This window comes from Pseudomonas sp. OVF7 (assembly GCF_030644265.1).
Taxonomy (GTDB): Bacteria; Pseudomonadota; Gammaproteobacteria; order Pseudomonadales; family Pseudomonadaceae; genus Aquipseudomonas; species Aquipseudomonas gorinensis.
This window is the reverse complement of record NZ_CP128996.1, coordinates 2,459,321-2,516,440: the sequence shown is the minus strand read 5'-3', so window position 1 is coordinate 2,516,440 and position 57,120 is coordinate 2,459,321. Positions and strand designations below refer to the sequence as shown.

The following is a 57,120-nucleotide window of genomic DNA, read 5'->3' as shown; positions in this document are numbered from 1 at the left end:
TGCTGCTGTTCATTACCCGCTTTCGCGAGCAGCGTGCGATGGCCGACCTGGCTGCGCAGAGCGAAGAGCGCGCAATCGACCAACCGATGCTGTTTCTGGATGTGCGCACCGAACGGGCGCATCGCCTGGCCTATCGCATTGGCTTTGCCTGCCTGGGACTGTCGCTGGCCATGTCCTGGCTCAGCACCCACCTGTAAAAACACCACAAAACACCAGTGGGAGGGGGCTTGCCCCCTCCCACCTTTTGGTTTCGGTGTTTACAGGGGGATTCCGGCTTTAACGCGGTACTGGTTGCGAACGGGCGTTGCATATTGCACCACCAGGAACGGCCGGTGCTCGGCCGGGCATTCATTCAAGCGCCGTTCCCACTCGGCTTGTGCCTTGGCCAGTTCGTCCGCCGGGAAGACATCTGCCGCCGTGGGCACCTGCAATTGTGGGTCGGCATCGCTCCACTGGGCGTACGCCAGGTAGTGCACCGGGAACAAGCGATAACCCCCGAGGATCTGCCGGTCCATTTCCGCCGCGAGCAGCTTGGTATCTTCGAAACGCTCGGTGATCGGCGCCGCGAAGTTCACATGCACACGACCCTTGTAGCCGGTGATGCCCAGCGCAATGCTCACATCGTCCTCGCCCGGCGCCTTGCAGTAGGTGCCGGTGGTGGCGCGGATGTACAGTTCGCGGGCCTTGGCAGCATCGCAGGGGTCGTATTCGTAGCTGATCGACACCGGCGTCAGGTTCAACGACTGGATCACCTCGGCAAACGGCTCGTCCTTGCGGCTGACGTGGAACATCTTCAGGATCGCCGATTCGGTGCGGTCATCCCCATCCTTGGCGCGGCCTTCGGCCTGGGCGATCCAGATCGACTGGCAGTCGTTGCGGATCGAATGGTTGATGTACGCCGACAGCAGCTGATAGGCCGCCATTTTTTCTTTTCGCCCAGTGATCGAGCGGTGCACGATAAAGCTCTTGTTCAAGCGCATCAGGTCGCTGACAAATGGCTTTTGCAGCAGGTTGTCGCCGATGGCGATGCGCGGTGTCGGCAGGCCGGCGTGGTACACGGCGTAGTTGACGAAGGCCGGGTCCATCACGATATCGCGGTGGTTGGCCAGGAATACGTAGGCGGTGCCCGACTTGAGTTGCTCGACGCCGGTGTAGGTCACGCCGTCGGTCGCCCGGTCAATGGTGTGGTCGACGTAGTACTCGACTTTGTCCTGCAGCGTGGCCACGGTGGTCACACCGGCGAATTCGCGGCGCAGCTTGCGGGCGATCATCGGCTTGAGCAGCCAGCCCAGGGCGCCGGCAAAGCGCGGGAAGCGGAAGTGGGTCAGGATGTCCAGAAAGGCCTTGTCACTGAACAGCCGGTCCAGTACTGCCGGGACTTCGCTGTCGTTGTAAGGTCGGATGGTATCGAATTCGCCCATCATGCTCTCTTGTTAGAAACGGCTAGGGTAAGTAGAGGAAATACCAGGGTGCGGCCGCAATATTGGCTCTGCCGTGAATAGCCCTGTAAATAGACCGGCGATTATACGCACAAGTCACTTGGGAGACCGCGATGCTGGAAGATGCGACGTACGATTGTCCTTATTGTGGTGAAGAGGTCGAGACAACGGTGGATCTGTCGGGGGGTGATCAGACCTATATCGAAGACTGCCAGGTGTGCTGCCGCCCGGTCACTTTCAATCTGCAGGTCCATGGTGACGAATGGATGCTGGAAACGCGCAGCGAAAACGAATAACGGGGGCGCCCATGCAGCGAATCTACGAACCGGAAAACCTGATGGAAGGCGAGCTGCTGCAACAGATGCTCGCCAGCGAGGGCGTCGAGGCGCACCTGGTGGGGCGGCATTTGCTCGGCGGCACCGGCGAATTGCCGATTTTCGGGCTGTTGGGTTTGGAAGTGGATAATGACCAGGCCGCGTATGCTCGCGAGCTGATCACCGCTTATAACGGCGCGCAACCGCTGCCCGGCGATGAACCCGACAGCTTCCCCGACGTGTTGGTCTGTTAGGCTGTCGGTCGGTTTACCCCAAGAGTCGTGTTGCCCCATGTGTGGACGTTATGCCCTGTTTCGCTGGAACCCCTCCTTTGCTGCCTTGCCGGGTTTTCCGGCAGACCAGCAGGCCCAGTGGAACATCTCCCCGAATGATTCGGTGCTGATCCAGCGCGCCACCGACGGCCAGCGCACCCTGGCCCGCGCCCGCTGGGGCCTGACCCCAGCGTGGCTGACCGACCTTTCCCGCACCCCGGCCCATGCCCGTGCCGAAACCCTGGCCGAGCAACCGATGTTTCGCGAGGCCTTTCGCCAGCGTCGTTGCCTGCTGCCGGCCAACGGTTTCTACGAATGGCGCGGCACCCAGCGCAAGCGCCCGTACTGGCTGACACCGGGCGAGGGTTCGACGCTGTTTTTTGCGGCGATCTGGGAAGCCTATCCGGTGCAGGAACAGGTGTGGCTGAGCACGGCAGTGGTGACCCAGGCGGCGCAGAGCCAGCGCCGGCCGTTGATTCTGGATGCGGCGGGGCAGGAGGCCTGGCTCGATCCTGAAACACCGTTGCATGTGTTGCAGGGCTTGTTGGCCAGTGAGCCGACCGCGTTGCGCGAGCGGGTACTGGCCAATATGGTGAACGATCCGAAGCTCAATGGCCCGGAGTGCCTGACGCCGGGTTGAGCCTGTGAGTGATCTGCGGCCTCATCGCGAGCAATGCCCGCGATAGGCCGCTCAAGATCGCCGAAAAGCTTAAACCTTGAACTGATTGATCAAGCGCCGCTGCTGCTCCGCCAGTTTGGTCAAATCCGCACTGGCCGCACTCGACTCATCCGCACCGCCCGCCACTTCATTGGCCACTTGGCCAATATTGATCACATTGCGATTGATGTCCTCGGCCACCGCGCTCTGCTCTTCGGCAGCGCTGGCGATCTGGGTGTTCATGTCGTTGATCACCGACACCGCCTGGGTAATGGTCTCCAGTGCTTCGGCGGCCTTGGCGGCGTGCTGCACGCTTTCGTCGGTACGGTTCTGGCTGTCTTCCATCACGCGCACCACTTCTCGCGTACCTTGCTGCAACTGCTGGATCATGGCCTGGATTTCTTCGGTGGCCTTCTGGGTCTTTTGCGCCAGGTTACGCACTTCATCTGCCACGACGGCAAACCCACGGCCTTGCTCGCCGGCCCGTGCCGCTTCAATCGCCGCATTGAGCGCCAGCAGGTTGGTCTGTTCGGCAATCCCACGAATGGCTGTGAGGATCGCGTTGATGTTCTCGCTGTCCTTGGCCAGGGTTTGCACCACGCCCACGGCCTTGCCGATTTCCTGGGCGAGTGCGCCGATCGAGCTCGAGGTGTCGCGCACAATGCGCATGCCTTGGCTCGCGGCCTGGTCAGCGTGGTTGGCCGCTTGCGCAGCCTGGGTCGCGTTACGCGCTACGTCCTGGGCGGTGGCGGTCATTTCGTGCACCGCGGTGGCGACCTGGTCGATCTCGACCATCTGTTTATGCACGCCCTGGTTGGTGCGAATCGCGATGTCGGCAGTGTGTTCCGAAGAGTCGCTGACCTTCTGCACCGAACTCACCACCTGGGTGATCATGCCCTGCAGCTTGATCAGGAAAGTATTGAAGCCGGTGGCAATCGCGCCCAGTTCATCGGCGCGATCACTGGTCAGGCGCCGCGTGAGGTCGCCTTCGCCCTGGGCGATGTCGTTGAGCATCGCCACCATTTGCTTGAGTGGGCGAGCGATGCCGTGACCTACCAGCCAGATCACCAGCAAGCCAATGCCAGCAATCAACAGGCCGACCATGGTCATGCCGAAGATATCGGTCTTGCGCTGGGTATTCAGGTCGCTTTGCAGTGTTTGCAGTTCGGCCATGACGGCGCTCAGGGGTAACTGCATCATCAGGGTCCAGCGCGCGTCGGTCTGACCGATGTTGAACGGCAGGAACAGTTCGATATGCCCGTGCTCATGGTCGATGTCGTACCGCACTTCGCCGACTTTCAGTTGATTGAGATTGGCCAGTTCGTTGCCGTCGAGCAGGTCGGAGGCTTTTTCACCGAGCTTGCTGGGGTCCTTGGTAGACGCCACCAGGCGCCCGTTGCTGGAGATCAGTGCCAGCTCACCGGCTCCGTTGTAGAGTTTTTGATCCGCGCTGGTGAGCATGTCCTGGATGAAGTTCACCGACAGGTCGGCACCGACGATGCCCTGGAAGGCGCCGTCAATCATGATCGGTTCGATAAACGAAGCCAGCATCACCATGGCGTTGCCGACCTTGTAAGGTGCGGGGTCGATGGCGCAGGGCTTTTTGCTTTCCTTGGAGCACAGGTAGTACTCGCTGGCGCGCACGCCCGTGGACAGCATCTTCTGATCAGCGACATCGGCGAGCTTGTCCAGGCCGAGGCTGCCATCCGCGTTGCGATACCACCAAGGAATGAAGCGGCCGTCGACACCCATGCCGACGATGGGGCTTTTCACGTAGGCAGCGTCGTTGTGATCGATCGCATTGGGTTCCCAGCCGATATAGGCACCGAGGATTTTCGGGTTGCGCACCACGGTTTCGTGCAGCAGGTTGATCAGTTGTTCGCGGCCAATTTGCAAGGCGGCATCGCCCTTGGCGTCTTTCATGCCGAGCAGGGCGTTGGTGGTGGCCAGGCTTCTTGCTGTCACCAGGGGCGCCTCCAGTTCTCGCTGGATCAATGTGGCCTGGGTTTGCGCCAATGCAGTGAGGCGATGTTCGATGATCTGCTCGAACTGTGCCTGGGTGCGGGCCTGCACCATCTCCTGTGTGCGGGCGCCGGCAAACAAGGCGTAGAGCACCAGCACGGCGACCACACTCAGCACAATGGCCCCGGCCAGTGCGGCGACGGAAAACTGAATCGACTTGAACTTCATGAAGGCTCCAGGCGCAGGGGGGGAAGGGCTGCTTGTTTATATCGGCCATGGCCGCGGGAGGCATGAGGGTTTGCTCCACGAATTAATGCGAGCTGTCGCAAATGGAATGCTTGCTGCCGTTGTCGGGGTGTGGGATGTATCTGAAATTTAGCGGCTACACGTCTGGTGTATCTGGCGTCGATACAATTCACCGCCTACGATACGCGCCATGTTTTCAGGGCTTTTTTTCAGGGAGAGTATGTTGATGAAGAAATCATTGGCCGTAAGTGTGTTGGCAGCAGCGGTACTGCTGGCCGGGTGTCAATCGGTCAACACCACCAGCGGTGGCGCCGTTGGGGTTGAGCGCAAGCAATATATGTTCAGCATGCTGTCGAGCCAGGAAGTCGACCAGATGTATGCGCAGTCCTATCAGCAGACCCTGGGCGAAGCCAGTAGCAAAGGCCAGTTGGACAAGACCAGCGCCAACGCCAAGCGCGTGCAGGCTATCGCCAACCGCCTGATCGCCCAGGCGCCCACCTTCCGCCCGGATGCGGCGCAGTGGAAGTGGGAAGTCAACCTGATCAAGAGCGATGAAATGAACGCCAATTGCGGGCCTGGCGGCAAGATCTTCGTGTACAGCGCCTTGATCGACAACCTCAAGCTCACCGATGACGAGTTGGCCGCAGTGATGGGCCATGAAATCGCCCACGCCTTGCGCGAGCATGGACGTGAAGCCATGTCCAAGGCCTACGGCATCGAAATGGCCAAGCAGGGCGCCGGTGCGTTGTTCGGCCTGGGCCAGGACAGCCTGGCGCTGGCCGACACCGTGGCCAACTACGGCATGACCTTGCCTAACAGCCGCAGCAATGAGAACGAAGCAGACCTGATCGGCCTGGAACTGGCGGCCCGCGCGGGCTACAACCCGAATGCGGCCATCACGCTATGGAACAAGATGGCCAAGGCTTCGGAAGGCGCGCCACCGGAATTCATGAGCACTCACCCGGCCTCCGACAGCCGGATCGCCTCGTTGCAGGCAGCGATTCCGAAGGTGATGCCGCTCTACCAGCAGGCCAAAAAATCTTGATCCTGTGAAGGTCTAAATGTGGGAGGGGGCTTGCCCCCGATAGCGGTGTAAAGCCAGTGGAGATATCGACTGGCGCACCGCAATGGTGGGCAAGCCCTAACGCCTGTCAGTTAAGAGATAGAACGGGCAAACAGCAACCTGTGGCGAGCGGGCTTGCCCCGCGTTGGGCTGCGCAGCAGCCCCAAAACACAACCCCGGAGCTGCCTGGCACCCTACAGCGCTCTTATTGGGGCTGCTTCGCAGCCCAACGCGGGGCAAGCCCGCTCGCCACAGTTACAGTGTTTCTCCTTCACTGGCAGGCATTAGGGCAAGCCCCTTTTCACAGTGGATCGCTTAAATCCAGCCGCTGCTCTGCATGGCCTTGTACACCGCCACAATCGCCAGGACAAAGAACGCCGTAGCCGCCAGTCGACGAATCAACGTCAGCGGCAGTTTCTCCGCTGCGAAATTCCCCGCCAGAACCACCGGGACGTTGGCAATCAACATGCCCAGGGTGGTGCCGATGATCACCAGCCACAACTCCGGATACTGGGCCGCCAGCATCACTGTGGCGATCTGTGTCTTGTCACCGATTTCTGCAAGGAAAAACGCAATCAGCGTGGTCAGGAATGGCCCGAATTTGCGCGTGGTACTGGCTTCGTCATCATCGAGTTTGTCCGGCACCAGGGTCCACAGCGCCGTGGCACAGAAGCTTGCCGCCAGGATCCAGTGCAACACCGCATCCGAGAAGAAACTGCCAAACCAGGCACCCACGGCACCCGCAGCCGCATGGTTGGCCAGGGTCGCGGCGATGATGCCGGCGATGATCGGCCAGGGTTTGCGAAAGCGCGCGGCAAGGATGAGTGCGAGCAGTTGCGTCTTGTCGCCGATTTCGGCCAAGGCAACGATTGCGGTAGGAACGAGTAGTGAATCCAGCATCAGGTAGTTTCCAGGGGGCGGGTCGACACGGCTATGACACGTACAGCCTTCCCGCCCCGGGTAAGGTGTGCGTGTCATAGGTCTTGTCAAACCCCGGTCCGTCTGTGCGGACTCCTGGATCGCATACGCCATGGCCTGTTGACCAAGTATGTTGACGTATGCCGGACGAGCGTGGTGCTCGTGGGAGACTACTCCCCTAGGACGGAGCGGATTCTGCCTAGGCAAAATCCATTCGGCAAGCCTTCTTTTTCAAATGCCCATCAGGGGCGCTTGGCGCGGTAGATGCGAAAACCATTGCCCTCGGCCTTGACCGCACACACGCCCAGGTGCTCTTCGATCAACGGTTGGTACTTCAGGAAGCTATTCGCAACCAGGCGAAGTTCGCCACCTTTTGCCAGGTGTTTTGCCGCTTTTCGCAGCAGGTTTTCAGTGGCGAAATAATCGGTGTGCACCCCGACATGGAACGGCGGGTTGCTCAAGATGGCGTTCAACCCCATCGGTGCGGCGTCGATGCCATCACCGGTCAACACCTCGGCCTCCAACCCATTGGCGGCCAGGGTGAGGCGACTGCTGGCGGCGGCGAAGGCGTCCACATCCTGCATCGTTACGGTGTTGTGTGGGTAGCGACGCTTTACCGCCGCCCCTAACACACCGGCGCCGCAACCGAAGTCCAGCAAATGGCCGCTGGGCAGCTTGTCCAGATGCTCCAGCAGCAGTTCCGTGCCACGATCCAGGCGCCCGTGGCTGAACACCCCCGGCAGGCTCACCACTTTCAGCGGGCCTTCGGCCAGCGGTACATCGAACACCTGTGCCAGGCTCTCCAGCTCGAGCGCCTGGGGCGCATTGGCCACGGTGACTTGCCACAGCTGGCAATGCCGTGCGTTGTCGAGCTTGCGCGGTTTGCCAAAGGGCGCCATCTGCTTGGCGGCGCTTTCGATACCGGCTTTTTTCTCGCCCACCATAAACAGCTCGGCGCCGGGCAGGCGTGCGGCCACGGCATTGAGCAGGTAGTCGGTGAGGTCCTTGGACTTGGGCAGGAAGATCACCGCGGCATCGAACCCGCGCTCGGGCGCATTCACGCCAAACTGGCTGCGCTCCGGGAAGCGTGCGTCGAGCGCCGCCTGGTCGCCGGCATGCCAACACCAGCCGTGGGCGTTGGGCAGGCGACCGAGCAGGTCATCGGCGGGCAAGCCCACCAGCAACAGGTTGCCTTGAAAAAGTTCGGCCTGACGAAGCAGTACTTCACTGCGCGGATCCATGGTCTGCTCCTTGAAAAGGGGCGCAGTTTATCAACTGACGACGCGCAGCGGGGCGCCGCTGAAAAAGCCCCTGGCGTTTTCCGCCAATTGGCCAACGATGCGCTGCCGCGCCTCGCGACTGCCCCAGGCGTTATGCGGCGTGACGATCAAGCGTGGGATATCACTGGCCAGCAGCGGGTTGCCGGCGACCGGTGGCTCGACACTCAGCACGTCGGTCGCCGCGCCACCCAGGTGGCCGCTGCGCAAGGCATCGGCCAGGGCCTGTTCGTTGATCAAGCCACCGCGCGCGGTATTGACCACAAACGCTCCGGGCTTGAGCAGCGCCAGTTCGCGGGTGCCGATAAAGTCGCGGGTATGTTCATTGAGCGGGCAGTGCAAGGTCAGCGCATCGACCTGCGCCAGCAATTCATCCAGCGGCACGCGATCAGCACGGGCAGGGCGCCCGGGAATCGCGCCGAGTAGCACGCGCATGCCAAAGGCTTCGGCCAGGCGCGCCACGGCACTGCCCAGTTCGCCATGGCCCAGCAGGCCAAGGGTTTTGCCTTCCAGTTCGACGATAGGGTGGTCCAGCAGGCAGAACTGCTTGGCGTGCTGCCATTTGCCCGCGCTCACATCCTGCTGATAGTCCTTCAAGCGCGTCGCCAGGTTGAGCAGCAGCATGATCGTGTGCTGCGCCACCGACGGAGTGCCGTAGCCCTGGCAGTTGCTTACGGTGACGCCATGGGCGCGGGCGGCCTCCAGGTCAACGTTGTTGGTGCCGGTGGCCGACACCAGGATCAACTTGAGCTCCGGGCAGGCCGCGAGGGTTTCGCTGTTGAGCGGGATTTTGTTGCTGATGGCGACTTGAGCGCCTTGCAGGCGTTCGATCACATTTTGCGGCGTAGTGCCCGTCAACAGCTGCAAGTCGCTGAAACGACTGCGCAGCTCACTGAGGTCAAGATCTCCCAGGTCCAGGGAGGGGTGATCAAGGAAGACGGCGCGGCGATTGTTCGTCATCAACTGTACCTTTTGCGACAGGGTTCGAAGGCGTAATCTGCCGAGCCTATCAGATGAAATAATCCGTTACTTAATGGAGTGAGTATGTACGCCGCCGAGTTCTTGACCGTAGCCCTGATTCACTTGCTGGCGGTGGCCAGCCCCGGCCCGGATTTTGCGGTGGTGGTACGTGAGAGCGTGACCCACGGCCGTCGCGCCGGGACTTGGACCGCGCTGGGCGTGGGCTCGGCGATTTTCCTGCATGTGGGTTACTCGTTGCTCGGCATCGGCCTGATCGTGTCCCAGTCCATCGTGTTGTTCAACGCACTGAAATGGGCCGCGGCCGCGTACCTGCTGTACATCGGCTTCAAGGCCCTGCGCGCGCAGCCGGCCAAGCCTGCCGCCGAGGGCGAGTTGCACCGCGAAGCGGGCGAGCGCACGCCGCGTGGCGCATTTACCGCAGGCTTCGTCACCAACGGCTTGAACCCCAAGGCCACGCTGTTCTTCCTGTCGCTGTTCACCGTAGTGATCAACCCGCACACGCCGCTGGCGATCCAGGCCGGTTACGGCGTGTACCTGGCGGTGGCGACGGCGTTGTGGTTCTGCCTGGTGGCGATGTTGTTCAGCCAGCAGCGTGTGCGCGCCGGGTTTGCGCGGATGGGGCATTGGTTTGATCGGACGATGGGGGCGGTGTTGATTGCGATTGGGGTAAAACTGGCGTTCACCAGCGCGAAATAAACGCTGTACTCGAGTAAACACCATCCAGTGTGGGAGCAATCCCCCTCCCACATTGGACCTCCATCGCTCCTGAATAATGGCTCAAAGCTAGCATTCCCCTGCCTCTACAAATCATTCCTTTGGCTGATTTGGCTGAAACATAACCTCTCTACAGTGCAGGTCTTCAAGCCAAGACCGTGCAGTCATAAAAAGGGATTCGTATGTTGCAGACCCGTGTTATCCCGCCCGCCGAAGGCGCCTACCAATACCCGCTGTTGATCAAGCGCCTGTTGATGTCCGGTACCCGCTACGAGAAGACCCGGGAAATCATCTACCGCGACAAACTGCGCTACACCTACCCCACGCTGATCGAACGCGTCGCGCGCTTGGCCAATGTGCTCACGGAAGCCGGGGTCAAGGCCGGTGACACCGTGGCGGTGATGGATTGGGACAGTCACCGTTACCTGGAGTGCATGTTCGCCATCCCGATGATCGGCGCGGTGATCCACACCATCAACGTGCGCCTGTCGCCGGAGCAGATTCTCTACACCATGAACCACGCCGAGGACCGCTTCGTGCTGGTCAACAGCGAGTTCGTGGGGCTCTACCAGGCCATTGCCGGGCAGCTCACCACGGTCGACAAGACGTTGCTGCTGACTGACGCGGCCGAAAAAACCGCCGAGCTGCCCAACCTGGTGGGCGAGTACGAAACCCTGTTGGCCGCTGCCAGCCCGAAGTACGACTTCCAGGATTTCGACGAACATTCCGTCGCCACCACCTTCTACACCACCGGTACCACCGGCAATCCCAAGGGTGTGTACTTCACCCATCGCCAACTGGTGCTGCACACCATCGGCGTGGCGACCATCATGGGCTGTGTCGACAGCGTGCGTCTGCTGGGCACCAACGATGTGTATATGCCGATCACGCCGATGTTCCATGTGCATGCCTGGGGCCTGCCGTATGTGGCGACCATGCTCGGCCTGAAGCAGGTCTACCCCGGCCGCTATGACCCGGAATACCTGGTGGAGCTGTGGCGCAAGGAGAAGGTCACCTTTTCCCACTGTGTGCCGACCATCCTGCAAATGGTGCTCAACGCCAAGGCGGCCCAGGGCGTTGATTTTGGCGGCTGGAAAATCGTCATCGGCGGCAGTGCCCTCAACCGCACGCTGTATGAAGCGGCCAAGGCCCGTGGGATTCAACTGACCGCTGCGTACGGCATGTCCGAGACCGGGCCGTTGGTGTCCTGTGCCCACCTCAATGACGAGCTGATGGCCGGCACCGAGGACGAGCGCACTACCTACCGCATCAAGGCCGGCGTGCCCGGGCCATTGGTGGAAGCGGCGATCATGGACGCTGAGGGTCATTTCCTGCCCGCCGACGGCGAGTCCCAGGGCGAACTGGTGCTGCGCGCGCCGTGGCTGACCGAGGGTTATTACAACGAACCGCAAAAGGGCGCCGAGCTGTGGGGCGGTGGCTGGATGCACACCGGCGACGTAGCCACCCTCGACGCGTTTGGCGTGATCGACATCCGCGACCGCATCAAGGATGTGATCAAGACGGGCGGCGAGTGGATCTCCTCCCTGGCGCTCGAAGACCTGGTCAGCCGCCACCCGGCGGTACGCGAAGTAGCGGTGGTGGGCATCGCCGACCCGCAGTGGGGCGAGCGCCCGTTTGCCCTGTTGGTGGTGCGTGATGGCCATGTGATAGGGGCCCGCGAGCTCAAGGAACACCTCAAGCCTTTTGTCGAATTGGGCCATTTGAGCAAGTGGGCGATTCCAAGCCAGATCGCCGTTGTTACGGAAATTCCCAAGACCAGTGTCGGCAAGCTCGACAAAAAACGTATCCGCATTGACATCATCGAATGGCAAGCCAACAACAGTACGTTCCTGTCCACCCTTTGAGGTGATTTGCCGTGCCCTCGGGGCACGGCAGCGCTCTATCTCAACGCTTCACTTGTGATTTGCCCATTTTCAGCCATCCTTTCCGCGCCGGCCTTCGTCGGCGTGGCGAAAGGGCTGTGGTAGACGGGTTGGTGGTGCAAATCACACTTTAGAGGGATCAAGCGGTACCCCCTGCTGGCTATAGTCCCCTTCAGAGTTTTTCAAGGATGTTGCGCTTCGGGCCATGGGGGCCCGGTTGCCGGGCGGCATTGGAATCGTTGTATTCCGGCCGTTACATGCATCACAGAAAGAACTCACTGCCATAACAATAATGCACATGGAGTAGCGTCGATGACCTCAGTAAACCAGTTCTGGCGCCGGGCGCGACTGCCCCTGGCCGTCAGTCTCGCCTCTACGCTCGCCGGGCCCGCATTCGGCGTCAGTTTCAATATCGGTGAAATCGAAGGGAGCTTTGACTCGTCGCTGTCGGTGGGGGCGAGTTGGTCGACAGCCAAGCCCAACCGCGATCTGATCGGCGTCAACAACGGCGGCAAGGGCTTGTCCCAGACCTCCGATGACGGCCACTTGAACTTCAAGCGCGGCGAGACGTTCTCGAAAATCTTCAAGGGCATTCATGACCTGGAACTGAAGTACGGCGATACCGGTGTGTTTGTGCGTGGCAAGTACTGGTATGACTTTGAACTCAAGGATGAAAGCCGGGAGTTCAAGGACATCAGCGACAACAACCGCAAAGAGGGGGCCAAGTCTTCTGGCGGCCAGATTCTCGATGCGTTCGTTTATCACAACTATTCGATTGCAGATCAGCCAGGGGCGGTGCGCTTCGGTAAGCAGGTGGTGAGCTGGGGGGAAAGCACCTTCATCGGCGGTGGCATCAACTCCATCAACCCGATCGATGTGTCTGCATTCCGTCGTCCGGGCGCCGAAATCAAGGAAGGCTTGATTCCGGTCAACATGTTCTATGTGTCGCAAACCTTGACCGATAACCTGTCGGCGGAAGCGTTCTATCAGTTGGAGTGGGACCAGACTGTCACGGACAACTGCGGTACGTTCTTTTCGCAGCCGGACGTCGTTTCCGATGGCTGCAGTGACAACCTGCGGGTACTCAACAGTCGACGCTTCTTGCCGGGGGCTGTCCTTCCAGGTCTTGCCGCCAATGGTGTGGATGTCAATAACGAGGGCGTCCTCGTTCGTCGTGGTGCCGATCGTGACGCGCGCGATAGCGGCCAATTCGGTGTTGCCTTCCATTACAACTTCGAGCCGCTGGACACGGAGTTCGGTGCGTACTTCATGAACTACCACAGCCGTGCGCCGATTTTCAGTGCGCAGGGCGCGCCACAGTCTGCTTACACGGGGCCTATCGGGCTTCCAGGCACGTTGCGTCCGCTGGTTGTCGCGGGTAATTCCAACTATTTCATCGAGTACCCTGAAGACATTCGCCTTTATGGTTTGAGCTTCTCCACCACCTTGCCGACAGGCACAGCATGGAGCGGTGAGTTGAGCTATCGCCCTAATGCCCCTGTGCAATTGAGCACCACCGACATTCTCTACGCCGGTGTCACGCCGCTGCCAGGCTACGGGAATGCTTCTGTGTTGAAAGGCAGTCCAGGCCAGGATCTGCATGGCTACAACCGTAAGGAGGTCACCCAGTTCCAGACCACGTTCACGCACTTCTTCGACCAAGTGATGGGCGCCAGCCGCTTGACCACCGTCGCTGAAATCGGTGTGACACACGTGGGGGGATTGGAAAGCAAATCCGAGGCTCGTTACGGGCGTGATCCGGTCTTCGGCCCTGGTACGTTGCCTGGCGGTTTCTGTACTACGCTGAACAACTCGACTGCTCAGGGTGGGGGGCTGGCTAACGCCTCCAGCCTCAATACCAACTGCAATAACGATGGCTTCACCACTGCCACGTCCTGGGGCTACCGCGCACGTGCCATCTGGGAATACCCGGACGTCTTCGCAGGCGTGAACCTCAAGCCAAACGTGGCGTGGTCCCATGACGTCAAGGGTTACTCCCCTGGTCCGGGCGCCAACTTCGAAGAGGGCCGCAAAGCCGTCAGCTTGGGCCTGGATGCCGAATACCAGAACACCTACACCGCCAGCCTGAACTACACCAACTTCTTCGGCGGTGATTTCTCAACGGTGAATGATCGCGACTTCGTTGCTCTGAGCCTCGGCGTGAACTTCTAAGCACACTGCATTTCAGGAAGACCAGAACATGAAAATAACTAAAAGTCTGTTGCACGTCGGTGTGCTCGGGCTGTCGATCCTGGCGAGCAACGTCATGGCGGCAGTCTCGGCGGATGAAGCTGCCAAGCTGGGCACGACCCTGACTCCGATGGGCGCCGAAATGGCCGGTAACGCGGCAGGCACCATTCCTAAGTGGTCGCCGCTGCCGACCAATGCCGGCGCGGTCGATGCCCGTGGTTTCCTGGCCAACCCTTACGCCAGTGAACAACCGCAATTCACCATCACCGCGCAGAACGTCGAGCAGTACAAAGACAAGCTGGCCCCTGGGCAGTATGCGATGTTCAAGCGCTACCCGGACACCTTCAAGATGCCGGTCTACCCGACCCATCGCGGCGCCACCGTGCCGGCCGATGTGTTTGCCGCCATCAAGAAGAACGCCACCAACACCAACCTGGTGTCTGGCGGTAACGGCCTGGAAAACTTTGAAACCGCCGTGCCGTTCCCGATTCCGAAAAGCGGCGTCGAGGTGATCTGGAACCACATCACCCGTTATCGCGGCGGCAGCGTGACCCGCCTGGTGACCCAGGCCACGCCGCAAACCAACGGCTCGTTCAGCCTGGTGTATTTCAAAGACCAGTTCGTGTTCCGCGACAAAATGAAGGACTTCGACCCGAAAAACCCAGGCAACGTGCTGTTCTACTTCAAGCAGCAAGTGACCGCGCCGGCCCGACTGGCCGGGGGTGTGCTGTTGGTGCATGAAACCCTGGACCAGGTGAAGGAGCCACGCTCGGCGTGGGTCTACAACGCCGGCCAGCGTCGTGTGCGCCGCGCGCCGCAGGTGTCGTATGACGGGCCGGGTACCGCTGCCGATGGCCTGCGTACCTCCGACAACCTCGATATGTACAACGGTGCACCGGACCGCTACGACTGGAAGCTGGAAGGCAAGAAAGAAATCTACATCGCCTCCAACAGCTACAAAATCGACGATCCTAAGCTCAAGTACGTCGACATCATCAAGGCCGGCCACATCAACCAGGACCTCGCACGCTATGAGCTGCGCCGCGTCTGGCACGTGGTCGCGACCCTGAAGGAAGGCCAGCGCCACATCTATGCCAAGCGTGACTTCTTCATCGACGAAGACACCTGGCAAGCGGCCGTGATCGATCACTATGACGGTCGCGGCCAACTGTGGCGTGTCGCCGAAGCCCATGCCGAGAACTACTACGACAAGCAAGTGCCGTGGTACGCCCTGGAAACGCTCTACGACCTGCAGTCCGGCCGCTACCTGGCCCTGGGCATGAAGAACGAAGAGAAGCAGGCCTATGATTTCGGCTTCACCGCCACCACCAGCGATTTCACCCCCGCGGCCCTGCGCCAGGACGGTGTTCGCTAAATTGCACTAGTGCCTCAATGTGGGAGGGGGCTTGCTCCCGATAGTGATGTGGCAGTCAGCGCATGCATTGACTGGTCCGCCGCTATCGGGAGCAAGCCCCCTCTCACTTTTGGGTTGTGCCGATATTTCTTGTCGCAGTTATTTTCAGTCAATTGTTGCAAAGATCTACAAACCCTCCGCTTTTACCGCTAGTCTGCGGACATCTGCAATGCCGATAACAGCCTTCTACAAGAGCCCGGCGATGACTGATCTGCCTCGAATCCAGGGGCCTTCCAGCGCGGTCGTCCCGTCCCTGGAAGGTCGCTTCTACAGGCCGCCGCTGCCTGACGGCTACGTGCTGCGCCCCCGTCTGTGCGAACGGCTGAGTGCAGGGCTGGACGGGCGACTGTTGCTGGTCAGTGCACCCGCGGGGTTCGGCAAGAGCTCATTGGCGGTGGAGTTCTGCCAGGGCTTGCCGGCCCATTGGCAAAGCCTGTGGCTGGGCCTGAGCCCCCGGGACAACGACCCTGGCCGTTTCCTCGAGCGCCTGCTCGACGGGCTGCAACAATACTTCCCGCAAATCGGCGCCCAGTCCCTGGGGCTGCTGAAAATGCGCCAGCGTCATCAACCCTTTGCCTTTGAAGAATGGCTCGATGGCCTGCTCGATGAGCTGACCGTGCATTTGTCCACGCGCACGCCGCTGTTGCTGGTACTGGATGACTACCATCTGGCCCAGGGCCCGGTACTGGATCGCTGCCTGCAATTTTTCCTCAATCATTTACCCGATGGCCTGGTGGTGCTGGTCACCAGCCGCCAGCGCCCGGACTGGCACCTGGCGCGCCTGCGCTTGTCACGCCATCTACTGGAGCTGCATGAGCAGGATCTGCGCCTGACTCACGACGAATCCCTGGCCGTGCTGGATCGCCACAGCAGTTCATTGCGTGGCGAGGCGCTGGATAACCTGATCCGCCGTAGCGAGGGTTGGGTCGCCGGGCTGCGTTTCTGGCTGCTCGCCGCCTCCGAGGCCGGTAACGAAGGCTCTTTGCCGCAAAGCCTGCACGGCGGCGAAGGGCTGATCCGTGATTACCTGCTCGAAGAGGTGATCGATTGCCTGCCGCCCGACGTGCAGGCCTTTCTGTTCGATACTGCCCCTCAGGAACGCTTTTGCAGCGAACTGTGCGACGCCGTGCGCGAAGCCCATGACAGCGCGGAAATCCTGCGCTACCTGCAAGCCCACCAGGTTTTTCTGGTACCTCTGGACGAGCAGGGCCACTGGTACCGTTACCACCATCTGTTTTCGGACCTGCTGCGCACGCGCCGCGCCACCAGCACCGCGCTGTTACCGGCGGCCAGCCTGCACCTGCGGGCCTGCCGCTGGTTCAATGCGCAAGGCTTGATCGATGAGGCGGTGGAACAGGCATTGCGTGCCGGCCATCTGGATGTGGCCGCCAACCTGGTACAGAACCTGTCCGAAGAGCAACTGCTGGCCGAACAGAACGTCGGCATGCTGTTGCGCTGGAAAATGGACTTGCCCGATAGCCTGCTGATCAGTACACCCCGGTTGATCGTGCTCTATAGCTGGGCCCTGGGGCTGGCGTGCCAGTTGGATGCCGCGGAAGAGTTGTCCAGTTACCTCAGTCGCTTCCTGCCGGCACCGTCGGCCACGGCGCAGAAGTCGATGCTGGCCCAGTGGCTGGCGCTCAGCGGGATTATCGCCCGTGGCCGCGGTGACCGCGAATTGACCCAGCGTTATTGCAGCGAAGCCTTGGAAAGTTTGCCGCAGCGTCGCTATGGCCAGCGTCTGATGTGCCTGTCGACCTTGTCCAACCTGGCCATTGTCGACGCCGACCTGTGGCGCGCCCGCGGCCTGAACCGCGAGTCCCTGGAATTGGCGCAGCGGGTCGGAAACCCGCTGTTCGAAGCGCTGGCCCATTACGACCGTGCGCGAGTGTTGCAGGCGCGCGGCGAAATCCTGCGTTCCCTCGATGAGGTTCGCCAGGGCCTGCAACGCCTGCAGGGCCTGGCGCCGCAGCGGTTGTACGCCGTGCGTGCGCGATTGTCGCTCTATGAAGGTTATTTGCTGTTGGCGCGCTACCAGCCTGAGGCCGGCCTTGCTCGTCTGCGGGCCGGGCTGGTTGAAGCGCGCGCCTGTCGCGACATCAGCGTACTAATCGGCCATTGTGTGATCGCCAACTTCGAAGGGCGCCGCAACGACTTCCCCAAAGCCTTCGCCGAACTGGCCGAGGCCGAGCGCTTGATGCACATCTGGGACGTGCCGCCGATCTACTACCTGGCGATGATCACCCTGATCAAATGCGAATTGTGGCTGGCCCAGGGCCGCACCGACCTGGCTGATGCCTGGCTGACGCGGCTGGGGCAAACCTACAATGGTCAACACGCGGCTGCCGCGCCGGAGTTTCATCCGCACCTGCCGCAACATATCGGGCTGCAACAGGCCGCCCTCGATGCGATTCGCCATCAAGCGGATGCGGCGTTGGAGCGTCTCGAAGACCTGGCGCAACAGGCGCACAACAGTGGGCGACAAATGATTGCGCTGATGGCGCTGACCCAGCAGGCGCAACTGCTGCTGGAAAACGGCCAGGAAGCCAAGGCGCGGCCGGTGTTGGCGCGGGCGCTGGAGGCCGGCTCGGGAGGGGCATTGCAGCCGTTCCAGCGTTTGCTCGAAGGTTACCCGCAGTGGATGCGCGAACAGCTTGGCAAGGACCCTCACGGCTTGCTGAACCAGAGCCTCTTGGCGCTGCTGCCGGCCGTTGCGGTCGCGGAGCCGTCGCCTGGTCATGAAGTCCTGAGCGCCCGTGAATTGGCGGTGCTGCAATTGATCGCCCAGGGGTGCTCGAACCAGGAAATCAGCAACCGCCTGTTCATCTCCCTGCATACGGTCAAGACCCACGCCAGCCATATCAACAGCAAGTTGGGGGTGGAGCGACGAACCCAGGCGGTGGCGCGGGCGCAAGAGTTGAGGTTGATTGGCTGAAACGTAAACCTTACGGCGGGCGAGCTTGCCCGCGTTGGGCTGCGAAGCGCACCCAGTCTGGTTTAATAGTGCAATTATTTTGGCGATGCTCGCCGGAAAACGATAATTCATTTGCACTGGAGGACCGCCCATGACCACCGCCAAGCCGACTCTCATCCGTGAAACCTTCCCCGTCGGCCCGTTGCAGTGCAACTGCACCATCATCGGTGACCCCATCACTAAAAAAGCCATCGTGGTCGACCCCGGTGGCAACCACGAATTGATCCTGGCGCGCCTCGATGCACTGGGCTTGAAGGTGGTGAGCATCATCCACACCCATGCCCATCTCGATCACTTCCTCGCCTCCGGCCAGTTGAAGGAGAAAACCGGTGCCACCCTGCACCTGCACAAGGATGATCAGTTTCTCTGGGACAACCTGGAAATGCAGTGCCAGATGTTCGGTGTGCCCTACACTCCGGTGCCTTCGCCAGACCAATGGCTGGTCGATGATGAAGCGTTGGCCTGCGGCTGTGGCGTGGCGCTGCACACGCCGGGGCACACACCCGGTTCGATGAGTTTCTGGTTTGCCGATGCCAAGCTCCTGATTGCTGGCGACACCTTGTTTCGACGCGGCGTAGGGCGAACGGATTTGTGGGGCGGCGACCAGGCGGCGATCGTGCGTTCGATCAAGCAGCGGCTCTATACGTTGGATGAGGGCGCGACGGTGGTAACCGGTCACGGCCCGGATACGCGGTTGGGGGATGAGATGCGTGAGAATCCCTTTGTGCGCGCGTAAAGGGGCAGGGGACGTCGGTAGTCCAGCTTTCGGCGCTGTGGTGTCTGGAGAATTGCTGTAGCAAAAACACAGGTCGCGTTCAGCCTGCTTCTGCTACGGTTTCTGTAGCGGTAATCCTGGCCAGTTTTTTGTTACAGCTCTGGATGCGGTTGCGGAATTTTTACCGTTTGTCGCGTTCCAAACTCGGCACAGGTCCATTGCCTATGTCCTCTGCACCACAGAATGCAAAAGTAGGAGCTTCCTTCATGTTCACTCCGCGTCGTCTGCTTGTTGTCGCTACCGCCGTAGCCCTGTTGTCTGGCTGCGCTTCACCTAATCCATATGACGGCAGCCAGGGACAGGCAAATAATGGAACGCAAGGCGGCATGAGTAAAACCGCCAAGTACGGCGGCCTTGGTGCCCTGGCCGGCGCACTGGCCGGTGCGGCCATCGACCATAACAACCGTGGCAAGGGCGCGCTGATCGGCGCGGTGGTTGCCGGTGCAGGTGCGGCTGGCTATGGCTACTATGCCGACCAGCAGGAAAAGAAACTGCGCGAAAGCATGGCCAATACCGGGGTTGAAGTTCAGCGCCAGGGCGACCAGATCAAGCTGATCATGCCGGGCAATATCACATTTGCCACCAACTCGGACGCGATCTCCAGCAGCTTCTACCAGCCGCTGAACAACCTGGCCAACTCCCTCAAGCAATTCAATCAGAACACCATCCAGATTGTCGGTTACACCGACAGTACCGGCAGCCGTCAGCTGAATATGGACCTGTCCCAGCGTCGCGCGCAGAGCGTGGCCAACTACCTGACCTCGCAAGGCGTCAACGGTGCCAACCTGAGCGCGCGCGGTGCCGGTCCGGATAATCCGATTGCCAGCAACGCCGACGTTAACGGCCGTGCGCAGAACCGTCGTGTCGAAGTGAACCTCGGTCCGATCCCTGGCCAGCAGTACGGCCAGCCTGCAGGCCAGCAACAAGCGCCCCAGCAGAACAATCAATTCCAGGGCAATCCGTACCAGCAGTACCAATAAACGCTGGCCGCTAAAAAGGGCGCTGTGCAGTCAATGCACAGCGCCCTTTCTATTGCGTTCAGATCAGTCGATGTATTCAAACACCTTCACAATTTTCTGCACGCCGGACACACCCTGTACCAGGTTGGCCGCGCGGGTCGCTTCCGCCTGGGTCAGCAAGCCCATCAGGTAAACGATACCGTTGTCGGTGACGACTTTGATGCGCGAGCCAGGAATCGCGTTATCGGTCAGCATCTGCGCCTTGATCTTGGTGGTCAGCAAGGCATCGTTGCTGATAGCCAGCAGGGTGATCGGGTCCATCACCTGCAATTCGTTGTGGACCTTCTTGACCCGTTGAACGGCCGAGGCCGCTTGTTCGGCCTGGGCTTTCAGGTCGGCGCGCGGTGTTTGCCCGGCAAGCAGTACCACGCCGTTGAAGCTGGTCACGACGATACGCGACGCGCCGTTGCCCAGGTCTGGCGCGGCCTTGGCGATGTTGACTTCGACCTTTGTTTCGATCAACGAGTCGTCGATCTTGCTGCCAAAGGTACGGGTGCCCTTGTCGTCCTGGATGGGGGTGTCACGTGTCGCAGTGATTGCCGTGCTGCACCCGCTGATGCTGAGGCATAGCGTGATGGCCAATAGGCTGAGGCGTTTAACGGTCATTCTTCACTCCCGAACAGTTGGCTGTCGATCAGATCGCACAGGCAGTGGATCGCCAGCAGATGGACTTCCTGAATACGTGCGGTGACAGTGGCCGGGACGCGAATCTCCACATCCTCGGGCAACAGCAGCGACGCCATGCCGCCGCCATCGCGTCCGGTCAATGCTACGACAATCATTTCACGATCATGTGCGGCCTGGATCGCCTGAATAATATTCGCCGAGTTGCCGCTGGTGGAAATCGCCAGCAACACATCACCCGGTTGGCCCAGGGCACGGATTTGCTTGGAGAAGATTTCGTTGTAGCTGTAGTCGTTGGCGATCGAGGTGATCGTCGACGAATCTGTGGTCAAGGCAATGGCCGGCAGGCTCGGCCGCTCGCGCTCGAAGCGGTTGAGCAGTTCGGACGAGAAGTGCTGGGCATCGCCGGCCGAACCGCCGTTGCCGCACGAAAGCATTTTGCCCTCGTTGAGCAAGGCGTTGACCATGACCTGACTGGCTTGCTCGATGTGCGGTGCAAGTACGTCCATCGCCTGTTGCTTGGTGTCGATGCTGGCCTGGAAAAGCTGGCGAATTCGGGATTGCATGTCCATCTGTGTGACCTTAAGTAGCGCGGCTGTTTGGCACAGGTATGTGCAGCCCGCAAAGCAAAGAGCAAAAGTGTGTGGTGAAAATGTCCGGCGAATCAGCTGTCGAAGGCGTCTTTGAGCCAGGTCAGATCAGCAAGGCCTGCCGGTGTGCTTTCCATGGCAACCACATCGAAACGGCAGGGGGAGTCAGACCAGCGGTGCTCCTTGAGTAGGAAGTACTGCGCGGCGAGTATCAGCTTCTGACGCTTGCGCCCGTCAATACTGGCGAGCGCGCCACCCCATTGTGCGTGTTTTCTGTAGCGGACTTCGACGAATACTACTGTATCGCCGTCAAGCATGACCAGATCAAGCTCGCCGCGTTTACACAACCAGTTCTGCGCCAGAAGGCGCAGACCCTGTTGTTGCAGGTATTTCAGAGCTTGAAGTTCGGCATCCTTGCCGCTTTTTGCGCTGGACCGCTCAGGCATCAGCGTGGAGTATCAGGCAGGCGCTGGACCTCGCCGCCAACGAATTTCGCCCATGGCATCTGGCGGTCGACGCGCTGGTTGGGGCTGATACCCAGGCTGCCCGAAAGGCCATCAACCCGTGTATCCGGCAGGGCCTTGAGCTGACCCAGGCGTGGCGCCAGGCGGTAGGCATCGACACCCATTGCATACAGGCGGCCGAGGCTGCCATTGGCTTGTGGCCATTGCGCGGCGACCTGGTTGCGCAGCGGGTCGGTGGTGTTGAGCAGCCAAGGGGTTTCGCAGAACATCACGTTGGTCATGTCCAGGTACTGGTTCTTGTCGCCGCTGGCACTGAATACGTGGGACGTGGCGTACACCGGTACATCACCGGCGTATTGGAAGTTAAGGGTCGGCTTGATCTGCTGGGCCAGTTGCGGGGTCACGGCCAGGAAGATGAACTCGATGTCCTGGCGACGCGAAGGTTGCGCGGCCACGTCGGTGCCGACGGTGCTTTGCAGGCTCTTGGCGCGGCCTTCGCTTTTGCGCAGTTGGAACAAGTCGGCGATCTGCTGTGCAAGGGCGACCGGCTGGTCGACGTACTCGACGCCTACGACGGTGCCGCCATTGGCTTCCCAATCCTGGCGGAAGGCTTTGTAGACGCGCTCGCCCCATTCGCCACGCGGCACCATGGCAGCGGCGCGGTGCAGGCCATCGGCACGGGCGCGACGTGAGACTTCGCGGGCTTCGTCTTCAGCGGCCAGGCCGAACTGGAACAGCTGGGCCGGGCTTTGATCGGTCTCGCTGTAGTTCAGTGCCAGGGTGGTGATCGGTAATTGCGGACGTGCGCTGAGCTGTTTGACCAGTGGTTTTTCCAGCGGACCGACGACCAGTTGCACGCCGGCAGCCTGGGCCTTGGCGTAGAAGTCGTCGAGGGAGGTCAGGCGCGAGCTGTCGTAGAACTCGATCACCGGCGGTCGCTGGCCGGCTTGCTCGGCCTGGTAATGCGCAGCCATGAAACCTTCACGCAGCGCCTTGCCGACGGACGCCAGCGGGCCTTCCTGTGGCAGCAGCAGGGCGATCTTGTTCAGGGGCTGGCTGGCGAGTTCCTTGAGCTTGGTCAGCGGGGTTGGCAGTTGCACGGCCGCCGGGTGCCCTGGGTTCTGCGCGCGCCAGGTGTCGATCGCCGCCTGTTGTTGCTCCAGGGTGCCAGCGCCCTTGACGGCCTGGGCCAGGGTGATCCAGCCGTCCATTGTCGGGTTGCCGCTGGCTTGCAGTTGCTCGGCCGGGAGTGCGGCAATCAACGTCCAGATGGCTTCGTGGTTGCTCTTGGCGGCATCACCGCTGAGCAATGGCGCCATGGCCACACGCTCGCGAGCCGCGGCCAGGGTCTGGCCATCGGCTTCATAGGCGCGAGCGTGCACGGTGCCGGTGCGGATCTGCTGCTCGGGCGGCAGGTCCTTCAGGCTTTGCAGGCTAGGGTGGTTCAGGGCGGTCAACGCAGCCTTGGGCTGGTTGCGCGTCATCGCCAGTTCGGCGGCCAGGGTGCTGGCAAAGATTTGTGCGGCGGGTTTGAGAACATCCAGCGGCACCTGCGCAAGGATCTGCGACGAGCGGCCGGGGTTGTTCTGGCGGTAGGCCATGTCAGCCGCACTCAGGCGCAGCAAGGCCGCCTTTTCTGGCGTCTTGGCGGTGGTCGCCTGTTCGAGCAGTTGCTCGATACTGGCATCCGGGGTCCGTGGAAGGTCGCCAAGGCTGGACGAGGGCGAGCTGGCGCAAGCGGCCAACAAGGCAGCGAGGCAAAGGGCGGAGAGCAGCCGCAGGCAAGCGATCATGTAAGTGTCCTGATACCGATCAAATTAGCGTGGAATTGTACCCAAGCACTGGCCCAGGCGCGATGTTACTGGCGTGAAACTGTCGATTTAGGTCGTGTAAATGTTGCGATTGGCTGTGCACGGCTGAAAAGGCATCGGCTTCGATGGCATATTTTCAAGGCGTCTACGCGCTACAATGTGGCTTTTGCCAACCATCGAGGTGTGCGTTTTGACTGCTCCAGGTCCTTTGAATTCCACTGCAGGCTCGCTTTTTGTCGTGGCGACGCCCATTGGCAACCTGGACGATATCAGTGCGCGGGCGCTGAAAGTGTTGCGCGACGTTAAATTGATCGCAGCGGAAGACACCCGGCACTCCCAGCGTCTGATGCAGCATTTTGGTATCAGCACGCCATTGGCTGCGTGCCATGAGCATAACGAGCGCGAAGAAGGCAGTCGTTTTATCACGCGCCTGCTGGCAGGTGATGACGTGGCGCTGATCTCCGATGCCGGTACCCCGCTGATCTCTGATCCGGGTTATCACCTGGTTCGCCAGGCGCGTGCTGCGGGTATCAATGTAGTGCCTGTTCCGGGCGCATGCGCGCTGATCGCCGCTTTATCGGCAGCGGGATTGCCCTCCGATCGTTTTATTTTCGAGGGCTTCCTGCCGGCCAAGGCGGTCGGGCGTCGTGCTCGGCTCCAAGCGTTAAAGGAAGAGCCGCGTACATTGATCTTCTATGAGGCTCCCCACCGTATTCTGGAATGCCTGCAGGATATGGAGCTGGTGTTCGGTGGTGAACGCCTTGCACTGTTGGCGCGGGAGATTACCAAGACCTTCGAGACCCTCAAGGGTCTGCCGCTGGAAGCGTTGCGCGCGTTTGTCGAGGGTGACAGCAATCAGCAACGAGGCGAATGCGTGGTGCTGGTGGCGGGCTGGAGTGCGCCAGAGTCCGAAGACGCGGTGGGCAGCGAAGCCATGCGCATCCTTGATCTGTTACTCAAGGAAATGCCCCTTAAGCGCGCGGCAGCCCTGGCGGCGGAAATTACCGGGGTGCGCAAGAATGTGTTGTATCAAGTTGCGCTGGATAAACAGAAAACCGAATAGTTCCGGGGGTAAGCCGGTATTTCGTCTGAAGGTGATGGCACTGCTATGCTTTTAGTACTTGTCCTAAGTCCCTCGTGCCGTTAACCTGCGCGGCGGAGAGTCGATTGGACAGTCGCTGCCTTCTATGAAAATTAGGAGGGGGAGGAAAGTCCGGGCTCCATAGGGCGAAGTGCCAGGTAATGCCTGGGAGGCGTGAGCCTACGGAAAGTGCCACAGAAAATAACCGCCTAAGCACTTCGGTGCCGGTAAGGGTGAAAAGGTGCGGTAAGAGCGCACCGCACGACTGGCAACAGTTCGTGGCTAGGTAAACCCCACTTGGAGCAAGACCAAATAGGGTCCCAAGGCGTGGCCCGCGCTGGGACCGGGTAGGTTGCTAAAGATGTCCAGTGATGGCCATCGTAGACGAATGACTGTTCAAGACAGAACCCGGCTTATAGATCGACTCTCCACCTTTTTCCTTCTGTCCGAATCTCGGGCAGAAAACCGGTAGTAACGCAAGAATCCCTCCCTGCTGAATCATTGGCAGATGCATCTTCGTAATACCAAAAAAATCTTACTCTTAATAAATTACATTAACTATGAGCCATAGCTCTTTGAGCTATTTGTGCTTGTTGGGCCCAAAACATCGCCGAACTCTGGTTTCTCCTCCCTTTACGCTCCTAAATCTCCGTTCTGTAAGGCTTTTCCTTGAATCCGCGCCTTGACGGTGTGGTGGCCGCATTCCTATAGTGTGCGCAAGTGGCGGAAAGTGGCACAAAGTGGGTTTTTTGAACGTAAAACGCTAAAATTTGGAGAAACGCATCTGTGTTTCGCGGAGCTAACGCTATCAGTCTCGATGCAAAAGGCCGTCTCGCCATGCCGAGCCGGTATCGTGACGAGCTCATTTCGCGAAGTTCCGGGCAGTTGATTATCACCATCGATGCTGTTGACCCTTGTTTGTGTGTTTACCCGCTCGATGAGTGGGAGTTGATTGAAACCAAGTTGCGCGCTTTGCCTTCATTGCGTGAAGAGAACCGCCGCCTGCAGCGTTTGCTGATTGGTAATGCCGTCGACCTCGAGCTCGATGGCAGCGGTCGTTTCCTGGTGCCTCCGCGTCTGCGCGAGTACGCCAAGCTGGATAAGCGCGCAATGCTGGTGGGCCAACTGAACAAGTTCCAATTGTGGGACGAAGATGCCTGGGACGCTGTTTCTGCAGCGGACCTGGCTGCTATTCAACAACCGGGCGCCATGCCTGATGAACTGCGTGATTTGATCCTGTGACTATTGATAGCGGCTTTAACCACATCACCGTACTGCTTGACGAAGCCGTTGAGGCTCTCGCCGTACGCGCGGATGGCTGCTATTTGGATGGCACCTTCGGCAGAGGCGGGCACAGCCGGTTGATACTCAGCCAGCTCGGGCCCGACGGCAAGCTCCTCGGATTCGATAAAGACCCCCAAGCGATTGCCACCGGGCAAGCGCTAGCGGCCGAAGACGGCCGCTTTGTCGTTGTGCAGCGCAGCTTTGCCGAGCTGGGCGCGGAAGTTGCCGAGCGCGGCATGGCGGGCAAGGTGGCCGGGGTTTTGCTCGACCTGGGCGTGTCTTCGCCGCAGCTCGATGATCCGGAGCGCGGCTTCAGCTTCATGAACGACGGCCCGCTCGACATGCGCATGGACCCGACCCGTGGTGTCAGTGCTGCCCAGTTCATCGCCACCGCGCCAGTGGAAGAAATCGCCCGCGTGTTCAAGAAATACGGTGAAGAGCGCTTCGCCGGGCGCATGGCCCGTGCCGTGGTCGAGCGTCGGGAAATCCAGCCGTTCGAGCGCACCGCCGACCTGGCCGAAGTGCTGAAAGTCGCCAATCCTGCCTGGGAAAAGGGCAAGAACCCGGCTACCCGCGCATTCCAGGGCCTGCGTATTCACGTCAACAACGAATTGGGCGATCTGGAAGCCGGCCTCGAAGCCGCGCTGGAAGCCTTGGAAGTGGGTGGTCGCCTGGTGGTGATCAGCTTCCACTCCCTGGAAGACCGTATCGTCAAACTGTTCATGCGCCGCCTGGTCAAGGGCGAGTCCGACAACCTGCCGCGCAACCTGCCGGTGCGTTTCGAAGCCTTCGTGCCAAAAATCAAAATCCATGGCAAAGCGCAGTTCGCTTCCGAAGCCGAACTCAAGGCCAACCCACGTTCCCGTAGCGCTGTCATGCGTGTCGCGGAGAAGTTGCGGTGAGCAAGCTTTTCGCCAAGCCCCTTCCGGGCGGCAGCTTTTTTATGCTGCTGCTGTTTATCGGCGTGCTGGTGTCCGCGATTGCGGTGTCCTACAGCGCCCACTGGAATCGTCAACTGCTCAACACCCTGTACGGGGAATTGAGTGTGCGTGATAAGGCGCAGGCGGAGTGGGGACGGCTGATTCTGGAGCAGAGCACCTGGACGGCCCACAGCCGTATTGAAGTGCTGGCGACCGAACAGCTGAAAATGCACATCCCAGGCGCGGCCGAAGTTCGCATGGTGGCGCCATGATGAAGCTCGAAGGTGCACTTTACCCGTGGCGCTTCCGTCTGGTGCTGGGCTTGTTGGCTCTGATGGTCGGCGCGATCGCCTGGCGCATCATCGACCTGCAAGTGGTTGACCGCGACTTCCTGATTGGCCAGGGCGATGCCCGCAGCCTGCGGCATATTCCGATTCCTGCGCACCGTGGCCTGATCACTGACCGTAACGGCGAACCACTGGCTGTCAGTACCCCGGTGACTACCCTGTGGGCCAACGCCAAGGAACTGCAGGTGGCCAAGGACAAATGGCCGCAACTCGCCGCCGCCCTGGGCCAGGACCCGAAGGCCTTGGCCGAGCGCCTGGAAGCCCAGGCCAATAAAGAGTTCATCTACCTGGTGCGCGGCCTGACCCCCGAGCAGGGCCAGCAGGTGCTCGACCTTAAAGTCCCCGGTGTCTACGGCATCGAGGAATTCCGTCGTTTCTATCCGGCCGGTGAAACCACCGCCCATATGGTGGGTTTTACCGACATCGATGACCATGGCCGCGAAGGTGTGGAACTGGCCTACGATGAATGGCTGGCCGGGGTCCCCGGCAAACGACAGGTCATCAAGGATCGGCGCGGCAGACTGATCAAGGATGTCCAGGTCACCAAAAACGCCAAGGCCGGTAAGCCCTTGGCGTTGTCGATTGACCTGCGCCTGCAATACCTGGCCAACCGCGAGTTGCGCAACGCGATCATCGAGAACGGCGCCAAGGCCGGCAGCCTGGTGATCATGGACGTGAAGACCGGCGAGATCCTCGCCATGGTCAACCAGCCGACCTACAACCCGAACAACCGTCGCAACCTGCAACCGGCGATGATGCGCAATCGTGCAATGATCGACGTGTTCGAGCCAGGTTCGACCATGAAAGCCATCTCCATGAGTGCTGCCCTGGAAACCGGCCGCTGGAAGCCCAGCGACAAGGTCGAGGTGTATCCAGGCACCCTGCAGTTGGGCAAATACACCATTCGTGACGTGTCCCGTACCGAAGGGCCGGTGCTGGATTTGACAGGTATCCTGATCAACTCCAGTAACGTGGGCATGAGTAAGGTGGCCTTCGATATTGGTGGCGAAACCATCTACCACCTGGCGCAAAAAATCGGCCTGGGCCAACCCACCGGCCTCGACTTCCCGGGTGAGCGCGTCGGCAACCTGCCGAACTATCGTGACTGGAAAAAAGCCGAGACGGCTACGCTTTCCTACGGCTACGGCCTGTCCGTCACCGCCATCCAACTGGCCCACGCCTTCTCGGTGCTGGCCAACAATGGCCGCATGGTGCCGCTGAGCCTGATCCACGTTGACGAAGCGCCGAAAGCCACCCAGGTGATCCCGGAAAACGTCGCCAAGACCATGCAAGGCATGCTGCAACAAGTGATCGAAGCGCCGCGCGGTGTCTTCCGCGCCCAGGTGCCGGCGTATCACGTGGCAGGCAAGTCCGGTACGGCACGTAAGACGTCGGTGGGTACCAAGGGTTACGCCGAGAACTCCTACCGCTCGTTGTTCGCCGGCTTCGGCCCGATGAGCGACCCGCGCTACGCCATCGTGGTTGTGATCGATGAACCAAGCAAAGCCGGTTACTTCGGTGGCCTGGTATCGGCGCCGGTGTTCAGCAAAGTGATGTCGGGCACCCTGCGCCTGATGAACATCACGCCGGATAACCTGCCGCCGACCCAACAAGCGAACGCCGGACCACCGGCCGCTGCTGCCAAAGCCAATGGAGGGCGCGGCTGATGTCCTTGAGCCTGAACAAGATTTTTGCCCACGCCGGTCGCGATCTGCTGATTCGCGAGTTGAGCCTGGACAGCCGCAACGTACGCGCCGGGGACCTGTTCCTCGCGGTGCCGGGCGGCAAGTACGATGGCCGTGCGCATATCGCCGATGCCTTGCAACGCGGTGCGGCGGCCGTGGCCTATGAAGTGGAAGGCGCGACCGTGCTGCCGATCACTGACGTGCCGTTGATTCCGGTCAAGGGCCTGGCCGCGCAGCTGTCGGACATCGCCGGGCGCTTCTATGGTGACCCGAGCCGCCACTTGAACCTGATTGGCGTGACCGGTACCAACGGCAAGACCAGCGTGACCCAATTGGTCGCCCAGGCCCTCGACCTGTTGGGCCAGCATTGCGGCATCGTCGGCACCCTCGGCACGGGCTTCTATGGCGCGCTGCAAAGCGGCCTGCACACCACGCCAAACCCGATTGCCGTGCAAGCGACGCTGGCTGACCTGAAAAAGGCCGGGGCCAAGGCGGTCGCCATGGAAGTCTCGTCCCACGGCCTGCATCAGGGGCGTGTGACGGCCCTGGCCTTTGATGTGGCAGTGATGACCAACCTGTCCCGCGATCACCTGGACTACCACGGCACCATGGAGGCCTACGCCGCCGAGAAGGCCAGGCTGTTTGCTTGGAATGACCTCAAGTGCCGGGTGGTCAACCTGGACGATGCCTTTGGCCGCCGACTGGCTGCCGAGGACCACGAAGCTCGCCTGATCAGCTACAGCCTGGAAGACGCCAGCGCGTATCTGTATTGCCGCGAAGCCCAGTTCAATGACGAAGGCGTGCGTGCCACGCTGGTGACGCCACAAGGCGAACACCATTTGCGCAGCACCTTGCTCGGGCGCTTCAACCTGAGCAATCTCCTCGCCGCTGTCGGCGCATTGCTTGGCCTGGATTACGCCCTGGATGAAATCCTGCGCGTGCTGCCGAAGCTGGAAGGCCCCGCTGGGCGCATGCAGCGTCTGGGTGGGGGCACGCAACCGCTGGTGGTGGTCGATTACGCTCACACCCCGGATGCGCTGGAAAAGGTCCTGCTGGCCCTGCGCCCCCACGCCAAGGGCAAGTTGCTCTGCCTGTTTGGCTGTGGCGGTGACCGTGACCGTGGCAAACGCCCGTTGATGGCTGAAATCGTCGAGCGTCTGGCCGATGGTGTGCTCGTCACCGACGACAATCCGCGCAGTGAAGACCCGAGCCAGATTTTCGCTGACATCCGCGCAGGCTTCCAGGACGTGTCCAAGGTTGCCTTCGTCGCCGGTCGTGGCGCGGCCATTGCCCAATTGATCGCCAGCGCCAGCGCTGACGACGTGGTGGTCCTGGCCGGTAAAGGCCACGAGGATTACCAGGAAATCAACGGCCAACGCCATGCCTTCTCCGATCTGGTCGAGGCTGATCACGCCTTGACTGCCTGGGAGGTCGCCCATGCTTAAAGCCATGAAGTTCAGCGAACTGACCCAGCCCCTGTCGGGCCGTGTGCTGTCCGGTGATTGCAGTTTCAATGGTGTCAGCATCGACAGCCGCGCAATCAAGCCGGGCCAATTGTTCGTCGCCCTGGCCGGGCCGCGTTTCGACGGTCACGACTACCTGAATGAAGTCGCCGCCAAAGGCGCCGTCGGTGCTTTGGTGCAGCGCGAAGTGGCGGATTCGACCTTGCCGCAATTGCTGGTGGCCGATACACGCCTGGCCCTGGGCCAGCTCGGGGCGCTGAACCGTGCTGCCTTCGATAAACCCGTGGCCGCCATCACCGGTTCCAGCGGCAAGACCACGGTCAAGGAGCTGCTCGCCGGTGTCCTGCGTACGCGCGGGCCGGTGCTCGCTACACGTGGCAACCTGAACAATGATTTCGGCGCACCGTTGACCCTGCTCGAACTGGCCCCGGAACACACGGCGGCGGTGATCGAACTGGGCGCTTCGCGCATCGGCGAAATCGCCTACACCGTGGCGCTGACCAAACCCCACGTCGCGATCATCAACAACGCCGGGACTGCCCATGTGGGCGAGTTCGGCGGCCCGGAGAAAATCGTCGAGGCCAAGGGGGAAATCCTCGAAGGCCTGGATGCCTCGGGCACCGCTGTATTGAATCTGGACGACAAGGCCTTCGAGACCTGGCGTGTACGTGCCGCCGGTCGCAAGGTCCTGACGTTTGCCGTGCTGAACGCCACGGCCGATTTCCATGCATCCGACATCACCGTCGATGCCCGTGGCTGCCCGTCCTTTACCTTGCACACTCCGCAAGGGCGTGAGCATGTGCAGTTGAATCTGCTGGGCAACCACAACGTCGCCAACGCCTTGGCTGCCGCCGCTGCTGCTTACGCCCTGGGCGTTTCGCTGTTCGGTATCGCCACCGGCCTGGGCGCGGTACAGCCGGTCAAGGGCCGCACGGTGGCGCAACTGGTGACCAACGGCATGCGCGTGATCGATGACACCTATAACGCCAACCAGTCCTCGGTCTGCGCCGCCATTGACCTGCTCAAGGGCTTCGACGGGCGCAAGGTGCTGGTGCTGGGCGACATCGCCGAACTGGGCGATTGGGCCGAACAGTCCCATCGCGAAGTCGGTGTCTACGCCAGCGATAAAGTCGACGCCCTCTACGCCGTTGGCCCGCACATGGCTCACGCCGTCGCGGCCTTCGGCCCTGGCGCGCGGCATTTCGCGACCCAGGCCGAGTTGATCCAGGCGCTGGGCGTGGCTGAACACGACAAACACACAACCATTTTGATCAAGGGATCGCGCAGCGCGGTGATGGAAAACGTCGTCGCGGCCTTGTGTGGCTCAAGTACGGAGAAACATTAATGCTGCTGCTGCTGGCTGAGTATCTGCAACAGTTCCACAAAGGCTTCGCGGTCTTTCAGTACCTGACCCTGCGCGGGATCCTGGGTGTGCTGACTGCGCTGTCTTTGTCGCTGTTCCTGGGGCCGTGGATGATCCGCACCCTGCAGAACCTGCAAATTGGTCAATCGGTTCGTAATGACGGCCCGCAGTCGCACCTGTCCAAATCTGGCACCCCGACCATGGGCGGTGCATTGATCCTGTCGTCCATCGGCATCAGCACCTTGCTCTGGGCTGACCTGCACAACCGCTACGTGTGGGTGGTGTTGCTGGTGACCCTGTTGTTCGGCGCTATCGGCTGGGTCGATGACTACCGCAAAGTCATCGAGAAAAACTCCAAAGGGCTGCCAAGCCGCTGGAAGTATTTCTGGCAGTCGGTGTTCGGCCTTGCCGCTGCGATCTTCCTCTACACCACCGCGCCAAGCGCCGTGGAAACCACCTTGATCATCCCGATGCTCAAGGACGCCAGCATTCCACTGGGCATTGGCTTTGTCGTACTGACGTACTTCGTCATCGTCGGCTCCAGCAACGCGGTGAACCTGACCGACGGCCTCGATGGCCTGGCGATCATGCCGACGGTGATGGTCGGCGGTGCGCTCGGCATCTTCTGCTACCTGTCGGGTAACGTGAAATTCGCCGAATACCTGCTGATCCCCTATGTGCCGGGTGCCGGTGAACTGATTGTGTTCTGCGGCGCATTGATTGGTGCGGGCCTGGGCTTCCTGTGGTTCAACACCTATCCCGCACAAGTCTTCATGGGTGACGTTGGCGCATTGGCGCTGGGCGCGGCCCTGGGCACCATCGCGGTGATCGTTCGCCAGGAAATCGTGCTGTTCATCATGGGCGGTGTGTTCGTAATGGAAACCCTGTCGGTGGTCATCCAGGTGGCCTCCTTCAAATTGACCGGGCGCCGCGTGTTCCGCATGGCGCCGATTCACCACCACTTTGAACTCAAGGGCTGGCCTGAGCCGCGCGTGATTGTCCGTTTCTGGATCATCACCGTGATTCTGGTCCTGGTCGGCCTTGCCACCCTGAAACTGAGGTAGAAACGAGTGTCCCTGATCGCTTCAGACCACTTCCGCATCGTTGTCGGCCTCGGCAAGAGCGGCATGTCCCTGGTTCGCTTCCTGGCGAACCGGGGCAAGCCGTTTGCCGTGGCCGATACGCGGGAAAATCCACCGGAGCTGGTCACGCTGCGCCGTGACTACCCGCACGTGGAAGTGCGTTGTGGCGAGTTGGATGTGGAGTTTCTGTGCCGTGCCGATGAGCTCTACGTAAGCCCCGGCCTGGCCTTGGCGACACCGGCCCTGCAAGCTGCAGCCGCGCGTGGCGTGAAGCTGTCCGGTGACATCGACCTGTTCGCGCGTCACGCCAAGGCGCCGATCGTGGCCATCAGCGGCTCCAACGCGAAAAGCACCGTGACTACCCTGGTCGGCGAAATGGCGGCTGCGGCCGGCAAGCACGTGGCGGTGGGCGGCAACCTCGGGACACCGGCGCTGGACCTGCTCAGCGACGACGTCGAGCTGTACGTCATGGAGCTGTCGAGCTTCCAGCTGGAGACCACCCACGACCTGGGTGCCGAAGTCGCCACCGTATTGAATGTCAGCGAAGACCACATGGACCGCTACAGCGGCCTGCCGGCCTATCACCTGGCCAAGCACCGGATTTTCCGCGGTGCCAGGCAAGTGGTGGTCAACCGCCAGGATGCCCTGAGCCGTCCGCTGATGGGCGAGGGCTTGCCGTGCTGGACCTTCGGCCTGGGCAAACCCGACTTCAAGGCCTTTGGCATCCGCGAAGAGAACGGCGAGAAATACCTGGCCTTCGAATTCCAGAACCTGATGCCCGTGCGCGAACTGAAAATCCGTGGTGCGCATAACCAGTCCAATGCCCTCGCGGCCTTGGCGCTCGGGCATGCCGTTGGCCTGCCGTTCGACGCCATGCTGTCGAGCCTGCGTTCCTTTGCCGGCCTTGAGCATCGCTGCCAATGGGTGCGTGACCTCGATGGCGTCAGCTATTACAACGATTCCAAGGCCACCAACGTCGGCGCTGCACTGGCCGCCATCGAAGGCCTGGGGGCCGATATCAAGGGCAAGCTGGTGCTGATTGCCGGTGGTGACGGCAAGGGCGCCGACTTCAAGGACCTTAAAGGTCCGGTGGCCGCCCATTGCCGTGCCGTGGTGCTGATGGGCCGCGATGCCGACCTGATCGCCGCCGCCTTGGGGGACGCCGTGCCGCAAGTGCGCGCCGCCTCCCTGGACGACGCTATCGCCCAGTGCAAGGCCTTGGCTCAGCCGGGCGATGCGGTGTTGCTGTCGCCGGCCTGTGCGAGTCTCGACATGTTCAAGAACTACGAAGAGCGCGGCCAGTTGTTCGCTCGCGCCGTGGAGGCCTTGGCATGAATATCAACTTGCGCAACATCATCAAGCCGTACCCTTCGCCGATTATTACCGGGCGCGGTATCGACCTGGATTTCCCGATGCTCGCCGGTTGCCTGGCGCTGCTCGGACTGGGCCTGGTGATGATCACCTCGGCGTCTTCCGAAGTGGCCGCCGTGCAGTCGGGCAACACCCTGTACATGATGATCCGTCACCTGGTGTACCTGGTGATCGGCCTCGGCGCGTGCATCGTCACCATGATGATCCCCATCGCCACCTGGCAGCGCCTGGGTTGGCTGATGCTGATCGGTGCCTTCGGCTTGCTGGTCATGGTGATCCTGCCCGGCATTGGCCGTGAGGTGAACGGTTCGATGCGCTGGATCGGCTTCGGTGCATTCAACGTGCAGCCGTCCGAGATCGCCAAGGTGTTCGTGGTGATCTACCTCGCCGGTTACCTGGTGCGTCGCCAGAAAGAAGTGCGCGAAAGCTGGATGGGCTTCTTCAAGCCATTCATCGTGCTGCTGCCCATGGCCGGCCTGTTGCTGATGGAACCTGACTTCGGTGCCACCGTCGTGATGATGGGGGCCGCGGCGGCCATGCTGTTCCTCGGCGGCGTGGGCCTGTTCCGCTTCACCTTGATGGTGGTGCTGGCGGTCGCTGCGGTGACCGTGCTGGTACAAGCGCAACCTTACCGGATGGCGCGCCTGATCACCTTCACCGACCCATGGTCCGACCAGTTCGGTTCCGGCTACCAGTTGACCCAGGCGCTGATCGCCTTCGGGCGCGGCGAGTGGCTGGGCGTGGGCCTGGGCAACAGCGTGCAGAAGCAGTTCTACCTGCCGGAAGCGCACACCGACTTCGTGTTTTCGGTGCTCGCCGAAGAGCTGGGCGTGGTCGGTTCGCTGTGTACCGTCGCGCTGTTCGTGTTCGTGTGTGTGCGCGGCATGTACATCGGCCTGTGGGCCGAGAAGGCCAAACAGTATTTTGCCGCTTATGTGGCATATGGCTTGTCGTTCCTGTGGATCGGCCAGTTCCTGATCAATATCGGTGTGAACGTCGGCCTGCTGCCGACCAAGGGCCTGACCTTGCCGTTCCTCAGTTATGGCGGCAGTTCGTTGGTAATTTGCTGCGCCTGCCTGGGGTTATTGCTGCGCATCGAGTGGGAGAGTCGAACCCACCTGGGCAGCGAAGAGATGGAGTTCAGCGAAAGCGACTTCGCCGAGGAGCCGACCCATGGGCGCTAACGTGCTGATCATGGCAGGCGGCACCGGGGGCCACGTGTTCCCGGCCCTGGCTTGTGCCCGCGAATTCCAGAACCGTGGCTACACCGTGCACTGGCTGGGGACGCCGCGTGGCATCGAAAACGAACTGGTGCCGAATGCCGGGCTGCCGCTGCACTTGATCAACGTCAGCGGCCTGCGTGGCAAGGGCAAGTTGTCTTTGCTCAAGGCGCCGTTTGTGTTGCTCAAGGCGGTGTGGCAGGCGCGCAAGGTCATTCGTGAATTGAAGCCGGTGTGTGTGCTTGGCTTTGGCGGCTATGTGACAGGCCCTGGCGGTGTTGCCGCGAAGCTCGCGGGAGTGCCGGTGATCGTGCATGAGCAGAACGCCGTGGCCGGCACGGCCAACCGTTTGCTCGTGCCTTTGGCGGCGCGGGTGTGTGAAGCGTTCCCCAACACCTTCAGTGCCTCGGACAAACGTCGCACCACCGGTAACCCGGTGCGCACCGAGCTGTTCATGGCCATCGCCCGTGAAGCATTGGCCGGGCGCAAGGCGCACCTACTGGTCCTGGGCGGAAGCCTGGGTGCCGAGCCGCTGAACAAATTGCTGCCGGAAGCGGTGGCGCAATTGCCTGTGCAATTGCGCCCGGAAATCTTCCACCAGGCGGGCAAGCATCACGATGAAGTGACCGCCGCGCGTTATCGCGAGGCAGGTGTGGAGGCCAATGTGCAGCCCTTCATCAAGGACATGGCCCATGCCTATGGCTGGGCCGACCTGGTGGTCTGTCGCGCTGGTGCGCTGACCGTCAGTGAACTGGCCGCTGCCGGGCTGCCGTCGTTACTGGTGCCTTTGCCCCATGCGATCGACGATCACCAGACCCGCAACGCCGAATATTTGGCCGGGGAGGGCGCTGCCTTCCTGCTGCCGCAAAGAACGACTGGCGCCGCCGATTTGGCCGCACGCCTGACCGAGGTTTTGATGCAACCGGAACGACTCAACAGCATGGCGAGCACCGCAAGCCGCCTGGCCAAGCCTGACGCAACCCGCACCGTGGTCGATATCTGCCTGGAGGTGGCCCATGGTTGAGAATCAGAAAGCCATGCCGCAACCAGAGATGCGCCGCATCCGCCGCATCCACTTCGTCGGTATCGGCGGCGTGGGCATGTGCGGTATTGCCGAGGTGTTGCTGAACCTCGGCTACCAGGTGTCGGGCTCCGACTTGAAAGAGTCGCCGGTCACCGATCGCCTGAAGTCCTTTGGCGCACAGATTTTTATCGGCCACCGCGCCGAGAACGCCACCGAGGCTGACGTGCTGGTAGTGTCCAGCGCTGTGAACACGTCCAACCCGGAAGTGGCCACCGCCCTTGAGCGCCGCATTCCCGTGGTGCCACGCGCCGAGATGCTGGCCGAGCTGATGCGCTATCGCCACGGCATCGCCGTTGCCGGCACCCACGGCAAGACCACCACCACCAGCCTCATTGCCTCGGTGTTCGCGGCCGGTGGCCTGGATCCGACCTTCGTCATCGGTGGCCGCCTGAATGCAGCCGGCACCAATGCCCAGCTCGGCACCAGCCGCTACCTGATCGCCGAAGCCGACGAGAGCGATGCCAGCTTCCTGCACCTGCAACCGCTGGTGGCCGTGGTCACCAATATCGACGCCGACCACATGGCGACCTACGACGGTGACTTCAACAAGTTGAAGAAAACCTTCGTCGAGTTCCTGCACAACCTGCCGTTCTATGGGCTGGCGGTGGTGTGCCTGGATGATCCGGTGGTGCGTGAAATCCTGCCTCTGGTCAAGCGCCCGACCGTGACCTACGGCTTCAGCGAAGACGCCGACGTGCGCGCGATCAATGTGCGCCAGGAAGGCATGCAAACCTTCTTTACCGTGCTGCGTCCCGACCGCGAGCCACTGGACGTGTCGGTGAACATGCCGGGCAACCACAACGTGCTCAATTCCCTGGCGACCATCTGCATCGCTTCTGACGAGGGCGTCAGCGATGAGGCCATTGTCGAGGGCCTGTCGTGCTTTGCCGGCGTGGGCCGTCGCTTCCAGGTCTACGGCCAGTTGCCGGTGGAAGGTGGCGACGTGATGCTGGTGGACGACTACGGCCACCACCCGACCGAAGTCGCCGCGGTGATCAAGGCCGTGCGTGGTGGCTGGCCGGAGCGTCGCCTGGTGATGGTCTACCAGCCGCACCGCTACAGCCGTACCCGCGACCTGTACGACGATTTCGTCAATGTATTGGCCGATGCCAACGTGCTGCTCTTGATGGAAGTCTACCCAGCCGGTGAAGAGCCGATCCCGGGTGCCGACAGCCGCAAGCTGTGCAACAGCATCCGTCAGCGTGGCCAGTTGGACCCGATCTACATCGAGCGTGGCGTGGACCTGGCGCCGATCGTCAAGCCGTTGCTGCGTGCCGGCGATATCCTGCTGTGCCAGGGTGCCGGTGATATTGGCGGCCTTGCGCCGAAATTGCTCGCCAGCCCGCTGTTTGCAGCCGCGCAGGGGAAGTCGAAATGACCGTGAATTACGACGCCCTGTTCTCTACCATCGCGCCTGCCGACTTCGGCCGCGTGGCGGTATTGTTCGGCGGCAAGAGCGCCGAGCGCGAAGTGTCGCTCAAGTCCGGCAATGCCGTGCTTGAAGCCCTGCAAAGCGCCGGCGTGAATGCGTTCGGGATCGACGTGGGCGATGACTTCCTCGCCCGCCTGCAGGCCGAGAAGATCGACCGCGCCTTTATCATCCTGCACGGTCGTGGCGGTGAAGATGGCAGCATGCAGGGCCTGCTGGAGTGCGCAGGCATTCCTTACACCGGCAGCGGTATCCTGGCTTCCGCGCTGGCGATGGATAAGTTGCGCACCAAGCAGGTGTGGCACAGCCTGGGTATTCCAACCCCGCGCCACAGTGTCCTGTGCAGCGAAGACGATTGTATTTCCGCAGCCAAGGAACTGGGCCTGCCTTTGATCGTCAAACCAGCCCATGAAGGCTCCAGTATCGGCATGGCCAAAGTGAACTCGGCCGCCGAATTGATCGACGCATGGAAAGCGGCAAGTACCTACGATTCGCAAGTGTTGGTGGAACAGTGGATCCAGGGTCCCGAGTTCACCATCGCCACCCTGCGTGGCCAGGTATTGCCGCCCATCGCATTGGGCACGCCCCACACCTTTTACGACTACGACGCCAAGTACCTGGCTTCCGATACCCAGTACCGGATCCCGTGCGGCCTTGACGCAACCAAAGAACAGGAATTGATGGACCTCACGGCGAAAGCCTGTGAGGCGCTGGGTATCGCCGGTTGGGCGCGGGCAGACGTGATGCAGGATGACCAAGGGAATTTCTGGTTCCTGGAAGTCAACACCGCACCGGGTATGACCGACCACAGCCTGGTCCCTATGGCCGCTCGCGCCGCCGGTCTGGATTTCCAGCAGTTGGTGCTGGCCATTCTCGCAGCAAGCATTGAGGCTCGAGGCTAAGACATGAAAGGCGCATCGCTTCGTCATCAGCCCCCCGCACCCGGCCGCAAGCCGGTGCCACGGGGTGCCAGTCGAATGGTGGCTAAAGAGCCGATGTCGGCGCGCCTGCCGAAAGCCAACTTTGGTTTTATCAAGGCGCTGTTCTGGCCGGTGCTGCTGGTGGTGCTGGGCTTCGGCACTTACGAAGGCGCACAGCGTCTATTGCCGTATGCCGACCGGCCGATCACCAAGATCAGCGTGCAGGGCGACTTGAGCTACATCAGCCAGCAAGCGGTGCAGCAGCGCATCGGGCCGTTCCTCGCCGCGAGCTTCTTCACCATCGACCTGGCCGGCATGCGCCGGGAGCTGGAACAGATGCCGTGGATCGCCCATGCCGAAGTCCGTCGCGTCTGGCCGGACCAGGTGACGATCCGCCTGGAAGAACAACTGCCCGTGGCCCGTTGGGGTGACGAAGCGCTGTTGAACAACCAGGGCCAGGCGTTCACGCCGCGTGAGCTGGCCAACTACGAACACCTGCCGCAGTTGTTCGGGCCGCAGCGGGCGCAACAGCAAGTGATGCAGCAGTACCAGGCCTTGAGCCAGATGCTGCGGCCACTGGGCTTCTCCATTGCACGCCTGGAACTGCGTGAGCGGGGCAGCTGGTTTTTGACGACCGGGGCAGGCAGTTCCGGCCCGGGCATCGAGTTGTTGCTGGGACGCGACCACCTGGTGGAAAAGATGCGCCGCTTCATCGCCATCTATGACAAGACCTTGAAAGAACAGATTACGAACATTGCGAGCGTCGACCTGCGTTACGCCAACGGCCTTGCCGTCGGCTGGCGTGAACCGGCTGCGCCCACGGCAGCGCAACCCGCTGTCGCGAAGAATTAAGAAGAGGCAGGACCCATGGCAAACGTGCAAAGCGGCAAAATGATCGTCGGTCTCGATATCGGCACCTCCAAGGTGGTGGCGCTGGTGGGCGAGGTCGGGGAAGACGGCACGATCGAAATCGTCGGTATTGGCACGCATCCGTCCCGGGGCCTGAAGAAGGGCGTGGTGGTGAACATCGAGTCCACCGTGCAATCGATCCAGCGCGCCATTGAAGAAGCGCAGCTGATGGCCGGTTGCCGGATTCACTCGGCGTTCGTCGGCGTGGCCGGCAACCATATCCGCAGCCTGAACTCCCACGGCATCGTGGCGATCCGCGACCGTGAAGTCAGCTCGGCCGACCTCGAGCGCGTGCTCGACGCCGCCCAGGCCGTGGCGATCCCGGCTGACCAGCGCGTGTTGCACACCCTGCCGCAGGACTACGTGATCGACAACCAGGAAGGCGTGCGCGAGCCCCTGGGCATGTCGGGCGTACGCCTGGAGGCCAAGGTCCACGTGGTGACCTGCGCCGTCAACGCCGCGCAGAACATTGAGAAGTGCGTGCGCCGCTGCGGCCTGGAAATCGACGACATCATCCTTGAGCAACTGGCTTCGGCCTACTCGGTACTGACCGACGACGAAAAAGAACTGGGCGTATGCCTGGTGGATATCGGCGGCGGCACCACCGACATCGCGATCTTCACCGAGGGTGCGATCCGTCACACCGCTGTGATCCCGATTGCTGGCGACCAGGTCACCAACGACATCGCCATGGCGCTGCGTACACCGACCCAGTACGCCGAAGAAATCAAGATTCGCTACGCCTGCGCCCTGGCCAAGCTGGCGGGTGCCGGTGAGACCATCAAGGTGCCAAGCGTGGGCGACCGTCCACCGCGCGAACTGTCGCGGCAGGCCTTGGCCGAAGTGGTCGAACCACGCTACGACGAGCTCTTCACCCTGATCCAGGCTGAACTGCGCCGCAGCGGCTACGAAGATTTGATCCCGGCCGGCATCGTGCTGACCGGTGGTACCTCGAAGATGGAAGGCGCGGTCGAACTGGCCGAGGAAATCTTCCATATGCCGGTGCGCCTGGGCGTGCCCCATGGCGTCAAGGGCCTGGGCGATGTCGTGCGCAACCCGATTTATTCCACCGGTGTGGGCTTGCTGTTGTACGGGCTGCAAAAGCAGACCGATGGCATTTCCCTGTCGGGCCCGAGCAACCGAGACAGCTACCGCAGCGACGACGAAGCCAAAGCGCCGTTGTTCGAGCGGTTGCAGGCTTGGATCAAAGGCAATTTCTAACGAATTACCGCAACACCGCAACACGGCAAAAAAGCAGTAGGCGAAAAAACTAGAGAAAACGAAAGGAGAGGGAACATGTTCGAACTCGTAGACAACATCCCCGCCAGCCCGGTCATCAAAGTGATCGGTGTCGGCGGTGGCGGCGGCAACGCTGTCAACCATATGGTCAAGAGCAACATTGAAGGCGTTGAATTCATCTGCGCCAACACTGATGCCCAGGCGCTGAAAAGCATCGGCGCGCGGACCATCCTGCAATTGGGCACAGCCGTGACCAAGGGCCTCGGCGCTGGCGCCAATCCGGAAGTCGGCCGTCAAGCCGCCCTGGAAGACCGCGAGCGTATTGCTGAAGTGCTGCAAGGCACCAACATGGTGTTCATCACCACTGGCATGGGCGGCGGTACCGGTACCGGTGCGGCGCCAATCATTGCCGAAGTGGCCAAGGAAATGGGGATCCTGACGGTTGCCGTCGTGACCCGTCCGTTCCCGTTCGAAGGCCGCAAGCGCATGCAGATCGCCGACGAAGGTATCCGTCTGCTGTCTGAAAGCGTTGACTCGTTGATCACCATCCCCAACGAGAAATTGCTGACCATCCTGGGCAAGGACGCGAGCCTGCTGTCCGCGTTTGCCAAGGCTGACGATGTACTGGCCGGTGCCGTTCGCGGTATTTCCGACATCATCAAGCGCCCGGGCATGATCAACGTCGACTTTGCCGACGTACGTACTGTCATGAGCGAAATGGGCATGGCGATGATGGGCACTGGCTGCGCCAGCGGTCCGAACCGTGCACGCGAAGCCACTGAAGCGGCCATCCGCAACCCACTGCTGGAAGACGTGAACCTGCAAGGCGCACGCGGCATCCTGGTGAACATCACCGCCGGTCCTGACCTGTCCCTGGGTGAGTACTCCGACGTGGGTAGCATCATCGAAGCCTTCGCTTCCGAGCACGCAATGGTCAAGGTCGGTACCGTTATCGATCCGGACATGCGCGATGAACTGCACGTGACCGTGGTTGCAACTGGCCTGGGCGCGAAAATCGAGAAGCCTGTGAAGGTCATCGACAATACCGTTCATACCAGCCACGCCAGCCAGTCGGCTGCCGCTCCAGCGCCTTCGCGCCAGGAACTGCCGTCGGTGAACTACCGTGACCTGGATCGTCCGACCGTGATGCGCAACCAGGCTCAGGCCGGTGCTGCGGCGTCCCGTAGCCCGAATCCGCAAGATGACCTGGACTACCTGGACATCCCGGCTTTCCTGCGTCGTCAGGCCGATTAATGGAATGTATCAGGGCTATGAAGGTGATTGGTGTTCAGCAAAGGTCTGGTCTGCTATTATCGCCAGCCTTTGTTGATACCAGTTCGCAATTTGCGCTGAAGCGGTCCAAGCCATGATTAAACAACGCACCCTGAAGAATATTATTCGTGCCACAGGTGTAGGTCTGCACTCCGGGGAGAAGGTATACCTGACCCTCAAGCCTGCACCTGTCGACACCGGCATCGTGTTTGTGCGTGCCGACCTGGACCCTGTGGTGCAGATTCCTGCTCGCGCGGAAAATGTTGGCGAAACCACGATGTCGACCACGTTGGTCAACGGTGACGTCAAAGTGGACACGGTGGAGCACTTGCTCTCGGCCATGGCCGGTTTGGGCATCGATAACGCCTACGTCGAGCTCTCCGCGTCCGAAGTCCCGATCATGGATGGCAGCGCTGGACCCTTCGTATTCTTGATTCAATCTGCCGGCCTGGAAGAACAGGACGCAGCCAAGAAGTTCATACGCATTCTGCGGGAAGTGACAGTAGAAGACGGCGACAAGCGCGCCACCTTCGTCCCGTTCGAAGGCTTTAAAGTGAGCTTTGAGATCGATTTCGACCACCCGGTATTCCGTGACCGCACCCAAAGTGCAAGCGTGGATTTTTCCAGCACTTCGTTCGTAAAAGAAGTCAGCCGCGCCCGTACCTTTGGTTTCATGAGTGACATCGAGTACCTGCGCAAGCACAACCTCGCACTCGGCGGCAGCGTTGAAAACGCCATTGTGGTCGACGCGGATGGTGTACTGAACGAAGACGGCCTTCGCTATGAAGACGAATTCGTGAAGCACAAGATCCTCGATGCAATCGGTGACCTCTACCTGCTGGGCAATAGCCTGATAGGCGAGTTCAAAGGCTTCAAGTCGGGCCACGCCCTTAACAACCAGCTGCTGCGCAAGTTGATTGAGCAGACAGACGCTTGGGAAGTCGTGACCTTCGAAGATGCCAGCACCGCACCGATCTCTTACATGCGTCCCGTTGCGGCGGTGTAAGTAACAACTCTCTTTCTTTAGTTTTGAAAGGCTGCCTTCGGGTGGCCTTTTTTTATGTCGGTTGCAACAGCGCCGCCCCCTGTAGGAGCGAGCTTGCTCGCGAAAAACCTGAGTGCGCCGCAATAAACCTGGTGCCCGCGTTATCGTTGACGTTCTTCGCGAGCAAGCTCGCTCCTACAGGGGCTAGGTTGCGGCATCGACAATGCAGTTTCGGCCACTGTGCTTGGCTTCATACAGCGCCTGGTCCGCACTCAGCATCAACGCCTCCAATGACATGCGGCTGCGTTTGTCCCAGGTGCTCATGCCGATGCTGACGGTAATCGGCCGTTCATCTTCCGCCACCCGTGGCAAGTGCTCGACGCTGCTGCGGATATGCTCGGCGATCAGCCAGGCGCCCTTGGCGTCGGTGTCGGGCAGCACCACCGCGAATTCCTCCCCGCCATAGCGCGCCGCCAGGTCAGCCGGGCGACGGATATTGTTGCCGATCACCTGGGCCACGGTGCGCAACGCTTCGTCGCCGCCACTGTGGCCATGGCGGTCGTTGAACGCCTTGAAGTGGTCCACGTCGATCATCAGCAGTGTCAGCGGTTCTGTGGAGCGTTGGGCGCGATCCCATTCCAGACGCAGGCGCTCGTCAAGGACGCGGCGGTTGGGCAGGCCCGTCAGGGCATCGGTGGCTGCTTGTTCTGACAGCACTCTCTCCGCACGATAGCGCCGGCGCAGTTCCCGGCGCAGCATCCAGGTGAGCCACAACAGGCCGATACACAGGATGCCCGTGGCGCCGCTGGTGAGCAGCGCGACACGTTTCCAGGGGGCAAATACGTCTTCACTGGGGAGCGCCACCACCACGATCAGCGGCAGTTCGCCGACATTGGTGAATGTGTACAGGCGCTCCTTGCCGCTGATGGCGGAGATGGCCTGGAAGCTGCCGCTTCCATCGCGCAGCATGCGTTTGAAGTTCGGTCGCTCGCTCAGGTCTTTGTCGATCATGTCGCGTTCAAGCAAAGGTTGCTGGGCCAGCAGGATGCCTTTGTTGTTCAGCAGGTTGACGCTGCTGCCGTTGCCGATCGTCAGGGTGCTGAACAACTGGTCGAAATACGCCAGGCGCATGGTGGCGACCGCGACGCCGGCGAACTCACCATTGGGCCCCGACACGCGCCGGCTGAATGCGATGCGCCAGACCTGGTCGCAGTCGCAATGGATCTTGAACGGTCGGCTGATAAACAAGCCCGCCTGGGCGTCCTTGGCATGCACCTGGAAATAATCACGATTGGCAAAATTGCGCGGAGTGGGCTGCAGGGTCGAGGAGTCGGCGATCACCGCTCCGGTGGCATCCAACAACAGCACCTCACCCTTGAAAGGTGCCGCCATGGACAAGTCAAACTGCACCAGGTGGCGGATATTCGCGGCAACCTGTGACAGGTCCTCACGTTGCGTGGCGGTAATCAGTCCCTTGAGGGCCAGGTCGTACAACTCGACGTTTCGCAGTACATCGGCATTGATCAGTTGGGCAATGTTGGTGGTTGAACGCTTGGCCGCCTGCAAGGTGCTGGCGTGTTCGCGGATCAACAGTGCGGCGACGATGATCACAATCAGGACGACGGTGAGGCCGCTGCCCAGCATCAGCAATAGTTCGGGGTGTGCAGGTGAGGTGCGAGTAGGGCGTGGGCTCATCGGGCAGACTTCAGCGGTGACGATGCTGGCAGTTTAGTTCTACCCGATGAAAATTAAATACTTGGTTAAAAAGAAACTGTGCGCGTCAAAACACGTTGATCGGATAGTCGACGATCACCCGGTACTCATCCACATCCCGATCTACCGCCGAGTAACCCCGGCCGCCACGGTTGGTCGCCCATTGCAGGCGCACCGCCAGGTCCTTGGCCTTGCCGCCTTGCACCACATACTTCAGGTCGACATCCCGTTCCCAGTGCCTGGCGTCTTTGCCGTCTGCGCTGTACCAGGCGCTGTAGCCACGACTTTGCGGGTCGACCTTGGTCAGGTCGGTCTTGCCGCTGATGTAGGACACCGCCGAGGTCAGGCCCGGCATGCCGAGGCCGACGAAGTCATAGGCGTACTTGAGCTTCCACGAGCGTTCGTTGGGGCCGTTGAAGTCCGAGTACTGCTGGGAGTTGTCCAGGTACACGCTGTCGCCCTGGGTGATGTAGTCGAACGGCGTGTTGCCGTTGACCCGCTGGTAGGCGGCGGTGACGCTGTGGTTGCCCACGCCCACGGTGAAATGCAGGCTGTAGGTGTTGTTGTCGATGGCACCGAGCAGCGACTGGCCGGTGTCCTGGGTGTGGTAATAGTGCAGACCCGGGTTGAGGCTGACCTGCTCGTTCAGCGCGTAGGTGTAGTCCAGGTCGTAGTAGTACTGGTGCCACACGTCCTTGAGTTCAGAGGCGTAGAGATTGCTGGTCAGACCCGGGATGGCGCTGAACGACACACCGGCCCAATCCAGGTGCTGGTTGTCGGCATGGTCCGGCAGTGCGCCGTAGCTGGTGCCGATGCGCTGATGGCCGCTCTGGTTGTAGAGCTTGGTGAAACTGGCCTGGCCGCCTTCGAGCATCCAGCCGTCGAAGCTGTGGTTGACCAGGCTCACGCCACGGAAGGTCTGCGGCAGCATGCGGGTCATGCCGCCGGCAATCACCGGGTTGTTGAGGAACAGGTCGCCCGCTTTCACCTCGGTGTCGAACGCCCGTATCTTCAAGGTACCGCCCGCCGTGGAGAACGAGCCGGGTGCCTTGCCGTTGCCGCTGCCATACGGAAGGATGCTGGAACCGTCGGTGCCGCCACCCCCGTCGAGCTTGAGGCCGAGCATGGCGTGGGCGTCCAGGCCGAAACCAACGGTGCCCTGGGTGTAGCCGGATTCGAAGGTGCCGAGAAAGCCCTGGCCCCACTCCTTGCTGTCATCGGTATGAATATCGCGACGGTCGCGGTTCATGTAGTAGTTGCGGGTGTTGATATTGAGGTGGGCGCCTTCGACAAAACCGTCGGCGGGAGGCGCGTCTGCTGCATGGGCAAGAGGGACGATCGTTGCGGTAATCGCGAGAAATAACGGGGTGAACGTCAGCGAGTTCTTCACCGGTGGAGCTCCTTGGGTCAATCGGAAACGGCCAATGTCGTGGGGGTGTGCCTGGCCTTTTTTTACGGCAAAAAAAAGCCGCTGAAGTCAGCGGCTTTAAGACAGATTCCCAGTGTAGAGCCCTGGAAATATGTCGAGGGAAATTCGGGTAAGCGGGTCAGCTGTCTTTGCCGTCGCGCTCATCGATGCGTCAAATTAACGCAGGCGAGCGGTACGATACAGAGTGTAACAAGATAATGACTGTTGCCGAAATCGCAACAGTAGTAGTGAGGGCCAAGCCCTAATACTTGTCAGTTAAAAGATAGAACGAGCAAACAGTCACCTGTGGCGAGCGGGCTTGCCCTAATGCCACAGTTACAGTGTTCCTCCTTGACTGACTGGCATTAGGGCAAGCCCCCTCCCACATGTGACCGAGGTGTTTTCAAGATTTAGATTGGCAGGGTGATGCCAAAGGTATTGCCACCGGGCTCGCTGCGTACGAACACATCGCCGCCATGCATCAGCGCAATCGCCTTGACGATGGCCAGGCCCAACCCGTGATTCGCCCCGCTGTTGCTGCGCGACGCGTCCACCCGATAGAAGCGTTCGAACAGCCGTGGCAGGTGTTCGCTGGCAATCACTTCGCCGGGGTTGGTCACGCCGATCGTCACCTGATGTTCCAGCACTTCGATGTTCACGTCGATCACCTGCCCAGGCGCGGTGTGCTGCACTGCATTGCTCAGCAGGTTGATCAGCGCTCGGCGCAGGTGGGCTTTTTCGATCTGCACCTGGGCGTCGCCGTGGACCTGCACCTGGACCTGAGCGTCTTCGAGGATGAAGTCCAGGTAGTCGAGGGTGGTGGCAACCTCGTCGGCCAATGAGCTTTCAATCAGCTTGGTGGCCTTGCTGCCCTGGTCGGCGCTGGCGAGGAACAGCATGTCGTTGATGATCGAACGCAGGCGTTCCAATTCTTCGAGGTTGGATTGCAGTACCTCGAAATAATGTTCGGCCGAACGTCCGCGTGTCAGGGCAACCTGGGTCTGGCCGATCAGGTTGGTCAACGGCGAACGCAGCTCGTGGGCAACGTCGGCGTTGAACGACTCCAAGCGTGAGTACGCTTGCTCTACGCGGTCGAGGGTGGCGTTGAACGAGTTGACGAACTGACTCAGTTCCGGCGGCAGCGGCGACAGTTGCAGGCGCCCGGAGAGCTTCGGCGGTGCCAGCTTCTGTGCTTCATCCGAGAGTTTGCTCAGCGGCTTGAGGCCAATGCGCGACACCCAGAACCCCAGCAGCGACGCCAGTACCACGCCGACCAGTGCCAGGCTCACCAACGCCACCAGCAGATGGTGCTGGGTGGCACGGAAGTTATCGGTGTCGATGGCGATCATGAAACGCAGCGGCGGGCGTTGGTCCTTGGCCGGGAACTGGCTCACCAGTACCTTGAACGGGTATTCGCGCCCCGGCAGGCGCAGATCGCGCTTACCCGTCGGGCCTTCGGCGAAGGCGCGGATCAGCGCATCGGGGTTGCCATACTCGTAGTTCGGATCGCTGCTGACGACCCAAAAACGGATACGTTTGTCTTCCTCACCCAATAATTTGAGCTTGGCTTGAATCTTCGCCCAATGGTCCGGTGTACCGAAGCGGTTCACAGAGGATTCCAACACGCTGTAGCGCGCGTCCAGCTCCGCCCCGGGTAGCAGGCCCAGGCTGCGGTCCACCTGCTGATACAGCGCGCCGCCGATCAACAGGAAGATCAGCGCCGCCACGAGGGTGAACAGGCTGCTCAGACGCAGGGCAATGGAGTTAGCCGACACTGCGATTCTCCAGCACATAGCCCATGCCGCGAATGGTGTGCAGCAGCTTGTGTTCGAACGGCCCGTCGAGTTTGGCGCGCAGGCGCTTGATCGCCACTTCCACCACGTTGGCGTCGCTGTCGAAATTGATGTCCCAGACCATTTCTGCAATCGATGTCTTGGAGAGGATCTCGCCCTGGCGCCGCGCTAACACACTGAGCAGCGAGAACTCCTTGGCGGTCAGGTCCAGGCGCACGCCGTTGCGGCTGGCCTTGCGGCTGATCAGGTCGATCCACAGGTCGGCGACCGTCACTTGCACCGGCTCGTGGCCGCCGCTGCGGCGGGTCAGGGCTTGCAGGCGCGCCACCAGTTCGAGGAATGAAAACGGTTTGCCGAGGTAATCGTCGGCACCTTCGCGTAGCCCGCGGATACGGTCTTCCACGCGTTCACGGGCGGTCAGCATGATCACCGGTGTCTGCTTGCGCGCGCGCAACGCCCGCAACACGCCAAAGCCGTCGAGGCCAGGCAGCATCACGTCGAGCACGATCACCGCGTAATCGTTTTCCAGCGCCAGGTGCAAACCCTCGACGCCTTCGCGTGCCACGTCGACGGTGTAGCCTTGCTCCGTCAGGCCGCGGTGCAGGTAGTCGGCGGTTTTTTCTTCATCTTCAACAATCAATACGCGCATGAGCCTTTTGCTCCAGGGCGGTGCCTTGGCCTCAGTGTGTGGTCGCCAGCTCGGCAGCTGGTTTGGGCCGGTGGAAAAACTTTTCGAGGTACAAGTATATGACCGGTGTGGTGAACAACGTCAGCGCCTGGCTCACCAGCAACCCGCCGACCACCGCGATGCCCAGCGGTTGGCGCATTTCCGCGCCAGGGCCGGCACCGAGCATCAACGGCACGGCGCCGAGCAGGGCGGCGAGGGTGGTCATGATGATGGGCCGGAACCGTGTGACGCAGGCTTCATAGATCGCCTCCTCTGGCGATAGCCCGCGTACGCGCTGGGCTTCCAGGGCGAAGTCGATCATCAGGATGCCGTTCTTCTTCACGATCCCGATCAGCAGTACCAGGCCGATCAGGGCCATGATCGAAAAGTCCTGGCCCATCAGCGACAGCATGATCAGTGCGCCCAACCCCGCCGACGGCAAGGTCGAGATAATCGTCAGCGGATGCACGAAGCTCTCGTACAGCACGCCGAGAATGATGTAGACCGCCACCAGTGCCGCCAGGATCAGCCACGGTTGGCTGGCCAGCGAACTCTGGAACGCCTGGGCCGCGCCCTGGAAGTTACCAATGATGGTGGCCGGCATGCCGATTTCATTCTTGGCCTGGTTGAGCATGATCACCGCATCCCCCAGCGCCACGCCGGGGGCGAGGTTGAACGACAGGTTGGCGGCCGGGAACATGCCGTCGTGGCTGATGGACAAGGGCCCTACGGTCGGCGGGTCGACCTTGGCCACCGCCGCCAACGGCACCATCTCATTGGTCAGCGGCGAGCGCAGGTAGAAGTAGTTCAGGCTTTCGGCCTTAGCGCGTTGCTGGGTGTCCAACTCCAGCACCACCTGGTACTGGTTGATCTCGGTCTGGAACTCTTTGATCTGACGTTGGCCGAAGGCGTCGTACAGCGCCTGGTCGACATCGGTGGCGGTCAGTCCGAACCGTGCGGCGGCCTGACGGTCGATGCTGATGTGGGTAATGCTGCCACCCAGTTGCAGGTCGTTGGACAGGTCGCGAAACGCCGGGTTGGCGCGCAGTTTTTCGGTGAGGCGTTGGGTCCAGGTATTCAGCGTCGGGCCGTCGTTGCTCTTGAGCACGTACTGGTATTGGGCGCGGCTCGGGCCGGAGCTGAGGTTGATGTCCTGGCCGGCGCGCAGGTACAGCACGATGCCGGGCACCTTGGCCAGTTTCGGGCGGATGCGGTCGATGAACTGGCTGGCGGACACATCGCGATCACCGCGGTCTTTCAAGGCGATCCAGAACCGCCCGTTGGCAATGGTCTGGTTGCTGCCGGTCACCCCCACCGAGTGGGAAAACGCCTCGACCGCCGGGTCATCCTTGACGATCTCGGCCAGGGCCTTGTGCTTGGCGACCATGTCCGGGTACGACACGTCGGCTGCCGCTTCGCTGGTGCCGAGCACGAAGCCGGTGTCTTGCACCGGAAAGAAGCCCTTGGGAATAAACACATAGCCGACCACGGCCAGGGCCAGGGTCACCACGAAAATGACGCCCATCGTGCGTTGATGGGCCAGGGCGCGGCGCAGGGTGCGTGCATAGCCGGCCAGCAGGCGTTCACTGAAGCTGGGTTTGTCGTGGGCAGGATGGGTTGGGGCGCGCATGAACAGCGCCGCCAGGGTAGGCGCCAGCGTCAACGAGACCACCACCGAAATCAGGATGGTCGAGGTCGCCGTCAGCGCGAACTCCTTGAACAACCGTCCGACCACGCCGCCCATGAACAGCAGCGGGATAAACGCCGCCACCAGCGAGAAGCTGATGGACACCACGGTAAAGCCAATCTCGCCGGCACCCTTGATCGCTGCTTCGCGCTTGTCCAGCCCGGCTTCGAGGTGGCGGTGAATGTTTTCCACCACCACGATGGCATCGTCCACCACAAAGCCCACGGCGATCACGATCGCCACCAGGGTCAGGTTGTTCAGGCTGAAGCCCATCAGGTACATCAAGGCAAAACTGGCGACCAGCGACACGCCGAGCACGCTGGACACAATCATTGTGGCGGACAACTGGCGCAGGAACAGCGCCATCACCGCCACCACCAGCAAGATGGCGATCAGCAGGGTGACTTCCACCTCATGCAAGGACGCACGGATGGTCTTGGTGCGGTCGCTCAATACACTGACCTGCACGGATGCCGGCAACATGGCTTGCAGGCGCGGCAGTTCCGATTGGATGCGGTCGACGGTCTCGACGATATTCGCGCCAGGCTGGCGCGAGATCACCAGGTTGACCCCCGGCGTGTCGCCGGACCAGGCCTGCACGTAGGCGTTTTCCGAACCGTTGATGACTTTGGCGATATCGCGCAGTTGTACCGGCGCGCCGTCCTTGTAGGACACGATCAGTTGGGCGTAGTCCTCGGGGTGGAACAACTGGTCGTTGGCCGACAGGGTCGACACGCTGTTTTTCCCGTAGATCGCGCCTTTGGCCAGGTTCAGGCTCGATTGCTGGATGGCCACGCGGATGTCGGCCAGGGTCAGGCCAATCGCGGCCAGTTTATCCGGTGAGGCCTGCACGCGAATTGCCGGACGTTGTTGGCCGGTGATGTTGATCTGGCCGACGCCGTCGATCTGGCTGATCTGGCGCGCCAGCAGGGTTTCCACGTAGTCGCTCAGCTCGGTGCTGGGCATGCTGTCGGAGCTGACGCTGAGGATCAGCACCGGGCTGTCGGCCGGGTTGACCTTTTTCCAGGTCGGCAGGCTCGGCATATCGCTGGGCAGTTTGCCGGACGCGGTATTGATCGCCGCCTGCACTTCCTGGGCGGCGGTGTCGATGCTCTTGTTGAGGGTGAATTGCAGGGTCAGGAGGCTGGAGCCCAGGGCACTGCTGGAGGTCATCTGGGTCATGCCGGGGATGGCGCTGAATTGCACCTCCAAGGGCGTGGCCACGGACGAGGCCATGGTGTCCGGGCTGGCGCCGGGCAGTTGCGCGGTGACTTGGATCGTCGGAAATTCCGCTTCCGGCAACGGCGCGATGGCCAGGCGCGGGAAGGCAATGATCCCAAGCAGCACCAGGGCAAACGTCAGCAGCAGGGTGGCGACGGGGTGGTCGACGCACCAGGCCGAAGGTGAACGGCTGCCGTTCATGGCTGCACCTTGGCGTCGACGGTCTGGATCGTTTGTGGCGGGTCTTTGAGCACCTCCACCTGGGCGCCGGCCTTGAGGCGCGACTGGCCATCACTGACCAGCACATCACCGGCCTGCACGCCCGTGATGAGGTTGACGTCGCTGTTCTGGTAGGTCACTTGCACCGGCACGATCTCGACCTTGTCGCCGTTGACCCGGTACACGAAGTGCGAGTCCAGGCCGCGTTGCACCACGGTGGGTGGCACCACCAGCGCGTTCTTGTCGAGGGCGGTCTGGATCTTGATGGTCACCAGTTGCCCGGGCCACAAGCGTTGCGAGGGGTTGTTGAACTCGGCCTTGGCCCGCAGGGTGCCGGTGGTGGAGCTGATCTGGTTGTCGATCAGGCTCAAGTGGCCTTCGCCGAGCAGGTCGCCGGTCTGGCCGTCGGTGTCGGCGCCCAGGTAGGCGTCGACGCTGGCCTGGGTCGGCGCGGCGATCAGGCCTTGCAGGGTGGGCAGCATCTGTTGCGGCAGGGAAAACTCGACGGCGATCGGGTCGATCTGAGTGACCGAGAACAAGCCCTGGGCATCGCTTGTGCGCAGGAAGTTACCTTCATCTACCGTGCGGATACCCACGCGACCGCTGACTGGCGAGCGGATCTGGGTGTAGGAAAGCTGAACTTTCGCCGCGTCAATTGCAGCCTGGTTTCCCTGCGCGGTGGCCTTGAGCTGGTTGACCAGGGCTTGTTGCTGGTCGTAGGTCTGCTTGGACACGCCGTCGTCGATGCTCAGTTCCTTGTAGCGCTTGAGGTTGATCAGCGCCACTTGCAGTTGCGCCTGGTTTTCCCCCAACTGCGCCTTGGCCTGGTCGAGGCTGGCACGGATCGAGCGGTCATCAATGGTGGCGAGCAGATCACCGGCCTTCACCCGTTGGCCTTCCTTGACCAGTAATTGGGTGAGGATGCCGTCGACCTGGGGACGGATCACCACACTGTGCAATGACAATACCGTGCCGATCCCACTGACAAAGCGCGGGACGTCCTGTTGCACCACCTTCACCACCCGCACCGGGATCGCCGTTGGCGCAGCCAGCCTGGTCTTGGCCGGCCGGCCCAGGGCCCAGGCGGCAATGGCCAGCACCACCAGGACACCGACGATCAGGGCAGTTTTACGTTGAATTTGCATGGAGTGGCGCGCCAGGGCAAAGAGTGGGAAGAGTGTAGGGGCTTTATAGCGCGCCAACCCGGTCAGCAAGGTGACTGCTAACTGACAGCGCTGTCAGTAAACTCCGACCATTCGTACAGGTGGTGGTTAAAGATCCGAAGGGCGCAGGTATACTGCGCGCCAGTGTGGCCCGCAAGTCGGCCCCGCATCATTTTTTGCACGCTCCGGAGCTTCCATGAATTCCCCGACACAACCCCCTGTTGAAGCGGCCGACATCGTCGATCCGGCCAGCGCCGAAAGCGTTGAGAAGACCGAGATCCCGGCGTTCAAGTTTCCGTTCAAGCCGGGTGAACTGGCCGGGGCGAAAAATGCGGCCCAGCCTTGGTACAAGAACGGCGCCAAGAACGGCCACACCAAGTCGCCGGGCATGGCGCCACCGGGGACGCGTCGTTCAATGGGTAAACGCTGAGACTAACAAGTCGCACGCTGTGTCGACTATTGCCTACAGCGCGTGCTGATATTTCTGCTTGTAGGTCCGCGTCTATTTCTTGAAAGCTTGCACGACATTTGCTCCACCCCGGTCGGCTTTTACCGGGGGGCGGGGCGTGGTGAGGCTGGTTTTCCGGAAAAGGACGTCCCCGTGACCCTGATACACCGCTGTGTGGCGCATACCTTATGGCTGTTGAGTGTGGTGTTCTGCACGGCAGCGGCGGGTGACCCACCCCGTCATGAAATTCGCTTCGCCGTCGCCGCACAATTTCCCCCGTTCCAAAGCCGCAATCAGCAAGGCCAACTGGTCGGGCTGAATATCGAACTGGGCAACGCTTTATGCCTGCAACTGAATGTGCGCTGTACCTGGGTCGACCAGGTGCTTGTGGAGAACTTTCCGGCCCTGGATGCCCACCAATTCGATGCGATCATGGGCATAGCCCAGACGTCGAAGCGGCGGCAATGGGCGAACTTCACCGAAGACCTCTATCCGTTCACCACACGCCTGGTGGCCCGAAAATCATCGGGCCTGCTGCCCAGCGTGCGGTCCTTGAAAGGCAAGTGTGTCGGCGTATTGGTGGGGAGCAACCGCGAAGCCTTTGCCCTGGCGCAGTGGGCGCCGAAAGGCGTTATCGTCAAGGGCTTCTGGCGCAATGATGAGCTGGTACGCAGCCTGGTGGCAGGCGATATCGATGCCACGCTGCAAGGCACCGTGGAAATTCGCGAAGCCTTGCTCGACAGCGCCGAGGGCCAGGATTTCGATTTCCTCGGGCCCGCGGTTTCCGGGGAATTGCTGGGCAGCGGTGTGGCGATCGCCGTGCGCAAGCCTGACACCGCGTTGCGCAATGAGCTTAACGGCGCGTTGGAGCAACTGATGCACAACGGCGAATACCAGCGGATCATCCAGCCTTACCGCCTGGACGCCCCATTCCCCTCGCCGTGATGGCTAATAATTGCGCGGAACATGCGCTGGGAATGTCGCCCGCTATCGTGAGCGGGCCTGAAAGGCTAAGCCGCTCGTAACGGGATGAACGCATAATTGGCCGGCACCTCGGTGGCAATCTGCGCCCCGGCGTCGAGCAGCTGTTCGGCGATGTCCATCCCCGACACATGAAACACCCACTCATTGGCCACGCTCGGCTGGTCCGCCGCCCGCTCGATCGCCTGGGCAAACGCGCCCATGTCCGGCAGGTATGCGGTAAACCCATCGCCCTTGAGCGCCGTGGTCCGAATACCCAGCAAGGCGCACACCGCCTCCTTGGTCTGCACATCGTCACGGTCGGCCTGGCGCGAGCGGCGGATCAGTTCCGCCAGTTCCAGGTCCATCAACTCACCGCCGACGATCAGCGCCGGGCCCTGTTCCCAGGATTCCGGCGGGCAATCCTTGGCAGCCGGGTTCAGCGGGATATGCGGGTTGATCTCCATCGGGTAGATGCGGCACACCAGTGGCCGGCGCTCATAGATGCGACACAGGTTGTCTTCGTCAAGATTCCGGCAGCGTCCAGCGTTGTAGGCGGCAAATGTGATGGCCACGAACGCTTCGGTATTGCCGCTGGGCACCACCACTGATCGGCGTTCTGCGTGTTCACGTTGTGGCTGGGGCAGGCCCAGGCCATTGCCGAGAAAACCCTCTACCAGAACGATGACATTACCGCCGTCAGCCGCCCACTGTCGGGCTTCTTCGAGGGTCAGGGGGACATGGTGGTCGGTGCAGCATTTGCCGCAACCGACGCAGGAAAAATGAGTGTTCATGGCGGAACTGTCACCAGGCAAGGTCAGAAGGCACGCTCGAACGGCGACGGGTTATGACCTCTTTCCACCATTCAATGACTCTGGAAGCAAGTTATGCGCCAGCCTCTGTCAGTCCTCGACGACCACATCCCACAGTACGAAGACCATGCCCGTACTTTCATACAGCTTGCGCGCGCGCAGGTTGCTTTCCAGTACCTTGAGATCCACATAGGGTTCACCGCGCTGCTTGAACACTTGGAAGGCATGCAGCAACAGGGCCCGGCCCAGCCCTTGGCCCTGGGCGCAAGGGTGAACTGAAAGGTTCTTGATGAAGGCGCTGGTCCAGCATTGGGCCACGCCGAGAACGCCTTCGCCGTTACTGGCGACCAGGCAGAGCGTGGGGTCGAATTCGGCATCGGTAATGAATTGGTGCCGCCAGGTTTCCAGCTGGGCGACGCGGCCACCGCCCTGGTCCTGGGTCATGCGCAATACCGCATGAATGGCCGGGGCCAGGTCGTCGCGATAATGATCCAACACCGTCCCGGCCGGCCATTGCGGCGCGGGCAGGCTGCCGGTGAGGTCGCGGCGCAGCAGTTGGAAATACTCGGCCACCGCCTACAGGCCTTTTTCGGCCACGGCCTTGGCGGCGACGACCAGGCACTTGGTCAGTTCCGGCGAGGAGAATTTGGTCAGCACTGCGTTGGCTCCGGCCAGGCGGGCTTTTTCGCTGTTCATCGCACTGTCCAGGGAGGTGTGCAACAGCACATAGAGGTCCTGGAAGTCCGGGGTTTCGCGCAACGTGCGGGTGAGGGCGTAGCCGTCCATCTCGGACATCTCGATGTCCGAGACCACCACATTGATCTGTTCGACCGTGCCTTGCAGCTCCAGCAACACGTCGATGGCTTCCTTGGCACTGCGTGCGGTATGGCAGGTCAGGCCGAGGTTGCGCAGGGTGTGCACCGATTGTTGCAATGCCACTTGGCTGTCATCGACCACCAGAATCCGCGCGTTGCCGAGCACTTCGGCCTCTTCCATGGTCAAGTCGGTCGGTGCCACTTCAATCGGCGCCGGCGCGATGGCGTGGATGACTTTTTCGATGTCCAGCACCTGCACCAGCCCGCCTTCCACCTGCGTGACCCCGGTGATAAACGAGCGGTTGCCGCCCGAACCGTAGGGTGGCGGGCGGATATCGGTGGTCAGGCAATGCACGATCTTGCTTACCGCCTGCACATGCAGGCCCTGTTTGGAGCGGCTGACGTCAGTAACGATCAGGCAACCACCGTCCGGGTCGGCCAGGGGCATTTCCCCCAGGGCACGGCTCAGGTCGATCACCGACAGCGAGGCCCCGCGCAAGGTGGCGATACCCTTCACATGGGGGTGGGACTCCGGCAGCTTGGTCAGCGGCGGGCAGGGGATGATTTCACTGACTTTCAGCAGGTTGATAGCCATCAGCTTGCCGCTACGCAAGGTAAAGAGCAGAAGCGAGAGTGAGTCTGCGCGGGCTTTAGTGGTGGACATAAAAACCTTCTGTGAATCAAGGATGACGAACTTCTATTGAGGGTTATCGACTTGGGCGGGCCAGGCTTTAACCGGATTTTGTGCTGGGGTGAATCCATGTGGGCGGATCAACCCTAAAGTCAGTCAGTCAAGCGTACATTGCTTTCTGTAGGAGCGAGCTTGCTCGCGAAAAACCTCAACGATAACGCGTGCTTCCTGAATGAACGCGGCGCCTGTGAGTTTTTCGCGAGCAAGCTCGCTCCTACAAAAAAAGCCTTAACTGACTGGCGTTAGGTAAGCCCCCCGCCCACATCGGATTCCTGTCAGCC

General features: G+C 61.2%; 50 protein-coding genes, 1 other RNA gene, 1 pseudogene and 1 riboswitch (2 of these 53 only partly in view). Of the genes and pseudogenes, 32 read left to right on the top strand and 20 right to left on the bottom strand.

The genetic code is table 11. The features are described from left to right. Window positions 1-197: the 3' portion of a hypothetical protein gene (locus tag QU606_RS11445; protein WP_024073492.1), read on the top strand. Its footprint begins 61 nt before the window's first position; only the last 197 of its 258 coding nucleotides appear in the window; its start codon lies off the left edge, out of view; the stop codon is at window positions 195-197. A gap of 60 nt (window positions 198-257) precedes the next feature. On the opposite strand, the gene QU606_RS11440 is transcribed toward QU606_RS11445, so the two are convergent. Beyond that, complete coding sequence (locus QU606_RS11440; protein WP_173903818.1) at window positions 258-1,421, bottom strand: 1-acyl-sn-glycerol-3-phosphate acyltransferase; 1,164 nt, start codon at window positions 1,419-1,421, stop codon at window positions 258-260. Between the two features lie 131 nt (window positions 1,422-1,552). On the opposite strand from QU606_RS11440, the gene QU606_RS11435 reads away from it, so the two are divergent. Genes QU606_RS11435 through QU606_RS11425 form a run of 3 tightly spaced genes read left to right on the top strand, consistent with a single transcriptional unit; the run spans window position 1,553 to window position 2,665 of the window. Continuing rightward, a complete protein-coding gene (locus tag QU606_RS11435; RefSeq protein ID WP_069075273.1) occupies window positions 1,553-1,735 on the top strand; it encodes a CPXCG motif-containing cysteine-rich protein in 183 nt (60 codons plus the stop codon). Window positions 1,736-1,746: 11 nt separating this feature from the next. Continuing rightward, window positions 1,747-2,007 carry a putative signal transducing protein gene (locus tag QU606_RS11430; RefSeq protein WP_024073494.1) on the top strand — a complete coding sequence of 87 codons (261 nt, stop codon included), beginning with the start codon at window positions 1,747-1,749 and terminating at the stop codon, window positions 2,005-2,007. 37 nt (window positions 2,008-2,044) lie between these two features. Further along, entirely contained in the window at window positions 2,045-2,665 is a 621-nt protein-coding gene (locus tag QU606_RS11425) for an SOS response-associated peptidase (protein ID WP_024073495.1), read from the top strand. 69 nt (window positions 2,666-2,734) lie between these two features. On the opposite strand, the gene QU606_RS32890 is transcribed toward QU606_RS11425, so the two are convergent. After that, entirely contained in the window at window positions 2,735-3,478 is a 744-nt protein-coding gene (locus QU606_RS32890) for a methyl-accepting chemotaxis protein (RefSeq protein ID WP_370531112.1), read from the bottom strand. A 114-nt stretch (window positions 3,479-3,592) separates the two neighbouring features. After that, a pseudogene (locus QU606_RS32885) lies at window positions 3,593-3,787 on the bottom strand (HAMP domain-containing protein); the annotation flags it as partial. A gap of 1,330 nt (window positions 3,788-5,117) precedes the next feature. Here QU606_RS32885 and QU606_RS11415 point away from each other — a divergent pair. Then, a complete protein-coding gene (locus tag QU606_RS11415) occupies window positions 5,118-5,936 on the top strand; it encodes a M48 family metallopeptidase (protein ID WP_041160843.1) in 819 nt (272 codons plus the stop codon). Window positions 5,937-6,269: 333 nt separating this feature from the next. Here QU606_RS11415 and QU606_RS11410 read toward each other — a convergent pair whose 3' ends face one another. The 3 genes from QU606_RS11410 to QU606_RS11400 all read right to left on the bottom strand — a co-directional run bounded on the left by QU606_RS11410 (window position 6,270) and on the right by QU606_RS11400 (window position 9,109). Further along, window positions 6,270-6,854, bottom strand: coding sequence for a TMEM165/GDT1 family protein (locus tag QU606_RS11410; RefSeq protein ID WP_041160844.1), 585 nt, complete (start codon window positions 6,852-6,854; stop codon window positions 6,270-6,272). A gap of 89 nt (window positions 6,855-6,943) precedes the next feature. Beyond that, window positions 6,944-7,063, bottom strand: a riboswitch (yybP-ykoY riboswitch). A gap of 51 nt (window positions 7,064-7,114) precedes the next feature. After that, window positions 7,115-8,113, bottom strand: a complete 999-nt coding sequence (locus QU606_RS11405) for a class I SAM-dependent methyltransferase (protein WP_304998397.1) — start codon at window positions 8,111-8,113, stop codon at window positions 7,115-7,117. A 30-nt stretch (window positions 8,114-8,143) separates the two neighbouring features. Next, window positions 8,144-9,109 (bottom strand): 2-hydroxyacid dehydrogenase, encoded by a 966-nt coding sequence (locus tag QU606_RS11400; protein ID WP_024073500.1) that lies wholly within the window; start codon window positions 9,107-9,109, stop codon window positions 8,144-8,146. 84 nt (window positions 9,110-9,193) lie between these two features. Between QU606_RS11400 and QU606_RS11395 the strand changes: the two genes are divergently transcribed. From QU606_RS11395 to QU606_RS11365, 7 genes are all read left to right on the top strand, one after another. Further along, the gene (locus QU606_RS11395; protein WP_069075274.1) at window positions 9,194-9,826 is read left to right on the top strand and encodes a LysE family translocator; all 633 of its coding nucleotides are present in this window, start codon (window positions 9,194-9,196) and stop codon (window positions 9,824-9,826) included. A gap of 200 nt (window positions 9,827-10,026) precedes the next feature. Next, entirely contained in the window at window positions 10,027-11,709 is a 1,683-nt protein-coding gene (locus QU606_RS11390; protein ID WP_069075275.1) for a fatty acid--CoA ligase, read from the top strand. 330 nt (window positions 11,710-12,039) lie between these two features. Then, window positions 12,040-13,899 carry a DUF1302 domain-containing protein gene (locus tag QU606_RS11385; RefSeq protein ID WP_024073503.1) on the top strand — a complete coding sequence of 620 codons (1,860 nt, stop codon included), beginning with the start codon at window positions 12,040-12,042 and terminating at the stop codon, window positions 13,897-13,899. A 28-nt stretch (window positions 13,900-13,927) separates the two neighbouring features. Beyond that, window positions 13,928-15,292 carry a DUF1329 domain-containing protein gene (locus tag QU606_RS11380; protein WP_024073504.1) on the top strand — a complete coding sequence of 455 codons (1,365 nt, stop codon included), beginning with the start codon at window positions 13,928-13,930 and terminating at the stop codon, window positions 15,290-15,292. 241 nt (window positions 15,293-15,533) lie between these two features. Next, window positions 15,534-18,266, top strand: a complete 2,733-nt coding sequence (locus QU606_RS11375; RefSeq protein WP_304998396.1) for a LuxR C-terminal-related transcriptional regulator — start codon at window positions 15,534-15,536, stop codon at window positions 18,264-18,266. A 130-nt stretch (window positions 18,267-18,396) separates the two neighbouring features. Beyond that, the gene (locus QU606_RS11370) at window positions 18,397-19,041 is read left to right on the top strand and encodes an MBL fold metallo-hydrolase (RefSeq protein ID WP_024073506.1); all 645 of its coding nucleotides are present in this window, start codon (window positions 18,397-18,399) and stop codon (window positions 19,039-19,041) included. Window positions 19,042-19,286: 245 nt separating this feature from the next. After that, entirely contained in the window at window positions 19,287-20,060 is a 774-nt protein-coding gene (locus QU606_RS11365) for an OmpA family protein (RefSeq protein WP_304998395.1), read from the top strand. 63 nt (window positions 20,061-20,123) lie between these two features. On the opposite strand, the gene QU606_RS11360 is transcribed toward QU606_RS11365, so the two are convergent. The 4 genes from QU606_RS11360 to QU606_RS11345 all read right to left on the bottom strand — a co-directional run bounded on the left by QU606_RS11360 (window position 20,124) and on the right by QU606_RS11345 (window position 23,570). Next, window positions 20,124-20,705, bottom strand: a complete 582-nt coding sequence (locus tag QU606_RS11360) for a BON domain-containing protein (protein WP_102624400.1) — start codon at window positions 20,703-20,705, stop codon at window positions 20,124-20,126. Next, window positions 20,702-21,295, bottom strand: a complete 594-nt coding sequence (locus QU606_RS11355) for a phosphoheptose isomerase (protein WP_024073509.1) — start codon at window positions 21,293-21,295, stop codon at window positions 20,702-20,704. The genes QU606_RS11360 and QU606_RS11355 overlap by 4 nt, the downstream gene beginning before the upstream one ends. A 92-nt stretch (window positions 21,296-21,387) precedes the next feature. Then, complete coding sequence (locus QU606_RS11350; protein WP_024073510.1) at window positions 21,388-21,759, bottom strand: YraN family protein; 372 nt, start codon at window positions 21,757-21,759, stop codon at window positions 21,388-21,390. Beyond that, window positions 21,759-23,570 carry a penicillin-binding protein activator gene (locus QU606_RS11345; RefSeq protein WP_102624399.1) on the bottom strand — a complete coding sequence of 604 codons (1,812 nt, stop codon included), beginning with the start codon at window positions 23,568-23,570 and terminating at the stop codon, window positions 21,759-21,761. Before QU606_RS11345 ends, QU606_RS11350 begins: the two co-directional genes overlap by 1 nt. A gap of 175 nt (window positions 23,571-23,745) precedes the next feature. Between QU606_RS11345 and rsmI the strand changes: the two genes are divergently transcribed. The 18 genes from rsmI to lpxC all read left to right on the top strand — a co-directional run bounded on the left by rsmI (window position 23,746) and on the right by lpxC (window position 43,263). Continuing rightward, window positions 23,746-24,651, top strand: a complete 906-nt coding sequence (rsmI, locus tag QU606_RS11340; protein WP_024073512.1) for a 16S rRNA (cytidine(1402)-2'-O)-methyltransferase — start codon at window positions 23,746-23,748, stop codon at window positions 24,649-24,651. A 96-nt stretch (window positions 24,652-24,747) separates the two neighbouring features. Beyond that, window positions 24,748-25,101: RNase P RNA component class A (gene rnpB, locus QU606_RS11335), an RNA gene on the top strand. Window positions 25,102-25,455: 354 nt separating this feature from the next. Then, on the top strand, window positions 25,456-25,911 hold the full coding sequence (mraZ, locus tag QU606_RS11330; protein ID WP_003171868.1) for a division/cell wall cluster transcriptional repressor MraZ: 456 nt from the start codon (window positions 25,456-25,458) through the stop codon (window positions 25,909-25,911). After that, entirely contained in the window at window positions 25,908-26,855 is a 948-nt protein-coding gene (gene rsmH, locus QU606_RS11325) for a 16S rRNA (cytosine(1402)-N(4))-methyltransferase RsmH (RefSeq protein WP_370531096.1), read from the top strand. The genes mraZ and rsmH overlap by 4 nt, the downstream gene beginning before the upstream one ends. Next, entirely contained in the window at window positions 26,852-27,145 is a 294-nt protein-coding gene (ftsL, locus tag QU606_RS11320; protein WP_003171871.1) for a cell division protein FtsL, read from the top strand. The genes rsmH and ftsL overlap by 4 nt, the downstream gene beginning before the upstream one ends. Continuing rightward, window positions 27,145-28,887: a penicillin-binding protein 2 gene (locus QU606_RS11315; protein ID WP_168232483.1), complete on the top strand. Its 1,743-nt coding sequence runs from the start codon at window positions 27,145-27,147 to the stop codon at window positions 28,885-28,887. Before ftsL ends, QU606_RS11315 begins: the two co-directional genes overlap by 1 nt. Next, on the top strand, window positions 28,887-30,350 hold the full coding sequence (locus QU606_RS11310) for a UDP-N-acetylmuramoyl-L-alanyl-D-glutamate--2,6-diaminopimelate ligase (RefSeq protein WP_024073514.1): 1,464 nt from the start codon (window positions 28,887-28,889) through the stop codon (window positions 30,348-30,350). Before QU606_RS11315 ends, QU606_RS11310 begins: the two co-directional genes overlap by 1 nt. Beyond that, complete coding sequence (gene murF / locus QU606_RS11305; RefSeq protein WP_168232438.1) at window positions 30,343-31,713, top strand: UDP-N-acetylmuramoyl-tripeptide--D-alanyl-D-alanine ligase; 1,371 nt, start codon at window positions 30,343-30,345, stop codon at window positions 31,711-31,713. Before QU606_RS11310 ends, murF begins: the two co-directional genes overlap by 8 nt. After that, window positions 31,713-32,795: a phospho-N-acetylmuramoyl-pentapeptide-transferase gene (gene mraY, locus QU606_RS11300; protein WP_003171875.1), complete on the top strand. Its 1,083-nt coding sequence runs from the start codon at window positions 31,713-31,715 to the stop codon at window positions 32,793-32,795. Before murF ends, mraY begins: the two co-directional genes overlap by 1 nt. A 6-nt stretch (window positions 32,796-32,801) precedes the next feature. Next, complete coding sequence (gene murD, locus QU606_RS11295; RefSeq protein WP_304998394.1) at window positions 32,802-34,148, top strand: UDP-N-acetylmuramoyl-L-alanine--D-glutamate ligase; 1,347 nt, start codon at window positions 32,802-32,804, stop codon at window positions 34,146-34,148. Next, window positions 34,145-35,368, top strand: a complete 1,224-nt coding sequence (gene ftsW, locus QU606_RS11290) for a putative lipid II flippase FtsW (RefSeq protein WP_024073517.1) — start codon at window positions 34,145-34,147, stop codon at window positions 35,366-35,368. The genes murD and ftsW overlap by 4 nt, the downstream gene beginning before the upstream one ends. Beyond that, window positions 35,358-36,428, top strand: a complete 1,071-nt coding sequence (gene murG / locus QU606_RS11285; RefSeq protein WP_024073518.1) for an undecaprenyldiphospho-muramoylpentapeptide beta-N-acetylglucosaminyltransferase — start codon at window positions 35,358-35,360, stop codon at window positions 36,426-36,428. The genes ftsW and murG overlap by 11 nt, the downstream gene beginning before the upstream one ends. Next, on the top strand, window positions 36,421-37,866 hold the full coding sequence (gene murC / locus QU606_RS11280; RefSeq protein WP_024073519.1) for a UDP-N-acetylmuramate--L-alanine ligase: 1,446 nt from the start codon (window positions 36,421-36,423) through the stop codon (window positions 37,864-37,866). Before murG ends, murC begins: the two co-directional genes overlap by 8 nt. Then, a complete protein-coding gene (locus tag QU606_RS11275; protein WP_069075282.1) occupies window positions 37,863-38,819 on the top strand; it encodes a D-alanine--D-alanine ligase in 957 nt (318 codons plus the stop codon). The genes murC and QU606_RS11275 overlap by 4 nt, the downstream gene beginning before the upstream one ends. Window positions 38,820-38,822: 3 nt before the next feature. Further along, complete coding sequence (locus tag QU606_RS11270) at window positions 38,823-39,689, top strand: cell division protein FtsQ/DivIB (protein WP_069075283.1); 867 nt, start codon at window positions 38,823-38,825, stop codon at window positions 39,687-39,689. Window positions 39,690-39,704: 15 nt separating this feature from the next. Continuing rightward, window positions 39,705-40,967 (top strand): cell division protein FtsA, encoded by a 1,263-nt coding sequence (gene ftsA / locus QU606_RS11265; RefSeq protein WP_024073522.1) that lies wholly within the window; start codon window positions 39,705-39,707, stop codon window positions 40,965-40,967. 75 nt (window positions 40,968-41,042) lie between these two features. Beyond that, window positions 41,043-42,239, top strand: a complete 1,197-nt coding sequence (ftsZ, locus tag QU606_RS11260; protein ID WP_024073523.1) for a cell division protein FtsZ — start codon at window positions 41,043-41,045, stop codon at window positions 42,237-42,239. A gap of 112 nt (window positions 42,240-42,351) precedes the next feature. Continuing rightward, a complete protein-coding gene (lpxC, locus tag QU606_RS11255) occupies window positions 42,352-43,263 on the top strand; it encodes a UDP-3-O-acyl-N-acetylglucosamine deacetylase (RefSeq protein ID WP_003171886.1) in 912 nt (303 codons plus the stop codon). A 183-nt stretch (window positions 43,264-43,446) separates the two neighbouring features. Here lpxC and QU606_RS11250 read toward each other — a convergent pair whose 3' ends face one another. From QU606_RS11250 to QU606_RS11225, 6 genes are all read right to left on the bottom strand, one after another. Then, a complete protein-coding gene (locus QU606_RS11250; protein WP_304998393.1) occupies window positions 43,447-44,937 on the bottom strand; it encodes a sensor domain-containing diguanylate cyclase in 1,491 nt (496 codons plus the stop codon). Window positions 44,938-45,022: 85 nt separating this feature from the next. Further along, a complete protein-coding gene (locus tag QU606_RS11245; RefSeq protein ID WP_069075285.1) occupies window positions 45,023-46,345 on the bottom strand; it encodes an OprD family porin in 1,323 nt (440 codons plus the stop codon). A gap of 428 nt (window positions 46,346-46,773) precedes the next feature. Beyond that, the gene (locus QU606_RS11240) at window positions 46,774-48,138 is read right to left on the bottom strand and encodes a heavy metal sensor histidine kinase (protein WP_069075286.1); all 1,365 of its coding nucleotides are present in this window, start codon (window positions 48,136-48,138) and stop codon (window positions 46,774-46,776) included. After that, on the bottom strand, window positions 48,128-48,805 hold the full coding sequence (locus QU606_RS11235; protein WP_024073527.1) for a heavy metal response regulator transcription factor: 678 nt from the start codon (window positions 48,803-48,805) through the stop codon (window positions 48,128-48,130). The genes QU606_RS11240 and QU606_RS11235 overlap by 11 nt, the downstream gene beginning before the upstream one ends. A gap of 31 nt (window positions 48,806-48,836) precedes the next feature. After that, a complete protein-coding gene (locus QU606_RS11230; protein WP_304998392.1) occupies window positions 48,837-51,932 on the bottom strand; it encodes a multidrug efflux RND transporter permease subunit in 3,096 nt (1,031 codons plus the stop codon). Further along, entirely contained in the window at window positions 51,929-53,095 is a 1,167-nt protein-coding gene (locus QU606_RS11225) for an efflux RND transporter periplasmic adaptor subunit (RefSeq protein ID WP_304998391.1), read from the bottom strand. Before QU606_RS11225 ends, QU606_RS11230 begins: the two co-directional genes overlap by 4 nt. Window positions 53,096-53,309: 214 nt before the next feature. Between QU606_RS11225 and QU606_RS11220 the strand changes: the two genes are divergently transcribed. Together QU606_RS11220 and QU606_RS11215 are read left to right on the top strand one after the other, a co-directional pair. Beyond that, complete coding sequence (locus QU606_RS11220) at window positions 53,310-53,543, top strand: hypothetical protein (RefSeq protein WP_069075288.1); 234 nt, start codon at window positions 53,310-53,312, stop codon at window positions 53,541-53,543. A 171-nt stretch (window positions 53,544-53,714) separates the two neighbouring features. Next, window positions 53,715-54,506 (top strand): transporter substrate-binding domain-containing protein, encoded by a 792-nt coding sequence (locus QU606_RS11215; RefSeq protein WP_081329151.1) that lies wholly within the window; start codon window positions 53,715-53,717, stop codon window positions 54,504-54,506. A gap of 65 nt (window positions 54,507-54,571) precedes the next feature. Here QU606_RS11215 and QU606_RS11210 read toward each other — a convergent pair whose 3' ends face one another. The 4 genes from QU606_RS11210 to QU606_RS11195 form a co-directional block, all read right to left on the bottom strand. Further along, entirely contained in the window at window positions 54,572-55,315 is a 744-nt protein-coding gene (locus tag QU606_RS11210; RefSeq protein WP_150056044.1) for a YkgJ family cysteine cluster protein, read from the bottom strand. Between the two features lie 108 nt (window positions 55,316-55,423). Beyond that, window positions 55,424-55,906, bottom strand: coding sequence for an N-acetyltransferase (locus QU606_RS11205; protein WP_304998390.1), 483 nt, complete (start codon window positions 55,904-55,906; stop codon window positions 55,424-55,426). A gap of 3 nt (window positions 55,907-55,909) precedes the next feature. Continuing rightward, window positions 55,910-56,812, bottom strand: a complete 903-nt coding sequence (locus tag QU606_RS11200; protein WP_024073534.1) for a chemotaxis protein CheV — start codon at window positions 56,810-56,812, stop codon at window positions 55,910-55,912. 302 nt (window positions 56,813-57,114) lie between these two features. Continuing rightward, window positions 57,115-57,120 carry the 3' portion of a D-glycerate dehydrogenase gene (locus tag QU606_RS11195; protein WP_304998389.1) on the bottom strand. Its footprint extends 969 nt past the window's final position, so only the last 6 of its 975 coding nucleotides appear in the window; its start codon lies off the right edge, out of view; it ends in the stop codon at window positions 57,115-57,117.

Bases quoted from the DNA above. Each gene is read 5' to 3' on its own strand.
- QU606_RS11380 (WP_024073504.1), top strand. From the start codon at position 13,928: ATGAAAATAACTAAAAGTCTGTTGCACGTCGGTGTGCTCGGGCTGTCG.
- QU606_RS11410 (WP_041160844.1), bottom strand. From the start codon at position 6,854: ATGCTGGATTCACTACTCGTTCCTACCGCAATCGTTGCCTTGGCCGAA.
- murC (WP_024073519.1), top strand. From the start codon at position 36,421: ATGGTTGAGAATCAGAAAGCCATGCCGCAACCAGAGATGCGCCGCATC.
- lpxC (WP_003171886.1), top strand. From the start codon at position 42,352: ATGATTAAACAACGCACCCTGAAGAATATTATTCGTGCCACAGGTGTA.
- QU606_RS11395 (WP_069075274.1), top strand. From the start codon at position 9,194: ATGTACGCCGCCGAGTTCTTGACCGTAGCCCTGATTCACTTGCTGGCG.
- QU606_RS11430 (WP_024073494.1), top strand. From the start codon at position 1,747: ATGCAGCGAATCTACGAACCGGAAAACCTGATGGAAGGCGAGCTGCTG.
- ftsZ (WP_024073523.1), top strand. From the start codon at position 41,043: ATGTTCGAACTCGTAGACAACATCCCCGCCAGCCCGGTCATCAAAGTG.
- QU606_RS11350 (WP_024073510.1), bottom strand. From the start codon at position 21,759: ATGCCTGAGCGGTCCAGCGCAAAAAGCGGCAAGGATGCCGAACTTCAA.
- QU606_RS32890 (WP_370531112.1), bottom strand. From the start codon at position 3,478: ATGGTCGAGATCGACCAGGTCGCCACCGCGGTGCACGAAATGACCGCC.
- QU606_RS11405 (WP_304998397.1), bottom strand. From the start codon at position 8,113: ATGGATCCGCGCAGTGAAGTACTGCTTCGTCAGGCCGAACTTTTTCAA.
- QU606_RS11210 (WP_150056044.1), bottom strand. From the start codon at position 55,315: ATGAACACTCATTTTTCCTGCGTCGGTTGCGGCAAATGCTGCACCGAC.
- rsmI (WP_024073512.1), top strand. From the start codon at position 23,746: ATGTGGCTTTTGCCAACCATCGAGGTGTGCGTTTTGACTGCTCCAGGT.
- ftsA (WP_024073522.1), top strand. From the start codon at position 39,705: ATGGCAAACGTGCAAAGCGGCAAAATGATCGTCGGTCTCGATATCGGC.
- murF (WP_168232438.1), top strand. From the start codon at position 30,343: ATGCTTAAAGCCATGAAGTTCAGCGAACTGACCCAGCCCCTGTCGGGC.
- QU606_RS11370 (WP_024073506.1), top strand. From the start codon at position 18,397: ATGACCACCGCCAAGCCGACTCTCATCCGTGAAACCTTCCCCGTCGGC.
- QU606_RS11310 (WP_024073514.1), top strand. From the start codon at position 28,887: ATGTCCTTGAGCCTGAACAAGATTTTTGCCCACGCCGGTCGCGATCTG.
- QU606_RS11415 (WP_041160843.1), top strand. From the start codon at position 5,118: ATGAAGAAATCATTGGCCGTAAGTGTGTTGGCAGCAGCGGTACTGCTG.
- murG (WP_024073518.1), top strand. From the start codon at position 35,358: ATGGGCGCTAACGTGCTGATCATGGCAGGCGGCACCGGGGGCCACGTG.
- QU606_RS11250 (WP_304998393.1), bottom strand. From the start codon at position 44,937: ATGAGCCCACGCCCTACTCGCACCTCACCTGCACACCCCGAACTATTG.
- QU606_RS11345 (WP_102624399.1), bottom strand. From the start codon at position 23,570: ATGATCGCTTGCCTGCGGCTGCTCTCCGCCCTTTGCCTCGCTGCCTTG.
- QU606_RS11440 (WP_173903818.1), bottom strand. From the start codon at position 1,421: ATGGGCGAATTCGATACCATCCGACCTTACAACGACAGCGAAGTCCCG.
- ftsW (WP_024073517.1), top strand. From the start codon at position 34,145: ATGAATATCAACTTGCGCAACATCATCAAGCCGTACCCTTCGCCGATT.
- QU606_RS11220 (WP_069075288.1), top strand. From the start codon at position 53,310: ATGAATTCCCCGACACAACCCCCTGTTGAAGCGGCCGACATCGTCGAT.
- QU606_RS11275 (WP_069075282.1), top strand. From the start codon at position 37,863: ATGACCGTGAATTACGACGCCCTGTTCTCTACCATCGCGCCTGCCGAC.
- QU606_RS11375 (WP_304998396.1), top strand. From the start codon at position 15,534: ATGACTGATCTGCCTCGAATCCAGGGGCCTTCCAGCGCGGTCGTCCCG.
- QU606_RS11355 (WP_024073509.1), bottom strand. From the start codon at position 21,295: ATGGACATGCAATCCCGAATTCGCCAGCTTTTCCAGGCCAGCATCGAC.
- QU606_RS11225 (WP_304998391.1), bottom strand. From the start codon at position 53,095: ATGCAAATTCAACGTAAAACTGCCCTGATCGTCGGTGTCCTGGTGGTG.
- QU606_RS11230 (WP_304998392.1), bottom strand. From the start codon at position 51,932: ATGAACGGCAGCCGTTCACCTTCGGCCTGGTGCGTCGACCACCCCGTC.
- QU606_RS11365 (WP_304998395.1), top strand. From the start codon at position 19,287: ATGTTCACTCCGCGTCGTCTGCTTGTTGTCGCTACCGCCGTAGCCCTG.
- QU606_RS11385 (WP_024073503.1), top strand. From the start codon at position 12,040: ATGACCTCAGTAAACCAGTTCTGGCGCCGGGCGCGACTGCCCCTGGCC.
- mraY (WP_003171875.1), top strand. From the start codon at position 31,713: ATGCTGCTGCTGCTGGCTGAGTATCTGCAACAGTTCCACAAAGGCTTC.
- QU606_RS11390 (WP_069075275.1), top strand. From the start codon at position 10,027: ATGTTGCAGACCCGTGTTATCCCGCCCGCCGAAGGCGCCTACCAATAC.
- QU606_RS11315 (WP_168232483.1), top strand. From the start codon at position 27,145: ATGAAGCTCGAAGGTGCACTTTACCCGTGGCGCTTCCGTCTGGTGCTG.
- QU606_RS11400 (WP_024073500.1), bottom strand. From the start codon at position 9,109: ATGACGAACAATCGCCGCGCCGTCTTCCTTGATCACCCCTCCCTGGAC.
- QU606_RS11425 (WP_024073495.1), top strand. From the start codon at position 2,045: ATGTGTGGACGTTATGCCCTGTTTCGCTGGAACCCCTCCTTTGCTGCC.
- QU606_RS11200 (WP_024073534.1), bottom strand. From the start codon at position 56,812: ATGTCCACCACTAAAGCCCGCGCAGACTCACTCTCGCTTCTGCTCTTT.
- QU606_RS11435 (WP_069075273.1), top strand. From the start codon at position 1,553: ATGCTGGAAGATGCGACGTACGATTGTCCTTATTGTGGTGAAGAGGTC.
- QU606_RS11235 (WP_024073527.1), bottom strand. From the start codon at position 48,805: ATGCGCGTATTGATTGTTGAAGATGAAGAAAAAACCGCCGACTACCTG.
- QU606_RS11270 (WP_069075283.1), top strand. From the start codon at position 38,823: ATGAAAGGCGCATCGCTTCGTCATCAGCCCCCCGCACCCGGCCGCAAG.
- QU606_RS11360 (WP_102624400.1), bottom strand. From the start codon at position 20,705: ATGACCGTTAAACGCCTCAGCCTATTGGCCATCACGCTATGCCTCAGC.